Origin of the sequence: Lactobacillus kullabergensis, from assembly GCF_000967195.1 — a bacterium.
GTDB lineage: Bacteria > Bacillota > Bacilli > Lactobacillales > Lactobacillaceae > Lactobacillus > Lactobacillus kullabergensis.
In genome coordinates, this window is record NZ_KQ033871.1 from 323,384 (window position 1) to 381,054 (window position 57,671).

The following is a 57,671-nucleotide window of genomic DNA, read 5'->3' on the forward strand; positions in this document are numbered from 1 at the left end:
CTCAAGCACATGTTGGTCAAGTGGAGTTTTATTAGTTAAAACAATTTCAGCATCACCAATCCGCTTTAAAATTTCATCATCATCGTCCACTGGGGTACGATCGTAAAAGGTGCATTCACCTAGTTTTTTAAGAGGTGACCAATCTAAATCACCAGGATTTAGAGCATAACTATCTAAATTAACAATTTTCATAATTTAACCTCACATACAATATATCTATACCTTATAGTTTACTACATATTACCGGCGTAACTATATATTATAAGATTGCAGTAAGATGGTGATTAAAAGAGTATTTGACAGTGTTTATAAATAATTCTAAAATTACTTTGTATTATGCATTTTAGTAATATCTCACTATTACTGACAATGAGCAAATTAAATAGTGGTAGTATGTTATTTCTTTATGGATTTTATGCCATGCAATAGTCCATAAATAGTGGTATAAAATTAAAGTAGTAAATAAATATCTAAAATAGTGGAATTAAGAAGGAGTTATCAATGAAAAAATGTCCTCAATGTGGCGCCTTAATGGGAAAAGACGTCAATTTTTGTACGTCTTGCGGTTATGATTTGCGCAATGTTAGTGTACAAAAAGTAGAAGAGGCGCCTACTAATCCAGTTGAAAATACTGCCCAAGTAGAGCAAAAACAGACCGAACCTCAGCCTCCAGCTGCCAGTGAGCCAGTTAATTACGGAGATCAATTTCAAAATTACTGGCAATGGTGTGTTGATTCCTGGCGCAATCCAGGTACTAGTAGTCCTAATGTAGCAAGTTGGTACGGTTGGTTGACCATTTTGATTGAAGATGCCTTTGTGGTGTTGGGTCTATATTATTGTGCCAATACTATTGTTAGTACTTTGATTAACTGGGCTAACCGCATGGGAGCCAACATTAATGGCTGGGAAAATTTTCATGTTCCCTTTAACAATATGCTGGAAATATTTGTGGTGCTGGTGATATTTGAAGCAATAGTCATTGGCGGCTTTTATGCTGGTTATCGGTATGTCTATGACAGACAGCTGGGCTTTTTTGAGTTTATTAATCGTGGTGCCCATGCGTTCAACTTCAATCTGCTTATTTCTGTCGCATTCTTTTTACTAATGCTTTTAGGACTAAATAGTATTAAATTCGTAATTGCCGTATTTATCATAATGCTAGCTTTATTCTTTGCAAGCCAGCATATTATATTATTTGGCGATCAGGGAGCAGTGCATGATAAGATTTTGGGCTTCTTAATTGCTTTTGCCATTATCTTTGTGTGTTTGATGATTTTAGATTCAATTATTTATAGTTCCATGGTCCATTCAATCATCAATCAAATTATGTCAATGCAAAATGGTTCAATGTAGATAGAGTGAAGGAAATGAATGATAAAAAATTTTGTCCTAATTGTGGTAAAGAGGTAAAGCCGAATGCGGAATTTTGCCCTAACTGTGGTCAAAAATTGCCTCAGACGTTACATAGTAGAAAAGAATATCGCAGTCAGCAGAAAAATACTGCCGCGCAGCCAGTTGTTAATCAGCTACAAGCCACGGCGAGCTCAGTCCATCATCCCATGAAAAAAAGAAATAAGGTCTTGCTAATCTGCTTGGGAGTTTTGATTGTTGCATTTGCGGCATTCTATGCTTGGGGTTCTAATCATTATCAAAGAAATAATCAGATTAATCAAATTGCAGCCAGTTTGAAAAATCCTCATTCTGATTTATCCCAATTCGTAGTTTCTGAAAATCCTAATGCTCGTGTAACAACAGCAGCTCTAAAGCCAACTCAGGAATATTATGCGGAACATTACGTTGAAGCAGATAAAATGGCTGATGCTTTTAAATACGGTAATGAATATGAAAACGTCAGCTTGGTCCAAAGCGGACGTTATTTGCTTTTATTCCCCAAATATTGTTTGCAATTAAAGACTTATACACCACAGATTAGAACTAATCACGCCAATTCTACTATTTATGTCAACAATAAAAAATTTGGTGGCGTTGACGGCAGCGGTGAGGACTATTATAAAAAAATTGCTCCTTTATTTCCGGGTAAATACCACATTGAAGTAAAATCAGTTGCCTCTGGTCACCAGTTATCTGCCGATAAAAGTACCACTATTTTTTCTAATAAAGAAATTAACATGAACATTAAAACTGTTAATTTCATGATTAAAAGTATCCCTTCTGCCACAATTTACATTAATGATAAAAAAGTAGGCAATCTTGATAAAAGGGGCACGAAAGTGTTTAAAGATTACCCTGTAACTGATGATATGAAGATCTATGTGGTTACTAAAGTTGATGGTAAATCTATCAAATCAGAGTCTGTTGATTATGACGATATGGGCTTTGAAGATGACGATGATAGCAGCAGTAATGTTATTAAACCGGAATGGCCTGGCTTAATTAGTAAAGATGATGCTGAAGAACTTTTAGAAAAAGACTTTACATCTCCAGAAGAGGATGACTTTGTGGGTGGAGCTGAAAATAAAGGCTATCAGGAACTGCATTCTCAAGATTCTGGTTTTGATAATGATGACGATATTAATGATTATAATATGGAATGTTCTGTAGTTTCGATTACTCCGGCGCCAAATAACTGTAGCAGCGTAACTTACAAGATTACTTACACTTTCGAACATGATGATTTTGAACATAAGCAAGTGATGTTATACACTGGCGGTCTTTTCAAACAAACTGGCGACAGCGATGACAGCAGTCAAAAGATTAAGTCAATTGGTAACGGCAAAATAATTAGTGATAAAAAATACGATAATTAACATTGTTTTTAAAAGTGAATTTTTTGATAGCACCTCCAAATTTGAAAAAATTTGGAGGTTTTTTTATGGCTTAAAACGCAAACTACACAAGTTCCCAGAAGGAATGCGGTCACGTATGATTCATATAGACTTATTAATTATCTGCGATAAAGTTACTTAATCATATTCAATCTGTACAAAATTGCAATGATTCTAAATATAGTGGGTGTTTCAGAAATAATTTAAGTATTTGATGGCAATTTTAAAGCAAGTGGGGGTATTTAGTTTTAGCTTTTTGACATTCTCAATTTTCAAGACTGCTAAATCAGTTTATTTAACGGGTTTTAGCAGTCTTTTTTATTTTGACCCAAATTTCTTTCCCATTTTAAAAAGAATTGACTCTAGAACATTATTTTTAGAAACCGCTTGCAAAAGAAGTTGATAGTGGTATAGTTAAATTAATAAATGGTATATATAAGAAACCACTTAGGAGATGCTGAAAATGCGAATGCAGGATTATGTGAAATATTCATCTGAAAAATTAGGTGAGAATTTTCAAAAAAGGGATGAGTTAATTAGCGGAGTAGCAAATCTGTTTTTAAAAAAGAAATATTTGAGTATTACCTTAATTGCTTCGGGTTCTTCTTATAATGCTTTAGCAATGATTCAGGATTCGTTGCAAGAGATGACAAAAAAGTCGGTGTATCTTCATACACCGGAATATGTTATGCAATTTGGCATTGCAGCCCAGGAAAGTACATTTATTATTGTTGTGTCACAGAGTGGCTCTTCGACCAATATCATTAATTGCTTGCAGTATTTACAAAAAAACGACATATTTGCAGTTTCTTTAACTGGCAATCTTGATAGTCAAATGAGCAAATACTCACAAGAAATTTTTGATTATGGACCTGGTAATGAGTACGTGGATTATGTAACTGTCGGCGTACAAACACTTGTCGAGTTCTTTTTGTTATTGGGCTGTGAAATTAGCATTCTAGATTCACAACAAAAAGAAGACTTTTATAAGCAACTACAGCAAACTATTTCATACCAAAAGGAGTTGATGGCGGAAACAGAAAAATTTATTCAAAATAATTATTTTGCCCTTTCAATGAAAAACCCTACTTTTTTCTGTGGCAATGGACCCAATTATGGAGTTGCAAAAGAAGGAGCTCTTAAATTTCAAGAAACGCTAAAAAGACCTGCAATGTATTACGAACTAGAAGAATTTCTTCATGGGCCGGATATGCAATTAACGCCAAATCATACCGTCTTTTTAATTGATGATATGCCTGTTTCTGGGAAAACTAGATTCTCAGAAGTTTTTGAAGCATTAAAAGAAATAACGCCAAATGTGTTTTTTATTACTAGTTCAAATCATTTGGAAAAAGATCATAGAATCTTGAAAACCCAAGCTGTGAATAACTGGTTTTTTGAACCCTATTATTCATTGCCAGTAGTGCAATTAGTGGCAGCAAAAATGACTGACGAGCTTCAGGCTTGGGCTACACATTCTTATTTTGACAAGTTTGATCAAAAAATTGCAATTAAAACAGATGATTATGACGAAGAAATCAAAAATATCAAGCAAAAGTGGGATTCAGATCATAAAAGTTAAATTAGCTTAGGAGGCTTAAAAATGATTAAGATGATTCGTGTTGACTATAGGCTGCTGCATGGCCAGGTTGCTTTTTCATGGACGCAAGCTTTAGGCGCAGACGCATTACTTCTAGTAAGTGATACTGTTAAAAAAGATCCGCTACGCATGAAAGCGTTGAGATTAGCAAAGCCAGCTGGAACTAAAGTAGTTATTAAAACTTGTGATGAGGCTATTGAGCAAATAAAAAGTGGGATTACAGATAAATATAAGCTGTTTGTCATATGTGAAACTCTACCAATTGCGGCCAAACTTGTTGAAGCTATCGGTGAAAAAGCAATTAATTTGGGCAATATGCCGTTTAAAGATAGTAAAAAGCAAGTGACTAAGAGTATTTTTATTGATCATGAAGATGTAGAAATAATGCAAAAACTGGTAGATCAAGGAGTTGAGCTTTTTATTCAAATGGTACCGACTGAAAACAAGATCGATGCTAAAAAGTTTCTAAAGGAGGTGTAAAAATTGATACTAAAAACTTTTTTAATATTTTTGATTGATTTATTAGGTGACTCTGAATGGCTACTAGGTACTAGCTATTTGCAAAGGCCGATCATTCTGGGTCCTTTAGTGGGACTAGTTTTAGGTGATTTGCAAAGTGGAATAATTATGGGAGCAACCCTTGAACTTGCAATGATCGGTGCAGTTTCAATTGGTGCTTATGACCCACCTGATTTGGTTTCTGGCTCAATAATTGGTATTTCTTTAGCAATACAGAATCAGGCAACACCAGCGGCAGCTTTGACTTTAGGTATTCCAATTGCTGCTATTATGCAAGCACTTGAATTAGCTACTGGACAACCACTAATGCTGGCTTTCATTCACCGGTGTGATAATGCTGCTGATAAAGGTGATACTAAAGCATTGACAAGAAACATGCTAATTGCTGGTTATATTCAAGACTGGCCAGACATAGTTTTTGTACCTTTAGCTTTTTACTTTGGTTCTTCGACAGTAGCAAAGTTGCTTAATATAATACCTCAGTTTGTCCAAGATGGAATGAACGTTGCTGCAGGACTATTACCACTCTTAGGTTTTGCAATGCTAGCACAAATGATGATGAACAAAAAAGTGGTAGCTTTCTTTTTCTTCGGCTTTTTCTTAGTAGCATACGGTAAACTGTCAACAACTGGTGTGGCAATTTTTGCAGCAATCATGGTGGCAATTATGTATATTTTCTTTGATAGAGATAATGAGAGTCGAAAGGGAAAGGATACTAAACCAAGTGTAGAAGAGGAAGGTGATGGTTTCGATGAATTTTAACATTAAACCTAAATATAATAAGAAAATAAATAAATCTGATTTGGTTAAGTTATATTGGCGCAGTATTCCTTATGAACATTCTTGGAATTATGAACGAATGGGAAATGTTGGTTTTACTTGGGCAATCATGCCTATTTTGAAAAAATTATATCCCCAAAAGGATAAATTCATTCATGCTTTAAAACGTAACTTGGAATTATACAATATGACGCCATATATTGTAACTCTACCACTTGGAATTTCTGCAGCGATGGAAGAAGCTAATGCAACAAATGAAGATTTCGATGAGACTTCTATTTCAGCGGTTAAATTAGCCTTGATGGGTCCACTATCCGGTATTGGTGATTCATTTTTCTGGGGTACTCTCAGAGTTTTAGCAACAGGTATTGGAACAACGTTGGCAATTAAAGGAAATGTCTTAGGACCAATTTTATTCTTTTTGATTTTTAATGTACCTCATTTTATTATTAGATACTATTGTACTTTTTTGGGATATTCTTTAGGGTCAAATGTAATTAATAATGTCGAAAATTCGGGTATGATGGATAAAATCACCAAATATGCCTCAATGATCGGAATGATGGTTGTTGGTGCTATGACTCAAGAAATGACTAGTGTAAATTTTACGACCAAAATTGGTGTCGGTAAAAGTGCATCTACAGTTCAATCACTGCTTGATGAAATATTTCCAGGAATAGCCACTTTAGTACTTTTCGGCATAACCTATTGGATGCTCAAGAAAAAATTAAATCCATTATTAATTATGTTAATAATTTTAGTCGTCAGTATAGCAGCAGCCTATTTTAAAATTTTAGGAGCTTAATTTCAGAAAGGAAAAATAAATGACAGTAATGAAAGATTTTGACGTAAAAGAATATTTGCAAAATGGTAAAGATGTATATGCTCAAAGAGAAAATATCGAGAAATTAGCCGATAAATTATCTAAAAAAGAGTATCAAAACATTGTGATGATTGGTATCGGTGGAACGTGGATGGAATGGTATCCAGTTGCAGAATACTTGCATCATTTGTCTGATTTTCCAGTTTACTTGGAAAATGCTGGTGAATTATTGGTTAAAAAGGATATTAACTATCTCACTAATAAGTCTTTGGTTCTTACTTCTTCGGATTCAGGTGATACCAAAGAAATTGTAGCAGCGGTGAAATACTGCAATCAAAAAGGAATTGATGTTTATGGTTTTACCAAAAATCCAGAATCTGCCTTAGGAAAATTGTTAAAAGAATCAATTAATGGTTCACTAGCTGAATGTGAAAATGCCTATTTAATGTACTTTATGCTAACTTTACGTATCTATCAAAATTGGGGTTACTATAAAGATTACGACCGCTGGGCAGATCAAATGAAACAACTTTATCCTAATCTATTAAGATTCAGAGAAGAATTTGAGCCAAGAGCGCAGAGTATTGCGCGTAAATATTACAATGCCCCATTAACTATGACTGTGGGCTCAGGGATGCTGTGGGGTGAAACATGCATGTTTTCAATGTGTATCTTGGAAGAAATGCAATGGGTTCGCACACGACCTGTTACTTCAGCTGACTTTTTCCACGGTCCATTAGAATTGGTTGATGATACTTTACCAGTATACTTAATCAAAGGCGAAGACGAATATCGTGCGTTAGATGAACGAGTAGAACGCTTTTTGCCAAAGCATACAAAGAGTTTTGAAGTCTTTGACACTAAAGACTTTGTATTTGAAGGAATTGATGATGACTTTAGGCAAATTTGCTCCCCAATGGTTATAACATCGCTTTTAACTGATCGTTTAGCATCATGGTATCAACAATATACTGGTCATGACCTCAATTTCCGTCGCTACTATCGTCAATTTGATTATTAAAGCAAAAGAAAAAATCGTAAAAAGTCATAATCTTTTTACGATTTTTTTGTAAATTTATGTAGCTATACTCAATAGGTTTCTTTTTCACCTAAAATACCACCAAGAGTAAATTGAAGATTCAATTCTTCTGATATAAGATAACTTTCCGTATATTCAACAGCATTACTTTGTTCATCAAAGCCATGATAAACAATGTAGTACAAAGGACTACCCTTCTTAACTTTTAGTATACGTGCTTCTTTATCTAAAGCAGGAATAACTTGCACTGACTGAGAAACATCAATTGGTCTATGTTGTTTTGATTCCATATAGTCATAAAGACTAATATTCTTAAAATCTATTTTTGCAGCATCCGGAAAAAGCTTGTCTGGTAAATAATTGTATTCTATAGCAAAAGGTTTGTTTTTTATTCTACGAATTCTATGTAATGCAAAGACTTTATCATTTCTACTTTGTTTAAGTTTATCATTAAGAAATAAGTTGCTACTTATAATTTCTTTTCCTATCACATCACTGAATAATTTTATACCTTTTTTAGTTAGAAGTTCAGAGATACCTAAATTTTCATTTTTATCTGTAAATGACAAATTAAAATAAATACTGTTTTTATCTTTGTTATTAGAGGTAACATATGTTCCGCTACCTTGTTTACGAGTTAATAAACCTTTCTTTTTTAAGGCATCAATAGCTTTTTTTACAGTCATACGATTAATGCCATACTTTTCTGCAAGCACGCGTTCACTAGGTATTTTAGCCCCTGGAAGAAATTCTTTATTTAAAATTTTCTTTTCCAGAGCATTTTCAATTTGAATATATAAGGGGGCGTGGAATAAATTGTTCATTTTTAATAATCCTCAACGACTACTTTTACTTTTTATACTAATACGTTATTTTCTGGTATTTTTTTTGAAATAAATAATATAGGTGTCTTATCTAAAAATATTAATGAAGTTCGCTTTAAAATGTATGACTTTAGAGGAGCCATGAGTTCCTTACATTCCTTGTCGCTTAGTAGGTCAACTGATACACTTTGATAATCCTTTATTTTCATACCCTTTTTTGTCTTCGATATTAGTTCCCAAAAAGAGCATTTTCCAATTTCTTTTATTGAAAATCCAATTTCAAAGTTATCGGGGAAAAATATATAATCAAGTGACAAAATTTTAGAAATTGAATTTTCTTTTAAAATTCTTTTGTAAACTAAAATGTGTATTAGAGTAGCGAGTGGGACTTCAAGTTTTAAGGATAATTTCTTATCTGCCTCTATAATTTTATTTTTTAAAACGTGATTTGAAATATTAAGATTACTGTTTTTACCAAAGATTTCAAACCAATCATAATCTTTTTTAGGTTGGTTAATTTCGTATTTTGTAGTGTTCAATGAAATTATTCCAATATTTTGAAGATATTTTAGAGCTTGTCTAATTGTATCCCTTGAAACAGAATAAATCTTAGCTAGATCTCTTTCTGAAGGAATTGTTTTCAAATAAATATTCTTAGAAATTTGATATTCAATATCTTTGGCTATTAATTCGCTTTTATTGATAATGTTAACCATTATAAGCTCTTCCTTGTCAATAATTAATTAACTTAATCTTATCTTAACACTTGAGTTATAGCAATTTTTGATGTTAATTTTTTAAAATTTTTGTAACTGAACAGAATATAAAGGAGAAAAAAATGATAAAATTTGTGATTGCAACACATGGATATTTTGCTAAGGGATTAAAAATGTCAACTGAATTTATTATGGGAAAGCAAAAAAACTTATATGCGATATGTGCGTATACCTCAGAATGTAAAGATTTCCCTAGGACCATACAAGAAATTCTTAATAACAATCAGAAAGATAAAATAATTTTTGGAACTGACATTGCAGGAGGTAGTGTAAATAATGAACTGCAAAAGATTGTTGCATCGAATGATAGACTACATTTGATAGCTGGTATAAATTTGCCTTTTATACTTGAATTTTTAACTTCAACTGAAAGTGATTTATCTAAAAGGATAGATGAAAGTATAACAGCATCAAGAAAAAGTATAATAAATTTCGATGAATTTATTAATAAGCCATCAACAATTAAAGGAGATGGCTTCGACAGTTTCTAAAATCCCGTTACAAAAATAAACAACTTAAATAAGGTGGACAAAATTGTAGCTTTTAATTTATTTGGAAATCGCTTTCTTATTTTAAATGAATAAAATAACATTTTTTGAAAATAAAACTACTGTAATTACTCTCAATATTGTGCTATTATTTTCTTAGACTAAGAAAGAGAGGTAGATTACTCCATATGCATGTGTTAACTCAAAATTTTGAGCAATTTGCTATGGGGGAAGTGCGGCTTTCTTATCTGAACAATCTGTTGTTGCTGTTTTTTAATATGATCATTAATGGACTTAGCATGTCACGCAACGTGAAATGCTAAGTCTTTTTTGATTGCTATATTTCCAGATCAGGAGGAAATCATGCCAAAATTTAAGAAGTTTTTAGTTGGTGCTGTTGCAGTTTTGGGCACTGCTTTACTTGCTGGGTGCTCTAACTCAGCTAAAAAACAAGCTGATAGCGGTACTCCAAAGTCTCTCAACGTGCAGTTCGTACCGAGCGTTTCTGCTAATACTCTGGAGACTAAGGCCAAACCATTAGAAAAAATGCTATCAAAGCGTCTGGGAATTCCAGTTCACGTTTCAGTTTCAACAAGTGGTAATGCACTGGTAGAAGCAATGAAATCCAAAAAAATAGATGTCGGTTTTTTGCCGGGTGATGACTACGTACAAGCACATAAACAGCATGCAGCTGATGTTTTATTACAGTCAGAGCGGTTTGGTTTGACTAGACCAGATGGCAACTGGACTAAAAAATTAGTTCATACTTTCCATTCTGAAATCTTAGTTAGAAAAGATTCTGGTATTAAGAGTTGGAGGGATCTTAAAGGTAAGAAAATTTCCATTCAAAGCCCAACCTCAACGTCCGGTTATATTTTTCCAGTAGCTGAATTGAAAGAAAAAGGATTAGATGTTCCTCGCAGCTGTAAGTTGGTCACTACGACTGGACACGATCAGGCAGTTCTAAACGTTTTAAATAAAGATACTGATGCAGCTTTTGTTTTTGAGGATGCCCGTAATAATGTTATTAAGGACAACCCTAAGATTAAGTCCCAAGTTGTGCCAATTTATTACACAACGGAAATTCCTAATGATACTATTTCGGTCATCCCGAGCTTGTCTAAATCATTCCGGGAAAAGTTAGCTAATGCATTTATTGCAATTGGTAAATCTAAAGAAGGTAAAAAAGTTATAGAGCGGGTTTATTCTCATGAAGGATATGTCAAAGCCAAAGATAGTGACTATGACACTGTTCGTAAGTATGAAAAAATTGCTGAGTCAATTAAAAAGTAATTAAGCTTATAAATAATTACTATAAAGTGCATCTTTTGTTGTTTGAACAGGAAAAGATGCATTTTTTGTACTTAAAATATAGAATTAATATGGTTAAGAATAAGTTTTTATAATAATTTGCAATTATTGCTTTAGCAAATAGAAAAAGATTGTTTTAATGATTTTAATTAAAAAGCACCTTTTTAAGTTTATATCAAGTTATCGAACAGTTTCAAACATTGACAAACAAAAAGGAACAGCTATAATTAAAATGAACTAAGTTAGTTGCATAATCTAGTTTAAGAAGTAGGTTACTAATGTTAAAAAGCGAAAGACTGAAAACTATTTTACAAGTAGTAAAAACCCAGAAATTTGTCACAGTAGATGAACTGGCGCAGGCTTTAAAAGTTTCTGACATGACAATTAGGCGAGACCTCAATGAACTTCATAAAGCAAATAAGATATTGCGTGTCCATGGTGGTGCACAATTATTATCTGATCAAACTCGGACTGAAAAAAGTTATGAGCAAAAACGTGAAATTCATAGTAAAGAAAAATATGAAGTAGCAAAAAGGGCTTGTAATTTGATTCATGAAAATGATTCAATTTACGTTGGTCCTGGAACAACTTTAGAATTGCTGGTTGCTAATTTAAAAGTTAAGCATCTTAGGATTGTTACTAATTCATTGCCTGTATTTGAAGCTGCCAAAAATAATATGAATGATTACGATTTAATTATGGTTGGTGGCTCATACCGAAGAATTAGTGGTGCTTTTGTAGGTGCTTTGGCCAATAATGAACTGAAAACTATGTCATTTTCTGTGGGTTTTGTTGGTGTTAATGGCATTAAAGATACTTCCTTGACAACTGCTAACTTAGAGGAGGGTCAAACCGAAGGTATTGGATTAGATCATTCACAAATAAAATTTGTGGCGGCTGATTATACTAAATTGGATCATAGTGATTTTCACCAATTTTATGATTTGCGTAACGTGGATGGTTTAATTACTAATCGGGGAATTGAGCCCGAGTTGGAAAAGCATTACAGTCAATTTACGACTATTTATAAATAGTTTTGTTTGAGAGGAGATTTGACTATGAAAGTTGTCATTGGTAGTGACAAGGCAGGTTTTACCTTAAAAGAAAAAGTAAAAGATTACCTGAAGGCACATCACTATGATGTTTTGGATGTTACTCCGGAACCCGCTGAGGATTTTGTTGAATCTAGTTTAAAGGTAACTCATGAAGTATTAGACAATGGCATTAAAAAAGCTATTATGTTTGACGAATACGGCGTAGGGTCTGCCATGGCGTCAAATAAGGTTAAAGGCATGGTTACCGCAAATGTTAATGAAGAAAGGACTGCACATATGACTGCTATGCACAATGGTGCAAAAGCTATTGCTTTAGGTAGCGGTATTGTAGGTGAAAAACTGGCTTATTCAATCGTGCAACATTATTTGGATACTGAATATGCTGGTGGTCGCCATCAAGTGCGTTTGAATATGCTTGAAGAAATGATTTAAGGAGGCTTACTAATGCTAGATAATGATAGACCACAACCCGAGTTTGTTGATCCTAAAAATGATAAGCATATGGTCATTGCTTTAGGAAATGATCATATCGTTACTTCTGTCAAAATGGCTATTTCTGATCATTTAAAAGAAGAGGGATATCAGGTTATTGATGAAGGTACTCATGATAATACCAGAACCCACTATCCAATTTACGGTAAACGTGTTGCTGAAGATGTTGCCGATGGTCGTGCCGATTTAGGTATTGTCCTTTGTGGTACTGGTATCGGTATCTCAACTGCTGCAGATAAAAATGAGGGAGTTCGTGCAGCTATGGTTGGTGATGTTGCTCAAGCTGAATATGCTCGACGTGAATTGAATGCCAATGTTTTAGGCTTTGGTGGTATAGTTTTAGGACGTGACTTTATTTTTGACATTGTCGACTCATTCTTAAATGCAAAATATGAGTCTACTCCGGAAAGACAAAATTTAATTGCCAAAATCGATGGTATTGCTAAACCAAATCCTGATCAAAAGGATAACGTACACTTCTTTGATGAAGAAAATAAGAAGTGGGCTGAAGGCGTATACCACGACTAAGACGGGAAAATAATATAAAAATAAAGAATTAAAATTTTAATCGCACATTGAAGCCATGATTTAAATGTCATGGCTTTATTTTGTGGAATTATTTTTGTTTTGTTTAATTAGTAAAAATTAGAATAGTAACAACTTCTGAATGCTGTCTGATTAACTGTTTATAGCAAGTTAATCACTTTAATTGGCAAGGAACATGGTAATTTTGATGACTTTTTTGCTTTATTTTTTAAAAAAGCGTTTGCATTTTTCTTTGCCATTAAATATAATAGCTATAGACAAGCGAACAAAAACTAACATAATCAAACAAAAGCGAAAGCTTGTCTATTGTTAAGGAGGGCCTAATTTGTGAAAGAAAATAACTTGTTTTCTGCAAATGCAGTATTTGTAAGTGATGCATCAGAACCAACCACAATTTTTAAGGAAGTTTCGGATAAATTACTTGCTCTTGATTTGGTCAACGATGGCTTTTTCAATGGAATTAACCAGCGTGAACAACAATATCCGACCGGGATAGATACTTCACCTATTGCAAAGGAATTACCCAACATTGCTGTACCGCATACTGAAGGAGAGTTTGTTAATACTTGTTTGATAGTGCCTGTTGCTTTAAAGGCACCAGTATCTTTCAAAAACATGATTGCACCTGATCAGAGTTTGCCTGTAAAATTTCTGTTTATGATTTTGAATAATAATCCAGAAGGACAAGCAAACATTTTAGCACAAATTATGGACTTTCTTAGACTTACATCCGTTTCAAAGTTACAAACATTATTCAATCTTACCGAGACTGATAAAATTTATCAGTTTTTAAGTGAGAATTTTAGTCAACAGTAGGAGGGCTTTTTATGAGCAGAGAAGTAAAATTTATAGCTGCATGTGGTGCTGGGGTAAACTCATCTCACCAAATTAAGGATGCAGTTGAAGAAGAAATGAGAAAGCGTGGTTATAACGTCAAAGTTGATGCCTATATGATTAAGGATGTCAATGAAGATCTTTTATCACATTATGATGGTTATTTGACAATTGCCAAAACTGATCTTTCCTTTAAACCAAAAATTCCATTAATTGATGCAGGAGCAATTTTATACCGTATACCTGCTATGGCTAAACCAGTTTATGACAATGTGGAAAAAGTTGTTAAAGAAATTAATGCTAAATAAGATTTCATGAGGAAATAAAAAATGAATGGGATAATTAGTTTTGCTAACTCACTTTTTAAGCCTTTGATTGATATGGGTGCAGCTACAATAATGTTAATTGTTTTGACGTTAATCGCTGTACTGTTTCGCGTCAAGTTCACTAAGGCCTTAGAAGGTGGTTTAAAATTAGCTATTGCTATTACAGCGATAGGTAATGTTATGAATATGCTGACGACAGCATTTCAAAAGCCAATGATGCAATTTGTTAAGCATACTGGCATCCACATGGATATGCAGGATATGGGTTGGGCTCCACTTGCTACTATAACTTGGGGATCACCATATACCTTGTTTTATCTGCTAGTTTTAATTATTTTAAATGTTGTTCTACTGGTATTAAATAAGACAAACACGCTTGATGTAGATATCTTTGATGTTTGGCACCTGGCATTCGATGGTTTGTTCTGTGTTTATGTCGGTGCCCCTCTTTGGCTATCAACTTTGTTAGTCCTTTTCATTGGCACAATGAAAATTATTAACTCTGACTTAATGAAGCCAACATTTAATGACTTATTAGATGCCCCTGAAGGCAACCCAATGACTACTACGCACATGAACTATATGATGAATCCTATCATAATGGTATTCAATAAGTTCTTTGATAAATGTTTGCCATGGCTTGATAAATTTGACTTTGATTCTACTAAATTGAACGAAAAAATCGGATTTTGGGGCAGTAGATTTGCTATTGGCGTTTACCTTGGTGTGTTTGTTTCTTTGCTAGCTGGCAATAATTTCGCTACTGAGCAGGGATGGAAAGACATGTTTACACTATCATTTATTGGTGGTTCATGTATTGAACTGTTCTCTGTAATTGGTTCATGGTTCATCGCTTCCGTTGAGCCTTTGTCTCAAGGTATTGCCGATTTTGCTACCAAGAAGTTTTCTGGTCGTACCTTTAATATCGGACTTGACTGGCCATTCTTAGCTGGCCGTTCTGAAATTTGGGCTGCCGCAAATGTTTTGGCTCCAATTATGATGCTTGAAGCAATGGTTTTGCCAGGTAACAGACTAATGCCTTTAGGTGGCATCATCGCTATGGGTGTTACTCCGGCTTTGCTAGTTGTTACTCGTGGTAAAATTATTCGGATGATTATCATTGGAACCGTTGAATTACCTATCTTCCTTTGGGCAGGTACTATGGTTGGTCCATTTGTTACCAACATGGCTCACTCAGTAGGTGCGGCTATTCCTGCACATACATTGGTTTCAGACACTACTATGGAAGGTCCAGTTGAAAAATTCTTGGCTTACCTAGTGGGAAATGCCTGGAAACAACAAGGAATGTTTATAGTTTATGCCTTAATCGCTTTGGCAGTTTACCTGCTCTTATTTATCTGGTATGCAAAACAGATGAAGAAGAGAAATGCAGAATACGCTGCAGCTAAAAAGGCTAATTAATCATTAATAATGTTTTGGCTTAAGGGTGACTAAATTGAAGAAAACAAAAGTAACGGCTAAGGAAAAAGCAAGAAGGAATCGCATCCTTTTTTGGGCGATTGTTGTAATTGTGGTTAACTTGCTACAGATTTTATTTAAAAATTGGATAACAAGCCTAATTGCCATGGTTGGTACAATTTATGCCTTATATCGAATCGTTGTTTTTGATAATCCTAAAAATCGCCTTAGTCAAAAATACTATGATTGGAAAGGCAATAAGCTAAGTAAATAAATTTATTAAATACCATTGGGAAGCTCAATCTCAATGGTATTTTTATGTAAAAATAAGTTTTAATTAGCAATATTTTGTAGAAATCAAATTGCAATAAACCGCTTTCTCTGATAAACTTTAAGTGGTATCAACCAGTTAATTGAGGAGGGGGTATTAATGGAAAAACCACTTTATCGACAAGTAATTTTAGACTTAGAAAAACAGATAAAAAATATGAAACCTAATGCCAAATTACCTAGTGAACGACAACTATTGGTTAAATATGGGGTTAGCCGTAATACAGTTAGGTTAGCACTTCTGGATCTTGAAGAACGGGGACTGATTTATCGTCTTCATGGTAAAGGCACTTTTGTTTCAAGTACTTTTCTTGATCAACCTAATATTGGTGGGATGTATTCTTTTTCAGAAGAATTAAAACGAACTGGGCAAAAAGCTTCAACTAAAAATCTAAGTTTAGACTTAATTACTCCAGATAAAAATATTGCTGCACAATTGAATTTGGGGCCGAGAGAAAAAGCCTACGAGCTAGTTCGTTTGCGTCTTGCTGATAACCAACCACGCATTTTTAGTAGAACTTATTTACCGGAAAAATTATTTCCCAAACTCAATCTAAACGATTTAAATGCTGAGCCGCTTTATGATGTCATGAAAGAAAAATATGACCAAATCAGCGTAATGGCTTTTGAAGATGTTGAAGCTGTTTGTCTTAATCAAGAAGAAAGCAGAAATCTGGCGGAAAAAGTTGGTGCACCAAGCTTAAAAATTTTTCGGAAGACTATTAATGATAAAAATGTACCAGTAGAGTTTACAATTTCTTTGGCTAGAGGCGATAAATTCGTTTATCGTTCACGTCAATATAATGATTTATCTTAGTTACATAAGGAAGGAAAATAATTATGTTTTCAAAAACAGATGCAGAATTAGAAAAAATGGGCGCTAAAATTACTACTCGCGAAATTGAAAAGCAGCCTGAATTATGGGGACAAACTTGGTCAATTTATCAGAATAACAAGTCCAAAATCATTGATTTTCTGAGCCAGATAAATCAAAAATGGGGTAAAGTTAGAGTTATTTTTACCGGTGCCGGTACTAGTGCATATGTTGGCAATACGATTATGCCATATTTACAAAAACATGGTGACAGAAAAAAATATGACTTTGAAGCAATTGATACGACCAAAATTGTGTCTACCCCTGAAGATTATTTGGAAAAAGATACTCCTACAATTCTGGTATCATTTGCTCGCAGTGGTAACTCACCGGAATCTGTAGCAACTGTAGAGTTAGCTAAAAAGCTAGTTAAAAATTTATATCAAATAGCAATTACTTGTGCACCAGAGGGACATTTAGCACAGGATTTAAAGGGAGATCCCACTGGACTGGTTTTATTAATGCCTGAAAAGTCACTAGATCAGGGATTTGCCATGACGGGTTCATTTTCTTGCATGAGTTTAATGGCACTTCTAGTCTTTGATACTTTATCTGACGAAAAGAAAGAACATATTGTTAGTCAAATTGCTCAAATGGGTAAGAGTGTCATTGAGCGTGAAGATGAAATTCAATCTTTAGTTGACATTGACTTTAATCGAATTACTTATATTGGTAGTGGCAGTCTGGGTGGCTTAGCTGAAGAAACACGTCTCAAAATTTTGGAATTAACTGCGGGAGAAGTTGCCGCATTATTTGATACTTCAATGGGCTTGCGTCACGGTCCAAAATCCTTCCTTGACAAGAAGACGATCGTCTTTGACTTTGTCTCTAACAATACTTATACCAGGCAATACGACTTAGATATTTTAAACGAAATCAGGGATGATCAAATTGTGCCGCTCGTGATGGCAGTTGGTCAAGAAAAGCAGGGGCAGGATTTCTCAGGTGAATCATTCATGTTTTCTAACAAAGAATTGTTACCAGATGCATACTTAGCCCTGCCTGATGTCATGTTTGGTCAAACAATTGCATTGCTCACGTCAATCAAAGTTAACAATAAGCCAGATACACCTTCACCAACGGGTACGGTAAATCGTGTGGTCAAGGGTGTTACCATTCACGAATTCAACTAATATGCTTTTGTTGTGGGTACTAACGATATCACTATGATTTTAATGATAAACTTTTTAAATATAAAAAATACATATTGACAAAAATTGGTTGGTACCTTATTATAAAAAGTGTGAAAGCGTTTTTTGTAATATTTAGATTTCCTTAAAAGATATGGAGGAAGAATTATGAATATTGTGGGAGCAAGAGTTGATGAACGCTTGGTTCATGGACAGGTAGCAAACTTGTGGACTCCTCAGTTGCAAGTAGAACGGATTATCGTTCTTGATGAAAAAGCAGCTGAAGATGATATTCAAAAAAGTGGCCTTAGAATGGCTACCCCAATGTCTACCAGGCTGAGTGTTTTACCAACTGAAGTTGCTGCAGATCATTTAAAGAAAAATCGTTACGGTAAGCAAAGATTATTTCTGGTAGCAAAAAAACCTGATAAGTTTCTTGATTTGCTTAACAAGGGTATCAAGCTTGACACCATCAATGTTGGTAATATGTCTAAACAAGATGACACTACTGAACTGACTAAGCAAGTTAATATCAATGAGCATGAAGCCGATATTTTTAGAGAGATTTCTGGCAAAGGCGTTAACTTAATTGCCCAATTAAATCCTAGTGTTGAATCACGGGATCTAATGAAATTGATAAATGAAAAGATGAAGTAGGAGGAGAAAAATGGCTTGGTGGCAAATATTACTGCTTACTTTATATGCAGGATTAGAAATTTTAGATGAATTGCAAATTTATTCATCGTTAAACACACCAGTAGGCGCTGGATTGATAGCCGGTCTGATTATGGGCGATTTGCCAACTGGACTATTCATTGGTGCGTCAATGCAGTTGACAGTTTTAGGTATCGGTACTTTTGGTGGTGCTTCAAGAATTGACGCTACTACCGGTACAGTTTTGGCTACAGCATTTTCAACTAGTATTAAAGGTATGAGTCCTCAAACAGCTATTTCTTCAATTGCTGTTCCAGTTGCTGCTATTATGATTGAACTGGATGTTTTGGCAAGATTTGCCAATACTTACTTTTCACACAGAATTGATCACTTGATTGATCAAGACAAAATTAACTATAAGGCTGTCGAAAGAAATGTTTTGTATGGTGCAATTCCGTGGTCACTTTCACGTGCAGTCCCTGTCTTTATCGCATTGGCCTTTGGTCAAGGGCTAGTACAACAAATTGCAAATGCCTTAAATGGAGACTTGTTGTGGCTTGGTAATGGTTTGACTGTTGCTGGTGCTACATTACCAGCAGTTGGTTTTGCTGTTTTGCTTCGGTACTTACCAGTTAAGAGACATGCAGCATATTTGATTCTTGGCTTTACAATTACGACTTTGTTCTCAGTTCTGTTTAGTGGAATGCAAGCTTTGGGTACAGGCCTGTCGGCTGTTAACAAAGGTTTCACCACTATTTTCAATGGCTTGCCAATGCTTGCTATTGCAATGTTAGGATTAGCTCTTGCAATTTTACACTACAAGAATATTCCAATAAATAAAGGTACTGCTCAAGCACAAAGTACTGAAAGTCAAAGTAATGATGCAAGTTCAAGCTCTGATGACGATGAAGGAGAGATTACTGATGACGAACTCTAAACCTAAATATAAATTAACCGATCAAGACTTTAATCAAATTAACCGGAGATCTTTGTTTGGTTTCCAGTTAGGCTGGAACTATGAAAGAATGCAGAATAGTGGTTATTTATACACTATTTTGCCGCAATTGAGAAAAATATATGGTGACGATACTCCAGAGTTAAGAGAAATGATGAAGACGCATATGCAGTTCTTTAACACTTCTAACTTCTTTAATACAATTATTACTGGACTTGACCTTGCGGTTGAGGAAAACGAAGGTATTGAAGGAAAAGACACCGTTACCGGTATCAAAGTTGGTTTGATGGGTTCGTTTGCCGCTATCGGTGACTCGATTTTTGCCTCTTTGATTCCAACTATTTTTGGTGCTTTGGCCGCCTCCATGGCTACTCAAGGTAACCCAGTTGGGGTTATCATTTGGGTAATTGCCTGCCTATTGATCTGTGTCTTTCGTTGGAAGCAACTTCATTTTGCTTATGATAAAGGTGTTTCCCTTGTTACTGATATGAGAGATCGCTTAAACGCTTTAACTGATTCCGCTACTGTTTTGGGTGTATTTATGGTTGGTGCTCTTGTCGCCACTATGGTAAACATTAAATTTGCTTGGGCACCTAAAATTGGCAAAGTTACTATGAATGTTCAAAATAATTTGGATATGATCCTGCCTAAGCTTTTACCAGCTGCTGTCGTAGGTTTTGTTTACTGGCTTCTGGGTAAGAAGGGTATGACTTCAACCAAGGCAATCTTTATTGTTTTAGTACTTTGTATTATTTTAGGTGGCCTTGGAGTTATTGCTAAGATATAATTAAATTTGGTAGTAGCTTTAAGCTAAATAATATTGAGTATTAAATGGAAAGATAAAGTATGGCAGAAAAAGAATTAATTTTAATTAGTCATGGTAAAATGGCAGAGGGCGTAAAAGCCAGTGCCGAATTAATTATGGGTAAGCAAGAACATGTGCACACAGTTTGCTTGCTTCCATCTGAAGGCCCAGATGATTTTAAGTCAAAATTTGAAGAGCAGATTTCAGGAATGAATATTGAAGACATCACTGTTTTTGCCGATTTAATGGGTGGAACCCCAGCTAATGTTGTTAGTCGCATGATTATGGGTGGTCAAAAGATTCACTTAATCTCGGGAATGAATTTACCACTTGTAATCGAGTGGCTTAACAGTCAAATGAGCGGTGCAGAATCAGATTTTGTGACTGCTGGTAAAGCAGGAATTGTCGATGTTAACGAAATGTTGTCTAGTATGAAAAAGTAATTTATGTAAATGAATAACGTCTAGTTTTGAAAAAGACTAGGCGTTATTTTTTGTTTATATTAAAGATCAGAATGAAGGTGAATTAATATATTGACAATGACGTTACCGTATCTCCAAAATTAGTTTCTTTTACGGTTGGTTCAACTGGATCTTTAACTTTATCCTTTGAAGTAATTAGTACCAATACTGTCGGATCTTTACCTGCATCAGTAATTTGTTTTATATCCATTTTTCCAATTAATTGACCACGCTCAACTTTATCTTTTTCCTTTACTAAAATGTCAAAAGGCTTCCCCTTAAGCTCAACAGTGTCAATACCCAGATGAAGCAAAATATCCAGTCCATTATCTGATTTTAAACAGATGGCATGTTTAGTTTTAAAAATTGAACTAATCGTACCGTTTACTGGTGAATAAATTTTTCCATTAGAAGGTATAATAGCAAACCCGTCCCCTAAGATTTTTTGAGCAACCATATCATCATTTACTTGATTTAAGGGAATTACTTTACCCGAAACAGGTGCTGAAAAGTTTTCAACAGCCTTAATAGGTCTAGAAATTGAGTTTTCTTTTTTTACAATGATTTTTGTATCATTTTTAAACAAAACATTTTGATCTCTGTTTTTGTCTGCCTTAAGCAAGATCGTTGTAATTATAAAGCTTGAAATGATACCAGTTAACCAGGTTATTATCCCACAGGTAAAGTTTAAAGTGGGGTTCTTACCTACAAAGTAAGAAATTAAAGAGATAAAACCGGGAGCCATTAATGCACCTTGTTTTATATGTAATATTCCACCTACTAGTCCTCCAATAGCACCGCCTGATATTGCTCCAATTAATGCACGACGATAAGGTAAAAGAAAGCCGAATATAGACGGTTCAGTTATTCCCATCAAACCAGTAAAGCCTGCAGAAAATCCTTCTCCCTTGGTAATTTTTTTCTTACTAAAAACAGCGATAGCAATTGCCGCAGCTCCCATAGCAGCGTTACTTGGTAATGCTGCCGGATAAATAAGTGTGTCATAGCCCAATTCAGAAACATTATTCATTGCTATAGGTACAAATCCCTTATCAATGCCAAACATTACTAAAATAGGATTTAACGCACTATATAGCGTGAAAGCAAGCCAGTTTGCTTTTGCACTCAGCCAATTAAAACAGCCTGCAATAGCAAAACTAATATTATTGCTGATAGGTCCAATAATAACAAGTGTCAAAGGAGCTGCAATTAATATTGAAAGTAAGGGAGTAAAAAAGTAAGTAATTTCTTTTGGCATAACTTTATCGAATAACTTATATATTAAAGCTAATAAAATCACACCTAAAATAGAGGTAAGCAACGTTCCATTATATTGCATTTTTGGTAAATGAATACCTAAAAAACTCAAACCGGATACATTGTTAATATCACTAAAAGTTAAGATTGCACCTAAAAATGCTCCCATGGCTGCAGGAATTTTCATTTTTATTGCACTTTGGAATCCTACAAAAATAGGTATATAGTAGAACCCTGCTGAAGCTATGCTAGTCAGGACTATAGCTGTACCGCTTTTGGGATTCATGCCGAAAAATGTTTTACACATATTTAATATTGCTAATAAAAATCCTGCTGCTACAATAACGGGCATGATAGGTAAAACAATACCGCTGATGAAGTCAAGTACTTTAGATAAAGCATTTTTAAAAGTTAATTTTTCAGATTTATCCTGTTTTAAATTTACTTTTTCATTTAAGTGCAGTTCTGGTACTAATTTGCTGTAATACTCGTTAACCTTTGTTCCTATGAAACTTTGAATTTCTTGACCTTTTATAACAACCCCCTTAATTCCGTCAACTTTCTTTAATTTTTCTTGATCAACAAGATTTGGATTGTTTACTACAATCCTTAACCTAGTTGCACAATGATATATGTCAGAAATATTATCTTTACCGCCAACTGAATTTAAAATATCAGTAGCAATATTTTTGAAATTTTCTTTAACCATTTTTTAATGCCCCGCTAAAATATTGGTCAATAAAGTCTCTGTACCAGTAATAACTTTTTTTAGGTGTTAAGGCTAAATTATTTTTAAAGTCAACTCGAATGAGTCCATACCGCTTGTCGTATCCATTAATCCAACTATATAAGTCCATAGCCGACCAATGATAATATCCATGTACCTTAACACCTTCGCTTTTGGCTTTTAAAAGATAGTGCAGAAACTTGGATGTCAATTCAATCCTTTTATCATCTTTAACAAATCCCTTTGAGTCTGCTGTTTCATAGCCACCATGTCCATTTTCAGTAATCAAAATAAGATTAGGATTATAACTTTGTTGTATTTCTTTGAGAGCCGTATACATAACTCTTGGTAGTTCTTCACGCCCCCATTTATTTCTTTTTACGTTTGGGTCAAAGGAGGTTTCAAAGACATTTTTTATTCGTATTCCCTCAGTAATCTTGCTTTTGCAACCTTTATTGTTGTGGAAAACTTTTGTTTCTTTATCTGTTCCATCGGTTAAATATTGACGATTATATAGATTTAATCCTAAATAGTCTCCTTTACCTTCAGCAAAAATTTTCTGATCGATTTCTTTTTTATACAACATACAGTTAAAGTCATTAATGACTTTTTCAGTTTCTTCTGGCATTTTTCCCAATAATGCAGGACAAAGTATTTGCCTATTATAAAAGAAGTCACCAAATAAATGAACTTTTTTGATATTCTTAGTTGTAGGATCGATTTCAACGTTACCGTTGTCATGTACAATACCAATAATGCCATCAATTTTTAAATCATGGAAAATCCTAACTGCCTTAGCACTTGCCAACATTAGATTATATTGATATTGAAAATACGACTGGAAATCTAATTTCCTATTAGGTGGATAATTACCAACAATATTGACGCAGTAACTATAGTATCTGGGTTCATTAATTGTGCACCAAATCTTCACTCGGTCTCCAAAATTTTTAAAACAAACTTCGGCATAACTGGCGAAGTAATCAGTTAATTTTCTGTTAAGCCATCCACCTTGAATAGCTAATTCATAAGGCAAATCGTAATGAAACAAAGAAACATTTGGTTCTAACCCCTTTTCAATACAGTAATTGATTACACGGTTATAGAACTCTATACCTTCCTGATTAACTTCACCTACACCATTTGGAATAATTCGATCCCAAGCAATTGAAAATCTAAAGGTGTTTTGATGGTCAGCAGCGAGTAAATCAATGTATTCTTTATATTTATGAAAAAAATCGGCTGACACATCTCCATTAACATGATTAATATTTAAATTACTCTTATGATTAAAGTAATCCCATTCACCAAGTCCTTTCTTCTCTTGATCCCAGGCTCCCTCGCACTGATAAGCTGCGGTTCCAGAGCCCCACAAAAAGTCTTTGTCTTTAAAAACCTCTGAAAACTTTCTCATTAATTCTCCTCCATTAGTTTTTATAAATTTGATAGCGCTATCTACATTGCTATATTAGCAACAAAAAAAAGAGCAAGTGGTTCAAATTTTGAACCACTTGCTCTTGTACTAAGGGTCAGGTTTAATGATATGAATTAACATAACGTAGAAAAATCTGGTCAAACAAATATGTAATACCATATTTGCCATAAATGCCCAGATAATCTTCTGAAAAGCTTTTTTGACTAATATAGAACACATCATTATATGAACTTGCTAATTTTTTATTACGATTACCAGTGATAATCATTTTATCTCCGGGAAGTTCATTTATGAGATCGTTTATCACCTCAGCATATTTTCCAGAGGTTGAAACCGTAAATAATAATGAATTTGGTTTTAAAGATTTAAGGTATTTACTAGTCCTGTATTTATGGTCAAGCACAACAATTATTTTATTTGCGTATATCATTTCTTGTTGAAATTTTACTAACGTACTACTTGTATTGTTAGCACATAACAAAATAACCTCATTATGATTATGAATTTTATCAACGATTTGATTGAGTTCAGTTACACCAAAAACAGAGTTAATATCATCGAGCATATTTTTAATTAAATTTGTTAGTTTAACATTATTTGTTTGATAGTCCTCTTTTGTTCTATGTCTAATATCACTGGGGAAGATAATCTTAGAAAAAGAGGTTTTTAGATTCTCTAAACTTGAATATCCTAATTTCTCACAAAATCTTCTGACCGCAGAACGGGAAACATATGCATTATCCATAATTTCGTTAACAGTAATCTGGTCCAAGTGGGAAATGTTTTTTACTAAATATGATGCTATTGCATGATTATTACTATCATAATGAGAATTAATTAGTTCTGTTAATGAATTTAATATTCCTAAGTTATTTGCATTGATCATTCTATTTTCACCTTGCTAAAATCCGCTCTCTACCATTTTAAACTTAGTATAAAAAATATTACAAATAGTGATATGGCTAAAATAACGTCTAGTTTTGAAAAAGACTAGGCGTTATTTTTTGTTTATATTAAATCTAAAACAGTATTTGGATTGTCTCTAATGGTGCTAGAGCTTCATCAATAAAAGCAATGTCATTTTCAACACGAATCTGAACTTGAGTTTTCCTGACAGTATTATTGACCTTTCTAATAATTGTAGCTTCATTACTCTTTAATGGTTCTCCTAAGTGCCATTTTAGTTGTTGATAGTCGTCTAGAGTAAAGTTGGCTAGCCAAACTTTTTGACCATTGTTTTCAACTAACAGTTTAACATTAGGCATATCTACTAAATAGTCTACTGGTTTGATACTATCAAGCATTTGCTGCAACAAGCCTTGTTTATAGGTAGTAAATTGCGATTCCCAACCATAGCGCAAGTCTTGATCCATCGGGAGGACAACAATATGCTGGTCGATAACAGCCATAACGTTACCCAATTTTTCATCAACTGCGTTATAGGCAAATGACCACACTTTTACAGAACTTTGCGGTTGATAATCAATTTTCAAATAGTTTCCGGTTTGCTGCAACATAGTAATTCGCGGGCTTTTAACACCATCAACTGTCTGTCCATCTGCCTGTTCAAAAACCTGATAATTTGAACGAACGGGGTGCCACTCGGCTTTTTCAATATGCAGTAAATTACCTAATTTTCGGTCTAATAAAACTTGGACACTTTCACCATCAAGCAATACAAAATTGTTTTTAACTAATTCAGTGACTTGTGCATTTGTTAAGTTGCGTAAAAGTTGGCCAGAAATAGCAACTACTTCATTTTTCAATGAAGTTTTTTTACTAATAGGCAGAATTGTTGTAGCAAAACCAAAGGCTCCCAAAAGACTGGCCCAATTCTTTTCGTGAGGTAACAGCTCCTCGACATTCTTACCAGTTTTAGTTTGCAAATAGTAACTAGAGTCTTGATCAACTAAAACTCTAATGCCACGCAGATGGTCTATCGGCAGACGATTTTCTAATAGTTGGTTAACAAACGGTTTAATTTGAGCGAGCATTTCTGCATAGTGCCAACTATCATTGATACCGTTGCCCATCATGTCAAATAAATTAAGCAGAATTCCCTGACTTCCGATTAGGGCAGAAGTAATAATTTGAAATGCGGTAAATGAAGTTGATTTAACTAAGGGTGAGTACATATAGCTTTCTAATTCAGGGTATAGCTCGGCATCTTCTCCTAAAAATGCAGCGGTAATGCGGGTATATTCTTCGAAATACCTGCCATATTGTAATGGAGCAACTTCATTATAAGCAGGTAAATGAGGCCGAGCCACCTTGGGATGTCCTTTTCCAGCCTGGGCCTTAAATAAATTGTCCCAATCACGACCTTCAAGAGCATGCCAATTAGGATAGGAAGTCATTTGTGCCAGATCTGTCTCAGGACTAACCTTGTGAACAGCCTGCTCAATTATATGCTCAGTTTCAATCATCTCTTGACGAGCCTGATCAAGGTAAACTTGTCTTTCTTTAGTAGGTTTCCCCGGTTGCAACATCTTTTTAACAAATTCTGCGCGTGTTTCCTTTTTACCTAATTTCTCATTATAAAGTTGCATGTGATATTCACAAAAACACATTAATTTAAGTGGTGAATGGTTGTAATGACGAAAATCATCTTCCAGCCATAACCTGCGGGGATGGATACTGGCATATTGTGCGTATGTATTTGCTAAATATTTGCGCCATGTTGGATCCGCTGGACAAGCCATATCCTTGGCTTTATTACCATCAAGATCAACAAAAGTATTAAAGCCAATTTCAGGATTAACTTGGTAGCCTCGATCTGAATGCATAATGGTTGTCCAAGGATTTAAACTAGTTGTTACGCCTATCTCAGATAACTTTTTTTGTAACGGCTTAATTGCATCTAACCATACTTGAGTCTCAGCTTTAGTTAAGTGGCTATGGTTTAGTTCTTCACCATTTATAAAAAAAGCGACATCATCAATTTTGCCTTTTTTAACAAATTCAATTAGTTTTTCGTCTTTAGTTGGAGTGTTTGCTCTGGGATCAAGCATGTATCTTAAAGTGTAAATAAAAGTCATATTGTAGTTGCTCCTGTGTAAAAATCATTATTCATTTTGTCTTAATTTTAGCATAATATGTTACTGCTTATCCTGAGATTTAGGAAGAAAAGCAAATAAGTGGTTGGACAATAATTTCGTTATTAGCTATTTATCCTTTCGCAAATTTAGCATATAATCAGCTTTATCAAATATTTTAAGAAAGATTAATGTTCTTCTAATATGAAGGAGGAGAGAACAATTAATAAAGCAACTAACTCAAATCAAAAAACAGAAACTAGTAATTTAGAATTGCAACATATCACTGAAGTAACTAGACAAACTGGTTATTTTGAGATTCATTATGCACATGGACTAACTGGCCGTCTCTATATACTAGATTCAAAAACATTCGGGTTATATATTGATCCCAGCCAGAAATTTCAAGAACCAGAACAATCTGAAAAAGGATTGCATGCGCAAATTTTCTTGACAGATATATATAGTGCCCAAGGAATGAACGATGCCAGTCTCCATGTAACCAAAAACGGCTGGCAAATTGATACGGGTGCAATTGCAATCAATTTAGTTAAAAATGACGCTACAATGAGCGTTACTAAAAACGGTAAGGCGGTATTAAAAGAGGCACGGTCAATTAAACTGACAAATTCAGCAACTGTTCAAACTTTAGTTGATCATAATTGTAACTACTTTGGTGGAGGTACCCAAAACGGTCGTTTCACCCTGGCAGGAGAAAAAATCGAAATTGTTAATACTAATAACTGGGTTGATCAAGGTGTAGCTTCACCTAATCCTTTTTACTGGTCAACTGCCGGTTATGGTGTAATTCGCAATACTTTTAAGCCCGGACATTATGACTTTAATAGCACTTTGAACAACGAGATTACGACAACTCATGAAGAAAATCGTTTTGATGCCGTTTATTTCTTTGCCGACTCTGCATATAACTTAATTAATGCATATCATAAACTAACTGGTAGGCCCGCTCTAACGCCAGTTTTCGGTTTTTATGAAGCTCATCTAAATGCATATAACCGTGATTATTGGGTTGAGGTTAAACCTGATGAAAAGGGGGCGATTAAATATCCTGATGGCAAGTATTATCGTGAATATCAGCCCAAAGATTTACCGGCAGAATTAAAACCAAAGTCAATCAGGGAAACGCTTAACGGTGAACATGGCGGGGTTTCATATCAGTTTAGTGCCCGTGCCATGCTCGAACAATATCTGCAAAATGATATGCCTATAGGCTGGTTCTTGCCTAATGATGGTTATGGAGCTGGATATGGTCAAACTGATTCATTAGCAGGTAACCTCAAGAATTTAGCTGAGTTTGTTAAATATGCTAATAGTAAAGGTGTGCAAGTAGGACTTTGGACCCAGCAAAATCTTGCCCCAGTAGATCCTGCCAATCCTAAACCCGATGACCGTGATTTTGAAAAAGAACTGGTTGCCGGTGTCACTGCACTTAAAACTGATGAGGCCTGGGTTGGCCATGGTTATTCGTTCGGCTTAAATGCCACTCAAAGTACTGCCAAGATGATTGCCAAAATCAAAGGTGACCAACTGCGACCATTTATTATTACTGTTGATGGCTGGGCAGGAACTCAAAATACCAGTACGGTTTGGACTGGAGACGAAGTAGGTGGTGAGTGGGAATATATCCGCTTCCAAATACCAACTTATATCGGCGAAGGACTTTCAGGGCAGCCTAACGTTGCGTCAGACATGGACGGCATTTTTGGAGGTCAAAAGCCAATTATTAACACTAGAGATTATCAGTGGAAAGCTTTCACCCCAATTCAATTAAATATGGATGGCTGGGGCAAGAATCCTAAAAACCCATTTGTATTTGGTGGTATTACAAATAAACTTAACCGTGCATACCTCAAACAAAAGTCAATGATGATGCCATATATTTATAGCATCGCAGCGCAAGCAACCTTTACCAGTAAACCTATGGTGCGTGCAATGTTCTTGGAATATCCTGATGTGCCTCAATTTTATACTAATTTGGTCAGATACCAGTATTTGTGGGGAGAGAACTTCTTGGTTGCTCCGATTTACCAAGACACTGCCAGTGATGAAGTGGGTAACGATATCAGAAACGAAATATATTTACCAGATAAAAATCAAGTCTGGATTGATTATTTTACTGGTCAAGAATATCGTGGCGGTCAAGTAATTAATAACTTTGATGCACCATTATGGAAATTGCCTGTATTTGTTAAAGCAGGAGCAATAGTTCCTGTAGCACCAGCGACGAATACACCTAAGGAATACCTTGATCTGAAAAAACAACGCCAATTTATAGTTTATCCAAGTGGAAACAGTAGCTTTTCAGTTTATGAAGATGATGGCTTTTCAGCTAAGTACCAGCAGGGTGATTATGCTCAAACCAAAGTAAGCAGTCATTTGTTGGGTTCTGATCTGACTATTCAAATTGCTAAAACTAAAGGTACATATACTAGTTTTGATCCGGAAAAAACAACGGAAATTGATATCAGAACCAAAAAAGCACCAAAGGCTGTCAAAACTGTGGTTGGCAATCAAGAAATTAGTTTGAATGAAGTAAATAGTATAGCTGAATTTCAAAATCAAGAAAATTGCTATTTCTTTGATCAAAATTACTTGGTTAACCCATACTTAAAAGAATTTAGCACCAATTTAAAGCAAACATTTTTGAGAATAAAACTAGGTCAGACCAATACTAGCCAAAACGAAATAACTGTTAAAATTGCTGGCATCGATACAAGTGCGACACCAGTTAACAGTTTGCCAGCAGAAGATGATTCTTTGACAGCTCCGACTAATTTGGTACAAGATGATGAAAAAACTACTGCAGATTCCATCACGGTATCATGGCAACCTGTAGCTGATTGCGATAGTTATCAACTTAAAATTGACAATCTCTTGTATACCAATATTAAAAAGGCAAGCTTTACCCTCAGCAACCTAAGGTCTGAAACAGCTCATACTTTTAAAGTCAGAGCGATTAAGAACTTAAAGGCATCTTCTTGGGGAGCAAGAATTAGCTGCCAAACTAAGAAAGCGGACAAAAAAGAGCAAAAATAGCCTTAAATAAGAATGGTAAAGTTTTTCCGATGTAATGATAGTTGTGAAAAAGTTTACTAAAACTCTTGCTTTTCTTTAAAAGGCAACTTTATCAGTATATAATAATAGTTGTGCGATTAAAGAAAATGTTAAAGGAGATATATAATGAAAACAATTTCTGCAGCAGTTGCCAAACATATGGCAAACTTGTCAACAACTGATGGTATAATCAGTGCTTTGGCAATCGATCAACGTGGCTCTTTGAAAAAGATGTTAGCAGAGGCTGCTAATAAACCTGCTGATGAAACAACTATTGTTGATTTTAAAAAAGCAGTTTCCAGTGAGTTAACTCCTTACGCTTCATCAATTTTGACTGACCCGGAATACGGTTTGCCGGCAACTAAAGTTAGAGACAAAAATTGTGGATTATTACTTTCTTATGAAAAAACCGGCTATGATACCACCAAACCTGGCAGAATGCCTGACTTAATTGCTAATCAGTCTGGATTAAGGATTAAAAATGAAGGCGGAGATGCCATTAAGTTTTTGGTTTACTATGATCCTGATGAAGGTCAAGAAATTAATGATAAAAAACAAGCTTTCGTTGAGAGAGTTGGTGCAGAAGCAAAAGCGAACGAATTACCATTCTTTTTGGAAGTTCTGACTTATGATGCCAATATTGCTGATGCTAAGAGTGAAGAATTTGCGAAAGTTAAAGCTGATAAGGTCTTGAAGACAATGAAAGAATTTTCAAAGCCTGAATATGATGTAACTGTACTTAAAGTGGAAATTCCATTTAATATCAAGTTTGTTGAAGGCTTTAATGGGGACAACAACGTTGTTTACACTCAAGAAGAAGCTAAGGATCTGCTTAAAAAGCAGTCTGATATAACTGATTTGCCTTATATTTTCTTATCTGCTGGTGTAACCAGTGAAGAATTTATTGCTGAAATTAAAATGGCTGAAGAAGCCGGTGCTGACTTCAACGGCGTTCTTTGCGGCCGTGCTACTTGGAAACCAGCTATCAAGCCATTTGCTGCTGAAAGTGAAACAGCCGGTAGAAAGTGGCTATCAACTCACGGCAGAGAAAATATTGAAAACTTAAATGAGGCACTTAAAGGTGCCAAGTCTTGGCGTGATAAGTTAGAAGTTGCTGACTAATTTTACCAGCTTTGATAATTGGAAGTTAAAAAAGCTTTCTATACTTTAATTAGTATAGAAGGCTTTTTATTTGCTCTTGTAAAAATCAGTTCTAACTGAATAAGCATCACTAAAAATACGCGTCATTATTTGTAATGGCAAGCGTGATCTGACCTCGTACTCGGGAAAATAATTAGTTTTAGATTTGTAACCGATAAAGGATAGAGTGGAAAAGGGCAAAATACTACCAGATGAATTAGTAGTGAATGTCAAGATAGGCACTTCGTTTTTATTTAATGCTTTAGCTGCAGTGACCAATTCCTCAGTTTCACCGTTCAAAGTGATAAAAATTGCTAATGAATCTTTCTTGATCTTACAGGCAATCGTCTTAATAATATTTGGGTCAGAATGAAATTCACAGTATTTTCCGGTTAATTGTAATTTAACCATCATTTCGTGAGCAATTGATTCAGATAGTCCGCGAGCAAAGATAAAAATGATTTTAGCTTGTTTAGTGAGCGAAATACTGTCTTCGATTGTGCTGTAACTTAGGTTATGCAGTGTATTGTTCATTTCAATTTCGTTTTTAGTAATCACGCTTTTAATTTTATCGTCAGCATCATTTAACACACTAAAGGTAGAATTTGAATTGCTTTTTAGTTTCAAAGCTTCACGGTAAGAAGTGTAACCACTGTAACCCATTTTTTGCATAGTGCGCACAATTGTCGCAGTCGAGACATTTGCAAATTGACTTAGTTTTACTATCGACATATTAGCAATCTTTTGGGGATTATTTTCTACGATATTCCAGAGATGTAATTCTGCTGAAGAAAGTTCTTTATTTGGCATTTAAGCACTCCTTTTGTAAATATTTTCCTACAAATTATAGTAAACGCTATCAATTTGGAAAAACGTTACACTTTTTAACTTCTATAATAATGCAAAAGGCAAAAAAAAGGGGAGAAATCTGTGATTTATACAATAACGTTGAATCCAGCGATTGATTTGGTAATTGTAACCCAAAAGCTGGAACCAAAGGTAGTTAATAGAACTGAAAAATTTGAATTGCAACCTAATGGTAAAGGGGTCAATGTTTCGTTCGTTTTAAAGAAATTAGGCATTGATAGTGTAGCTACTGGTATTGGTGGCGGCTTTACATTAGATTATGTCATTTCAGGTTTAAAGGAAAAGGGGATTCAAACCAATTTCTTGAAGGTAAAAGATCCAACCAGAGTTAATGTTTTTACGGATGTTTTAGATGAAAAAACAGAGTACAAACAAGTTAACCCGGGTCCAGAAGTCAGCTTGGAAAAACAAAACCAATTTTTGGATTATCTTGAAAGCACGCTAACTAAGGATGATATGGTAGTTGTTTCCGGAAGTTTTTCTCGGGGAATTAAACCTCACTATTTAGTACAACTGGCTCAATTAGTTCAAAAACAGGGGGCAAAATTCGTAGTTGACAGTAGTTACCTTGAAGTAATCGATACTTTAAAATATCAACCGTTTTTACTTAAACCCAATGACGCAGAACTGGCAGCTTTTTTTAATTATGAGGGTGAAATGACAGACGAGAAAACAGTCGCTTTTGCTCAAAAGCTAGTTAAACTGGGTTGCCAAAATGTGTTGGTTTCTTTAGGTGCTAATGGAGCAGCTTTTATTAATGAACGGCATATCCTGTTTGCCAATGCTCCTAAAATACAAGTGGTTAATTCAGCTTGTGCAGGGGATACAATGCTTGGTACCTTCATTGCCTTTTTGGAAAAGAAAAAACCTATTAGTGAGGCTCTCAAAATAGCTGTAGCTGCAGGAAGCGATACGGCTAGTCGCACTGGACTGACAGATTTTTCTTTAGATAATTTATTACCACAAATTTCAGTAACAGAAAGGATGAATTAAAGTGGCTAAATATGATTTAGTTGGTGCAACTGGTTGTGCAACTGGCGTTGCCCATACGTTTATGGCAGAAGAAGCGCTGGAAAAAGCTGCAGAAAAGCTTGGCTATACCATCAAAATTGAAACACACGGTCAAACTGGTATCGAAAATAATTTAACAAGTGCAGAAATTGCAGATGCGCAAGCCGTAATTGTTGCCTCAGATATTGATGTTGGACTGGATCGTTTTGCAGGCAAACGCCTAGTTGTAGTTCCAGTTGCAAGAGGTGTCAAAGAACCAGATGATTTAATTAAGAAAGCATTAGCAGCTCCTATTTATAAAGAAGGACAAACAGCTAAAGGTGCAAATACTGATAATGTTGGGAATCAAAAACTGGGTAATAAGATTTATACATCTTTAATGAATGGTGTATCTCATATGTTGCCATTTGTTGTTGCCGGTGGGGTTTTGATAGCTATCTCATTTTTCTGGGGAATTGATTCGGCTAATCCTAAAAGCAGTGAATATAACCAATTTGCTGCGATGCTAAATACAGTCGGCAGTACTACTATGAACCTAATGGCTCCAGTTTTAGGAGCTTATATTGCTGAAGCTTTGGCGCAACGGACGGGTTTTGTAGTCGGCTTGGCTGCCGGTTTTATCACCTTCAACGGTGGCGGTGGCTTTTTAGGAGCCATCGTTGGCGGTTATCTGGCAGCAATTGTTGTTTTAGGACTGCAGAAACTGTTCCAGCCATTGCCTGATGATAAGTTTAGAGGATTGAAGTCAATCTTTCTTTTACCAGTTATTGGAGTATTAATTACAGGATCAATTATGTACCTGTTAAATACCCCAATTAAAGCATTGAACGTTGGTTTAATGTCTTGGCTTAGAGGTTTTGAAAATACTAATCCTGCATTGTTAGGAATTATTGTGGGCATAATGTGTGCAGCAGACTTTGGTGGTCCTATTAATAAGGCTGCCTATGTTACAGGTACGGTATTACTGGCTCAAGGAAACTACTACTTTATGGCAGGAGTTTCTGCTGCTTGTATTGCTCCACCGCTTGCAACAGGCTTTGCAGTATTAATGAATCCCAAAGCATATTCTAAAAGTGAAAAAGCAGCAGGTTATGTCAACTTTTTACTGGGATCTACTCACATTACCGAAGGTGCAATTCCATTTGCCGCTAAACACCCGTTATGGAATATCCCAGCTTTTATGATTGGTTCTTCAGTTGCGTCAGTTTTAACTTATATAACCAAGATTAGTGTGCCTGCTCCTCATGGTGGCTTTATTGTTTTACCATTAGTTAATAAACCATTCTTGTGGGTATTGTGGATTCTGATTGGATCGGCTATTTCCGGTGCATTGTTAGCTCTAATCGCCGGCAGATTTGCTAAAAAAGATGCTTTAGCAACTGCAACTGACTCTGCAATTGCACTTAGTGTTGACGACACATCTGACCAGCAAGCAGAAAGCAAAGAAGAAACTTTTGATCCAAGTGATATTCTTGATTTACAAAATATTAAAGTTGGTGTTGATGTTGCGAGTCGTGAAGATGCACTAAAGTATTTAGCAGATTTTGCCGTCAAAAACAACTTGGCTAATGACAGCGAAACTGTTTACAATAGTTACGTTAAGCGTGAAAAAGAGGGCTCTACGGGGATGACGGACGGTTTTGCCATTCCCCACGCCCAGTCAGCAGCAATTACCAAGTCTTCAATGATCGTTTTAAAACTCAAACAACCGATTGATTGGCAATCATTGGATGGCAAAAAGATTGATACGGTCATTTCTTTTCTGATACCACAAGTCGATAGTAATGCTCATCTGCAATACTTATCCAATACTGCCAAGCTTTTGACTCACGCAGACTTTATTGCAAAGTTAAAAGCAGCCAATACGCCTGCAGAAATTCAAAATTTGTTTAAAAATAATTAATATATAAAAAACAGAAGGCTAAATGAAGTGAGGTCCGCAAGTTTTATAACTTACGAACCTCATTTCGTTTGCATTTTTAAATTTTATAATCGGATCTATTCATATTAATTTAAGGGTAACTACTATTCTAAAAGTACAAAAAAGAAAGCATATTAATGCTTCCTGGTTTAAACAATTAGTCTTCAACCTTTTTTGCTTCATTTAATGCCTTCATAATTGAAGGATTTTTTGAATGGCAATCTTCAAGCATTTGCAAATCTTTTTCGTCAAGTGTGACTTCAAACCTACTCATTCTGTAATTTCCTTTCTACCAAATTTTAAATTAACTATATCACTTTTATAGCATAAATATGCAAAGCTGGCCAATGTTTTTCATTTGTGTTGCAAAAAAAGCTTTCATTTGGCTAAAGTTGCACTATACAAACGCATGTTCTTGCTAGTAGCAATTAACCGTATAACCTTGTTCTAATAAGATTTTGTCAAATTAAATAACAGTTAACGTTGTGTTACAACTGTGACATTTTTACTAAATTAGGTAATTAATTCTTAAAAGTTGAGTGATATTCTTGTTATGATTCTGCAATTTTTAGGTAGTAGTATATGTAACATCAAATTGAATAATAATTTATTATGCTCAATTTGAAAAACATATTATGGATTTTTATTTAAGGAGAGAATTTTTTTGAAGGTAAAATCTATCTTAGTTAAATCAGCAGCAGTAGCAGCGTTATCTGCTTCCGGAGTTGCAGTTATGAGCAGCGTTAAAGCAAATGATGTTCAAGCAGCCACAGTAGAAAATGATGCAGCAGTTGTAACTGTTAACTATGTTGATGGCAATTCAATTCGCGTATGGAACAGTTACAAACATCCTGAAGCTACTGGGCAAATTTTACCAAGTAATTCTTCTTGGAAAGTCATTAAAACTGCTTACGACAAAAAGGGTCACAAGTGGTATGACTTAGGCAAGAACCAATGGGTTAAGGCCAAATACGTTAATAAAGGCTATCATCCAGCAAATGAATCCCAAAACACTGCAGCTGCAACTGGCAGTCAAACAGAAGACAGTACGGTTTCTAATGCTGGCAATGTAGAAACTACGAATTATACTAATAATACTGCAGCTACAAATATTAATTACACAACTGCTTCATCTGATTCAGAGGCTGGAGCAAAGGCGTGGATTGCCAGTCGTGAATCTGGTGGCTCATACAGTGCACAAAATGGTCAATATATTGGTAAATATCAGCTTTCTGCTGCATACCTTAATGGAGACTATTCAGCTGCTAACCAAGAGCGTGTTGCTAACAACTATGTTACTAATCGCTACGGCTCATGGGCAGCTGCTAAACAATTCTGGCAAGCTAATGGCTGGTACTAATTAGTTAGTCAGTTTAAAAACAGAATATTTAAAAAAGTAAGCAGACACTGGTTGAAAAAACTAGCGCCTGCTTTTTTATTTTAAAAATTAATGATTAACCGCGTATGTAAATTTATCACTGCGAATAATTTCTTGCATAATATGTAGGGGATGGTTGTGATCATCATAGACTAGATCCTTAATTCGCATTAATGGTGTTTTTTTGTCAACATTAAGCAAAAAAATTCTTCCCTGTTTGCAAACGCAATTTTAAAAGTTTTCTTACCCTTACCAGTAGCTGTTTAATAATAACATTGTAGATACAGGGAAGCAGTCCGTCATTTCTGACAGGCATGAATTTCATGTGTAAGACATAAAAGAGATTAATTTTAAGAAAGTTTGCAGCTTAATATTTAATTCAAAGTTTTGTAGTTGGTCAATACTTTTATTAATAAATGTAGACTAATTTGCAAAAATTATTTTAAATATTGGTATGACTGGTATCCTAACTTTACTGAGAACTGATATTATTTAAAATAAGCTAAAAATATTACAAAATGTTTCTTAATTGAAAAAATAATTTAATTGGCAATCTCTCATAATAAGTTTAGAATTAAATTTGTACCACAAAGAGCCAATTTAGAATAACTCTCGAGGAAGAATATGAAGAAAAGCAAATTTGCTATTGCCGTAGTTAATATTATTTTTTTAATCACTATTCCAGGAATAACTATAGGCGAAGCTGAACAAGTAACGGCAGCCACTATCAAGGGCTATGTTAAAGTAAAAAAGAAGAAAAAAGTTCGCTTGTATAAAATTTCCGGAAAACATTCTAATTTTTATGCAGAATCTAAATACAAGTATCCATATAGTGCCAAGAAAAAAATTGGTAAGAAAAAAAGAACGGCCTATAAAATTGGTAACAATTCACATTGGATTTTAGCTAAAGATGTTAAAGTAGTTAAAAAGAGCACCAAAAGAGTATATACCCAGGCAAGAATGAAATTACCGAAGGGTTACACTAAAACTGAGTTGCTACTCGCTTATCAGGGTAAACCCAGCAAGAATTTTATTAATGCTTCAATGCAAGGGATGAAAACTAATGATTTTAGTCGTCTCAAAGTATCTGAAAGTAAAGCTGATGATGCAACTCAGGTTGACCTAAATCAGCTTACACCTAAGCAAATTGGAGATTTAACTGCTTTTTCTCTTCGTCTTATTAATGAGGCGAGGAACGATTTGAATTTAGCTCCCTGGGTTGAAAGTAATGGAACTAAAAAATTAGCAGCCGATATTGCTTTGGAATATAGCAAAAATAATAAAACGATTAAAGACAGTCACTATGTTCCTGGAATTGTTCGTGCTTGTCATGCTAATGGACTTAACCTTGACGATAATTTTGTTGAAGATATGGCCGGCTTTTATAATATTAGCCCCACAATGTCTATGACGGAATTAAAGAAAAGTGTTTATTTTGGTTTAAAACAAATGATTTTTGGCTACGTTGGCAGCGGTGAAGAAGAGAGATCTGACCGAAGTTATTATCAAGAATGGGAACATGCTGGGGACTTGTTTAACATCCAAGGCTCGCTTCATGATGGTGATTATAATTATTATGGATTTAGTATTTCGCATAATGATAATATTTGTTCCATGCATTTTATTAGCGTTCCTACGTATGTAGTTAAAAGTAAAAAGTATAATAATGGTTTTCAGCCATAAAAAAGCAGCCTATTTGAAAGGCTGCTTTTTATAGTATAATTAACTTTAAAATAAAATATTGAAAGTAATGAGGAAAACAAAATGTTGATTTATATTCGCTTGGCAGAAAAACAAGATTTAGACCAAATTATGGAAATTATTGCTGAAGCAAAAAAATTGCTGAAAGAAGACGGCAATCCTCAGTGGCAAAATGGCTCTCCTAACCGTAAAATGCTTGCAGAAGACATTGCTTTAAAGCGCACATATTGCCTTGTAGCTAATAAAGAAATTGCCGGTGTTGCTGTTTTACTAACTACACCTGATCCTAATTATGCTGAAATAGATGGTGCTTGGAAAAATAATGACGAACAATATGCCACTATTCATAGAATAGCAATTAGCACAGAATTTCGTGGACAGCACCTGAGTCAATTTATGATGTCAAACTTGATATCGCGTGGGTTGATGCTCGGCATTCATAATTTCCGTATTGATACACATGGGGTCAATAAGCGCATGCAGGGTTTGATTAAAAGTTTAGGCTTTGAGTTTCGGGGAGTTGTTCAGGTTGATCAAACTGAAAATGGCGCTAGAAATGCCTATGAGCTTAATTTATAGCAAGAAAAAAGCTGTTTTCTCTTGACTTGCAGGGCACAATTTCCTATACTATTAAATGTTGAGCAAACAAGTAAAAGCTCAAATGGTATTGGGTTATAGCCAAGTGGTAAGGCACTAGTTTTTGGTACTAGTATGCGCTGGTTCGAATCCAGCTAACCCAATTGTTCTTACGAACACCCAACCCGAAAAGAGACAGTTCTGTAATAGGAGCTGTTTATTTTTTTGCAGGAAAATTATACCAAAAATATTTTTGCTTTTTTGGTATTTTACTATTTAAAAATTAGGGAAAAGGGTTTATTATATCCTCTATGTTTGGTTTGTAATGTTTTCTTTTTTTATGAGGTTTAACCAACACAAAAATATGAATAATGGCAAAAATAAAACAATAGTATTTGGTCATAGAGGATATCCCGTCAAGTTTGCAGAAAATTCAATGGAAGGCTTCCGCAATGCTGTTCAAAATGGGGCAGAGGGGATTGAATTTGACGTTCATTTAACTAAAGACGGCATACCAGTAGTAATGCACGATGAAAAAGTTGACCGGACAACTGATGGCACCGGATATATTAAGGACTTTACTCTTAATAAATTAAGGCGACTGCACTTATCAAATGGTGAGTCGGTTCCTACGCTGCAAGAATTATTTGAACTACTGGAAAATAAAAATATTCAAATAAACTTGGAATTTAAAACTGGAGTAATTCATTATCGTGGTATCGAAAATACTGTGTTAAGCCTGGCTCAGCTTTATCATTTCGTTTATCCCATTATCTACTCATCTTTTGATTATGTTACCTTAAAGAACTGCCAGGAAATTGATCCGAACCAGATTTATTGTTACCTGACTGATGAAGAAGTAGTTAATTCAGCTAAATTGGTTAAAGATAACCACTTTGCTGGCATTCACCCAGGCAAGCTATTATCGGGAGAGGAAGCAGTTACAGAGCGTATTTGGACAGTTGATGACCCACAAATTGCTAAACAATATTTTCAAAAACATGTTGCAGGCATTTTTACTAATAACTATCCCATGATGATTAAGTTGCGTGATCAAATTCAAGGATAAGCTGCCCTAAATAAAAATTATCGAAGTTGAAACACCTTTAACTGATACAGTCTAAAGGTGTTTTTATATATAAAATTAATTAATAATTAGAAAAATATTGTAGAAAAATAATTTTATTAAAGGTATAATCTATATAATTAAAAAGAAAGTTTGGTGAAAAATATGGTAGATTTAATTAAATATGTACGAAAAGGGCTAGCTGAAGCTCCCTCTAATCCGATTTTGAAATTTTCAGATTATGCCAGCAAAATCCCTGATGTCGTTAAGTTTACTTTAGGTGAGCCGGATTTTAATACACCGGATCATATTAAAGAGGCAGCTAAAAGAGGAGTTGATGAAAACCACTCCCACTATGCACCTTCAAACGGGACTATCGGATTGCGCAAGGCAGCCAGTGAATTTTTGAGTAAAAAATATGGTCAAAATTATGATCCAGAAACTGAAGTTTTGGTTACAAATGGTGTAACTGAATCTATTTTTGATTCGGTTTTAGCTACTTTGAACCCTGGCGATGTTATGGTTGTGCCAACTCCATTGTTTCCACTTTATATGACTGACGAGGGCGTCATTAATGAAGGCGTTGAAATTGTTAAGGTAAATACAGCAGGCGACGGCTTTAAGCTGACACCAGAAAAATTGCAAAAGGTAATTGACAAGTATGGCGACCGGGTACGGATGTTGGTTATGAATTATCCTACCAATCCAACTGGGGTAATGTATAGTCAAGACGAATTGGATGCTTTAGCGGATGTTATTCGTGATAAGCCAATTTTCGCATTGTGTGACGAAATTTATAGTGAATTGAACTATGATCAACCACATGCCTCAATGGAAAAATCATTGCATGACCAAGTTATTTTAATGAACGGCGTTTCCAAGTCATGGGCCATGACCGGTTACCGAATTGGTATTGTTTGTGCTCCTAAAAATATTTTGCAACAAATTGCAAAAGTTCACCAAGCAATAGTTACTACTGAGCCAACACCTATGCAAGATGCGGCCGAAGAAGCCTTTAAAAACGGTATGGATGATGCGCTACCAATGAAAAAAGAGTTTCAAAAACGGCGCGATGCTTTGTATTCCGGCCTAACCAAAATAGGTTTTGAGTGTGCTAAACCCCAAGGCGCATTCTACATTTTTGCTAAAATACCTGATGGTTTTGAACAAGATGATAATAAATTTATTTATGAGTTAGTTGACAAGGCAAGAGTTGCTGTTACAGCAGGTTCTAGTTTTAGTGAAGGCGGAGAAGGTTATATCAGATTTTCTTACGCTGTTTCAATGGATCAAATTGAAGAGGGGCTAAAGCGCCTGGAAAAATTCGTTAAAGAGAATAAGAAGTAATTTTTAAGCAAATTTTGCTTGCAATCACGTACGTTTTTCGGTATTATAATTAACGTGCGTGACGGAGGAGTAGCGAAGTGGCTAAACGCGGCGGTCTGTAAAACCGCTCTCTCTGAGTTCGGCGGTTCGAATCCACCCTCCTCCATTATCACTGGGTTATAGCCAAGCGGTAAGGCACTAGTTTTTGGTACTAGTATGCGCTGGTTCGAATCCAGCTAACCCAATAAAAAAGGCGACTCGTTAGAGTCGTCTTTTTGCGTCAGTTTAAGCTATGTTATTAACTTTAATATACTTATTTTTAGCAATTACGTAGTAAAGCTTCTTTTTAATTTTGATCGGATTGCCATAAACCCGAACTGATTTGCCTTTCTTTACCAGCAATTTGCGGATTCTTTTGCCTTTTTTGTTATAAACGAATGAATTATGCTTAATTTTTGCTTTTTTGCCCTCAATGTCTTGGGAGTTTGCAAAAATATTTTTACCAAGCTTATAAAACTTTTGGTTATTAATAGTTTGTGTACCGAATGTTTCAATAGTCAAACCTGGTTCAAGCACAAAGCCTTTAATAGGACTGCCATTTTGATCATAAACTTGGACTGAACATAGAACTTTACGAGGTAATTTAACAGTATCAGAATCACTATCACTATCTTCTGCTTGAGTGTTTACTGTATTAGATTTAATAGTTGAATCTTTTGCAGGTTTTTGAATATTTGAACTTTCGGTTGAAACTGAGTTTGTGAAACCGCTTGATTCACTATCATAATTGCTGCTATTATTTTTATCTGCTGGAACATGTATATCATTAACTGAATCATCTAAGTCAACTGAGCCAACATTCCAGGTAATTGGTTGGCTAACATATGTTTCTGCCGGACAATCTTTATCTTCTTTGTCATACAAATTAGCCAAATCGGTGACAGAAAGAATTTTTCCTGCAGGTTTAGCAGCACTACCGTTGCCTACTGCAATAACTTTAGGCATTTTAAAGTTGGTAAATGCTGTCGGTTTTAGTCTATGTTTGCCTAGACTAAGTATAAAGCCATCGGAATTATTTCCCAAACCATCAAGCATGTTAGTCATTTCAAATATGTTTCCTGTATCCCAGCGGCTTAAGTTTAATTGCTTCAACTTTGAGTCTTTGAACATATAACTCATGTTAGTAACGTTATAAGTTTGCCAGCTGGTAATATCTGCTAGTTCTGTAGCTGCAATACCATTAAACATATAACTCATATTTTTAACGTTACCGGTTTTCCAGTTGGCTAAATTTAAGGTTGTTAAAGCTTCATCACCTTCAAACATATGACTGAAATCAAAAACACTATCTGTTCTGAAACTATTTAAATCGATGCTGGTCAGTTCAGTATCGTTTTTAAACATACTGTTCATATCTCGATTAGAAATAGTATCCCAAGAAGTCAAGTCAAGTTCCTTTAAGCTAGTGTCGTTTTCGAACAAGCTACTTAAATCACTGGCATCACTGGCATCTACATTGTTGAGATTAATAAAACCAACTAAATTTGGTAAGTTAGCAAATTTACTAGTTGAATTATGTGCTAGTCGAACTTTCAACTTACCGCCATAGTCAGCAGTTCCGATCTGGAAAGCAATATACTGAATCTCATTTGGATTGATGACTTTTCCCTGATCGCTTTGTTGGGTCTTTACCAACTGGCTGATTGGTGTAGAGGATAAAGTTCCTCCCGTTATTGTAAGTGTTTTAGTCTCTTCACTAAAAGACCACGCACATTCATTATCTTTACCTTGAATAGTATTATTATTATTTTGTGAAATAATATTACTGTTATTTTTTAATACTGGATTTTTTGTAGTAGCAGAATTTTTTATTAAAGCTGAGGTTGAATCAGCCTGAGCATAAATAGGTTTATTGCAAGTTCCCAATGCAGTTCCTATCAATGTAGTTGCAATTAGACTATAAGAAAAAAATCTAGTTTTGTTATTTTTAAAATAACAACAGCTGTTATTTTTTCGCTTTCTATTATTTTTACTTAGCATACCAAAAGCCTCTTGTGTAATTTATACATTTACCTTTACTTTAAGGTTATACAGCATTAGTTTTTGGCGGTCAAACTTTTTAGCTGACCAAATATTTGTCTGACGTTATCTTAAATTTGCTAAAAATCCATTCCTATGTACGATAAATTAATAACTATTAAATTTAAAAAATATAAAAAGTGTTATTTATAAAAAATCGTATATATTTGGTGTAAATTAGTATTATTAAAATGATTTTATATAATTAACATATATTTGAATATAATAAAAATCCAATTACTAAAAATATAAATCGAGTAAGTTTTTGCCTTTTTAATAATCGTTGTTATTTAAAATGCACTTTTTTTATGATTTGTTATAAATTTCTTTATAGTGTAGTAAATTCAGTTGCTAAAGTTTGCCTATTTTCGGGTCATTAATAGTAAAATAGAGGAGCTAACTTTGATTAAGAAGGGAAATATATGTCAAGACTTGTGCGAGTTGGTGCCGGAGGTAAAGAAATTAGCTGGCATAATGCCTTAAATGATTTGCGTGCTGATGATGTACTGCTTTTGGAACCAGGATTTTATGAAATACCTGCGGGAATTTTTTTATCTGATATCACTATTAAAGGAACTGGCAATCTTCCTGAAGACACAACAATACTTGGTTACCTGAATGTAGATGCCGGCAGTCAATTTGTTAATTTAGAAAATTTGTGTGTTAATACTGTAAATGATGCCAACAGCTTGTTTATACCTGCTGAAGCTAATACTTTTTTGTCGTTACGCAACTGTATTGTCAAAGGTTTTGGTGGTGATACTGCTACAATAGCTGCTAACGGTAAAGTGACACTGGAGTTATTTTCGACTGTAATTATGAATGGTTCTGTTTCTTTATTTGCTGATTCCAATTTTCGCTTGGAAATGAATGATTCGACTATCAAGAATGTTGTTCAAGATATTGGAGCTTTGGCACTGGAAGGGCATGGCACTGCTATTATCAATAACTCTCGTATCCATGGCAGTATTGATACTTTTAAAAAATCAAATGTTGAATTAGATATAAATAACACTGTTGTTTACTCACTTCTTATTCAGGGACAGGCTTGGTTGAACATGCTTAACAGCAAGCTTTTATCACAAGAGGATACTGGAATGTTTATAACCGATGAGACCTGGATTAATATCATTGGCAGTGAGTTTAAGGGTGGCTTTTACTGCGAGAAAAACCCACATATAATAATCCAGAACAGCAGAATAAACCGTTTAATTGCCACAGGTAAAGCGAAGATTACACTTAACAATTCTGTTATTGTCAATCATGCTGATTTTCAGAATGAGGTTGAGTGCAATTCAAGACGTGTAACGTTCAATGGTGGCAATGAGTATGAGTATTTCTTAGCTCTAAGCGATCAGGCTCAATTTGAAGGACATGATCTTATCTTTAATTCTAATGGTGCAAATCTGGCGGTGGAAAATCAGGCACATTTGCATGCCAGCGTGATTGCTACAAGTGATGATTCGATAACAGTAGAATGTGGGCAAAATGCTGAATTTCGTTTATGGGGTATGAAGTGGACCACTAAAAAGAATTAGGTTGCTAATTTATAATTTGTAACGTATCATACAGAGTAGACCAATTTGAATTATAATAAGATGTGTAATGGGGGTGCATTCATGGAAGAACCAATGTACATCAAAATTCACAATCAAATAAAACGTGAAATAGAAAAGCATAATTACAAAGTTGGCAGTAAAATTCCAGCTGAAAGGCAGCTAGCCCAAAAGTTTGGTGTTTCTCGGATGACGTTGCGACAAGCAATTAAAACTTTGGAAGATGAAGGCATTTTAGAACAGCGTGTTGGTAGCGGAACATATGTAGCTAACCAAAAAGTGCAGGAAAAAATGTCGGGAATTATGTCTTTTACCGATATTACACATGCTAATGGCCAAACGCCTTCAAGTAAGTTGATTTCTTATCGTTTTGGTAAGCCTTCCTTATCGGAAATGGAGCGGCTGAATTTAGATGATATGCAGGAAGTTTTGCGTATGGAGCGTATCCGTTATGCAGATGACGTTCCAATTTGCTATGAAGTCGTATCTATTCCGCATAGTTTGATTTTAAATATGTCAAAAGCCGATATTTCTTCACATTTATATCAAACTTTAGAAAAAAATGGTTATACAATAGGACGTGTAACTGAATATATTTCTGCAGCTGTAGCAAACGAAAATGCAGCTAGATTGCTTGATGCAAAAAAAGGTGAAGCATTAATTACTCGTTTGCAAGTAACAGAGCTTTCTAATGGCATACCCTTTGAGTATACTAGGGCTAGCTATGTTGCAGACCGTTTTGAATTTACTTTTGCAAAATAAAAACTCTGAATTAACTTTGTTAGTTAGTTCAGAGTTCTTTTTTATTTTAAATCATCTTTAATTTTAGTAGTGGAAATTCCTGGCGTACGAGGCAGATAGACTACATTGCAGTATGGTTTTAAAAAATCAAATTTACCATCCCAGTCATTACCCATTACAAAGGTATCAATATCATATTTTTGGATATCATTTGTCTTTTGTTCCCAGTTCTTTTCGGGAATAACCTGGTCCACGTAACGAATGGCTTCAAGAATATATTTTCGTTCAGCATAGCTATTATATGATTCCTTGTGTTTTTGGAGTTGATTGAATTCGTCAGTAGATAATCCAACTATAAGATAATCGCCTAATTCACGGGCGCGTTTCAGCAGGCGGACGTGACCATAATGCAGTAAATCAAATGTACCATAAGTAATTATTTTTTTCATAGTTTCAGTACTCCTATCAATTTGACGAGTTAATAGTATCATATTTTTAAAAAAGGTAAAGCGTATCCTCAATTGGATATTATTTTGATAAAATAAAGTAAATTGAGGATTAGGAGATATAGTTATGACTAAAGTAAATGTTTTAGGAGTTAGTTTCGATAATAAAAGTTTTAACCAGTTTCAAAATGAATTTGTCGGCAGAATTAATGCACATCAATCAACCTTTATAGTTACTGCCAATCCTGAAATTGTTATGTCAGCTAATGAAAATCCTGAATTTATGAAGATTTTAACTTATGATGCTGACTATATCACCGCTGATGGCATTGGAATTGTAAAAGCAAGTCACATATTAGGAGAGCCGCTTAAGGAAAGGGTAACAGGTTATGATCTGTTTTCATGGTTAATGAAGTTGGCAAATGACCGCAGCTTAAGAGTATTTCTTATCGGGGCTCGACCAGAGGTAATTCATGCTATTCAAGGAAAAATTGCCAGGGACTATTCTGATATTCAGCTGGTGGGAGCTGAGGACGGCTATTTTAAGGAAGATTTGGAACTTGTTGCTTACCAAATAGAGCGTACAGAACCTGACCTGGTTTTTGCTGCATTGGGTTCTCCTCGTCAAGAACAGCTCCTGTCTGTTTTGCGGAAAAATCTGCTACCTGCACTTATGATGGGAGTGGGAGGCAGTTTTGATGTCTTTTCAGGCAAAGTCAAACGAGCTCCTCAAATTTGGCAGACTGTTCATTTAGAGTGGTTTTATCGTCTTCTTAAAAATCCTTCTCGGTTAAAGCGAATGATGGTTTTACCACATTTTGTTCACGAAGTTTACCAGTCGAAAAAAGGGAAAGAATAATTATGAAAGTTTTGCACGTTAATGCTGGACTCGAAAATGGCGGCGGCCTGACCCACATCATTAATTTGCTAAAAGAAGCTAAAAATGAACAACAAAACTTTACTTTATTATGTTTAGCCGATGGTCCTGTTGCTCAAGCCGCCCGCACAGCAAAGCTGGATGTACAAGTTTTGGGGATAAAAAGTCGTTATGATTTAGGTGGCTTGAATAAGCTGGCTAATTTCATTAATCAGGGAAACTTTAATATAGTTCATACTCATGGAGCAAGAGCAAATCTTTTCCTGTCTTTAATTAGGCGAAAAATTACAGCTAAATGGTGCATAACTATTCACTCCGACCCCTATCTTGATTTTGTTGGTCGCGGTTTAAAGGGCAAAATATTCACCAAAGTTAATTTGCATGCAATTAGCCAGGCAGATTGTATTTTTGCTGTTACGAAAAGATTTGCTAATTTATTAATTAAAAAAGTAAAAATTAACCCGGAAAAAGTACATGTAATATATAATGGTACTTTTTTTCATGAAAACAGCCATATCCCTGCTAAATATGAACATCCCAATTTTAATATAGTAAATGTTGCCAGAGCCGAAAAAGTTAAGGGTCAGGCGTTGCTGCTGCAAGCATTAAAAAAACTAAATAATGCCAATGTTCATTTATTTATTGTTGGGGATGGTACGGAGTTAAACTCCCTAAAAAATCTGGCGCAACAATTAAAATTGGGTCCACAAGTAATTTTTCAAGGCTTTATGACGCATAAACAATTAAAAAATTTATATCGGCGTATGGACCTAGCGGTTTTAACCTCATATTCTGAGAGTTTTCCCTTGGTTTTATTGGAAGCAAGCGATAATCTTTTGCCGCTGTTGTCAACTGCAGTTGGTGATATTAAAGTAATGATACCGGATCAAAAGCATGGCTTTGTAGCTAATATTGGTGATGTAGATTCGATTTGCACTCAGTTAAAGCAGGCTGTAGACACCCCTAAAGAGCTGCTTAAAGAAATGGCTCAGCGTGAAAAAAATTATGTTGAACGACATTTTTCATTAAAGAAGCAGTTGGAAAGCATTTTGCAGGTATACAGCACGATCGCATAGATTGACAAGATTGTTAAAAAATCCACAAATGTTTATAATAAGACAAAAAATATTAGTGGATTAATAAGAGGACAGAATGTTTTATCAAGAATTGGATAAAGATGATTCGTTAACCCTTCATACAGATTTGTATGAAATTAACATGATGTATACCTATTTTAAAAAAGGAATTTCAGAACGCAATGCGGTTTTTGAGGTTTACTACCGCAAAGAACCTTTTGGCAATGGCTATTCTGTTTATGCAGGACTAGAACACGTAATTTTATACTTGCAAAACTTAAAATTTAAAGAAAGTGATTTGAAGTATTTAAAAGAAGAGATTGGCTATGACGATGATTTTATTGATTATCTGCGCCAATTGAAAATGGAGCTTACGGTAAGGTCGATGCGCGAAGGAGAAATAGCTTTTGCCAATGAACCTTTGCTGCAAGTTGAAGGGCCACTGGCTCAATGTCAATTAGTTGAGACTGCCATTTTAAACATTATTAATTATCAAACCTTGTTAGCAACTAAAGCAGCTCGTGTCAAGCTAGCAGTGCAAGGCGACGGTGTCATGGAATTTGGTACTAGACGTGCACAGGAAGCAGATGCTGCTATCTGGGGTACTCGTGCAGCTTATATCGGTGGTTTTGACTCAACAAGCAATGTTCGTGCAGGTAAGTTGTTTGGGATTCCTGTTTCTGGTACACATGCTCATTCATTGGTGGAGGCATTTGGCAGTGAATATGAAGCATTCAAAGCTTATGCAGAAACGCATAAGGACTGCGTTTTTCTTGTAGATACATATGACACTGTCAGAAGTGGCGTACCAAATGCTATTCGTGTTGCCAATGAAATGGGTGATAGGATAAACTTTCAAGGCGTACGTATTGATTCTGGTGACATGGCTTATATTTCCAAGCAGGTTCGTCGCGAACTAGATAATGCCGGTTATACCAATGCCAAAATTTTTGCTTCAAACGATTTGGATGAAACTACGATTACCAGTTTAAAAATGCAGGGAGCCAAAATTGATGTTTGGGGCATTGGCACTAAATATATTACTGCTTATGACCAGCCCGCTTTAGGAGCCGTTTATAAATTAGTTTCAATTGAAGATGATCAGCACCATATGCGTGATACTTTAAAAATTTCTTCTAATGTGGACAAGGTTTCAACTCCTGGTAAAAAGCAGGTTTGGCGTATTTCAGCCAATACTGAAAAGAAAAATGAGGGTGACTGGATTGCACGGGCGGGTGTAGATCCGCGAGAATTTGATTCACTTTATATGTTTCATCCCCAGTATACTTATATCAATAAAGTGGTAACGGATTATACTGCTGAGCCGCTCTTAAAAGATATTTTTGTAAATGGCCAATTAAAATATCACAAGCCTAAATTAACAGATATCAAAAACTTTTGTGCAGCTAATTTAGATGGTCTTTGGGATGAATATAAAAGAAGTTTGAATCCGCAAGAATACCCTGTTGATCTTTCTCAAGATTTGTATGACAGTAAAATGAATATCATTCAGGATATTCGTACGAATATTAACAAAGGAGATACCGTACAATGAGGCCATTGCAAAAAGAAATTATAAAATATGAACATGTTTTACCCCAAATCGATCCGCAAAAAGAAATTCGACGTTCAGTTGATTTTTTGAAAGATTATCTTAAAGAAAATACATTTTTAAAATCATATGTACTTGGTATTTCAGGGGGTCAAGATTCCACGCTGGCAGGGAAACTGTGTCAAATGGCAATTTCCGAAATGCGTGAGGAAACGGGGGACAATTCATTTCAATTTATTGCCGTTCGTTTACCTTATGGCGTTCAAGCAGATGCTCAAGATGCAGCTGATGCAGTAGCTTTTCAAAAACCTGATCAGGATTTAACAGTCAATATTAAACCGGCTGTTGATGCTTTGGTAGCCAGTTTGAATGAAGCTGGACAGCAGATCACAGATTTTAACAAGGGTAATATTAAAGCCCGTGAACGTATGATTGTACAATATGCTATTGCTGGTGCTCACAATGGTGCGGTAGTTGGTACAGATCATGCGGCTGAAAATTTTAGCGGTTTTTATACTAAATATGGAGATGGTGCAGCGGATCTGACCCCGCTTTTCCGTTTAGATAAACGACAAGGTAAGCAGATGCTTAAACTTTTAAATTGTCCAGAGCATTTGTACCAAAAGGCGCCAACGGCAGATTTGGAAGAAAATAAGCCAGGCTTACCGGATGAAACTGCACTGGGAGTTAGCTACAAGGATGTTGATGACTACCTAGAAGGTCGGACAGTTTCTGAACTGGCTGCACAGAAAATCGAGTCGCTCTGGCGTAAAAGTGAGCATAAGCGGCATTTACCGGTAACTGTTTTTGATGATTTTTATCATAGATAGATTAAAAAAGGAATACTTTTAAGGCGTTCAAATTTAGCTGAACATTGACAAAAACTGTGCAAGTAGTACAATTACTGGTAACTTAAGATATGTTTTTTAAGATTAACAGTTCAAAGAGAGAATCGTCCGGTGAAAATGATTTACTGCTATTTAAAAAATGCTCCTTATGGTTTAACAAATAAAATTAATTAAGAGGTAACAAGCACTGTTGCAATTAAGGTGGTACCGCGTTTAAAGGCGTCCTTATGATAAGCAATGGTGTTTTTATTTTGGCAAAAGGGAGATATATTTGATGAAGAAACTGACAAGTTCAGAATTTAGACAGATGTTTTTGGATTTCTTCAAGCAGCACGGACACATGGTATTGCCCAGTCAATCATTAATTCCACAAGATGATCCAACATTGCTGTGGATTAATTCCGGTGTGGCAACGATGAAGAAATATTTTGACGGTTCTGTAGTCCCTAAAAATCATCGGATTACCAGTTCGCAAAAATCCATTAGAACAAATGATATTGAAAATGTTGGTAAAACGGCCAGACACCAAACTTTTTTTGAAATGCTGGGCAACTTTTCTGTTGGTGATTATTTTAAAAAAGAGGCAATTACCTGGGCTTGGGAATTTTTAACGAGTCCAGACTGGCTTGATTTAGATCAGGAAAAGCTTTATTGCACGGTTTATCCTAAAGATACAGAAGCCCAAAAAATATGGTTAGAAGTTGGGATGCCTGAAGATCATATCGTTAAACTGGAAGAAAATTTCTGGGATATTGGCGAAGGCCCTTGTGGTCCTGATTCCGAGATCTTTTATGATCGTGGTCAAGAAAATAACGATGTGGCGGAAGATGATCCAGAAAACTTCCCCGGTGGTGAAAACGCCCGTTATTTGGAAATTTGGAATATAGTCTTTTCACAATATAATCACTTAGCAAATGGCAAGTATGTTGATCAACCGCATAAGAATATTGATACCGGTATGGGCTTAGAGCGCGTTTTGTCTATTTTGCAAGATGCGCCAACTAACTTTGAAACTGACCTCTTTTTGCCGATTATCCATGAAACAGAAAAAATGACTGCTGCTAAAAAATATGGCACAAATAAGGAAGATACCACCGCTTTTAAGATTATTGCCGACCACGTACGGACTGTTAGTTTTGCCATTGCGGATGGCGCTCTGCCGTCAAATACTGGTAGAGGATATGTTTTACGGCGCTTGATTCGGCGCGCTGATTTAAATGGTCAGCGTTTAGGCATTAAGGGTGCGTTTCTTTACAAGTTGGTTCCAGTAGTCGGCAAAATTATGGAGAGTCATTACCCAGAAGTGACAGAGCAAAAGGACTTTATTGCCAAAGTAATTAAGAACGAGGAAGAAAGATTCCAGTTAACTCTTGAGTCGGGATTAACTTTACTTGATGACTTGATTGCAAGTGCACAAAAGTCAGAAGATAAAACAATTACTGGTAAAGATGCATTCAAATTATTTGATACTTATGGGTTTCCTTATGAACTGACTTTTGAAACTGCACAGGATGCAGGTTTAAAGGTTGACCAAAAGGGTTTTGATGCCGAAATGGCAGCTCAAAAAGAACGTGCCCGTAAAGCTCGTGGTAATTTGCAATCAATGAGCTCTCAAGATGAAACTCTGATGAACTTAAAGGATAAGTCAGAATTTGAATATGGCGTTTATGAAGAAAAACACGCAAAATTAGTTGATATTATAGTTGATGATCAGTTAGTTGATAAAGCAGATGGCGATAATGCCGTTTTGATTTTTGATAAAACTCCTTTTTATGGTGAACGTGGTGGCCAGGTAGCCGATCATGGTAATATCTATAATCAGGAAGGGGAACTTGTTGCTCAGGTAACCGACGTACAACATGCGCCTAATGATCAAAATATGCACTTTGTCGATGTGATTTTACCTCTGACAAAAGGTGAGGAATATACTCTAAAGATCGACAGAGTTCGTCGCGAAGGTCTGCGCCATTCTCATACTGCCACGCACTTATTACATGCAGCTTTGAGAAGCGTACTTGGTGAACATACTCATCAAGCAGGCAGTTTGGTTGACCCTGATTATTTACGTTTTGACTTTACTGCGCTTGAGCCAATGACCGAAAAGGAACTTAAGTCAGTTGAGAACTTGGTAAACCAAAAAATCTGGGCGGCAATTGATGTCAAAACTACTATTACTGACCCTGATACTGGTAGAAAGATGGGTGCTCTAGCTTTATTTGACGGTAAATACGGTGATAAAGTCCGGGTTGTCCAAATAGCAGATTTCTCTATTGAATTCTGTGGTGGTACTCATTGTGCCAATACTAACCAAATAGGTATTTTTAAGATTATTTCTGAATCTGCTATTGGTGCAGGTATGAGAAGAATTGAAGCAGTAGTTTCCAAGAAAGCTTATGAGTACTTGGCCAGCAGATCAGAATTGTTAGATGAAATCCAGGCAGAAGTAAAATCAACTAAACCAGAAGATATTATTGATAAGGTTGATTCGCTTGAAAAAGATCTGCATGACAGTCAAAAGCAGGTTGAGGACTTAAACTTGCAAATTAATCAAAGCAAGGCCAACTCTATTTTTGATAATGTAGAGCAAGCAGGTGATTTGTCTGTTATTGCACAAAAAGTTGATGTTAACGGAATGAATGATTTGCGTGAATTTGCCGATACTTGGAAGAGTGGCAAAAAGTCAGACGTGTTGGTTTTGGCGACTGCTAGTGACGGCAAGGCAAATATGATCATTAGTTTAGGTGATAAAGCCTTAGCGAAAGGCCTTAAAGCAGGTGATTTAATTAAGCAAGCTGCTCCAATCTTTGGCGGCGGTGGCGGCGGTCGACCAGATATGGCTCAAGCCGGAGGCAAAAAACCTGAAGGTCTTGAAAAGGCTATTCAGACAGTGATCACAGCGATTTCAAAAAATTAATTGATTGAGTTTATACTTTTTTTCAAGTAAAATTGTGCTAGGAGGATTGATTATGAGTTCGCTAGATAAGACAATGCACTTTGACTTTAATGAAAATAAAGGCAAAAACGTTCATGACACTCTGCAAGATGTTTATAATGCTCTGGAAGAGAAGGGCTATAATCCAGTTAATCAGATTGTCGGGTATTTGTTGTCTGGCGATCCAGCCTATATTCCACGGCATAATGATGCTCGTAATTTAATTTTAAAACACGAACGTGATGAAATTATTGAAGAGCTTGTCAAAAATTATCTTGGAAAAGATAAATAATGCGATTAGTTGGTTTAGATGTTGGATCAAAGACAGTAGGTGTTGCAGTCAGTGATGAATTAGGCATTACTGCACAAATGCTTGAAACTATCCCTATTGATGAAACGCGTTATAATTTTGGTATGCGTGCAATTAAAAAGATTGTGCGCCAATATGAACCAGCGGGTTTTGTTTTAGGTTTGCCCAAAAATATGGATGGATCTTCTGGCGCTGCGGTTGCGCGAAGTAAGTCATACGGTGAAAGGCTTGAAAAGAAGTTTGGTTTGCCAGTGCACTATTCTGATGAGAGACTAACTACAGTTGAATCTGAACGTGTTTTAGTTGAGCAAGCAAATATGCACAACCGCCACCAACGTAAAAAAGTGATTGACCAAATGGCCGCTGTCTTGATTTTACAAAATTATTTGGATCTAAACCGAAAGGATTAATATGACACAAGAAGTTAACGGTGATGACCGTCAAATTACCTTGATTGATGATCAAGGCAATGAAGAATTATATGAAATTTTATTTACATTTCATTCTGATGACTATGATAAATCATATGTTCTGCTTTATCCGGCAGCTGCCAGTGATGATGAGGAAATTGAAGTTTTGGCTTTTAGTTATGACTCCGATGCCGCAGGTGATGTCACTAGCAGTGATTTACACGAGATTGAAGCAGATGATGAATGGAATATGGTCCAAGGAGTTTTGAACACATTTTTGGACGACGACCGATTAAGTGGTGAATAAAAAAGACTGGCTGGGCCAGCCTTTTTTATTCAAGATTAATTATTTAGAAACTAATGAATGATAAGATATTAGAAACTTTAGAATTTGCAAAAATTACTGAACAACTGCAACAAATGGCGATTACTACACCAGCTAAAATGGCAGCTGAGAGTCTTATACCAAGTGATGACTTTGCTCAAGTAGAACTGGCACTGAAGCAGACTTTGGCAGGTGCTGATATTTTACGTGTTAAAGGGCAACTGCCTTTAACGGATTTTGCTGATGTTGAGCCGAGTATTAAGCGTTTGCGAATCAAAGCAAATTTGAATGCAAAGGAATTAGGCAACTTATTGCTGGTTTTAGCACTTGCTAATGAAATCAACGACTTTTTTAGCGATGTTGATGAGGAAAAATTGGATTTAACGGCAATAAATTCGATTTTAATGCAATTGGACGTGCCTCAGTCATTGTTTAAGCAACTTAAGCGTTCGCTGGATTTTGATGGGGAAGTTCTTGATACTGCATCTGCTGAATTATCCCATCTACGTCGCGAAATCAAAAATAATGATGCAGAAATTAAAGATAAAATGGATAGCTACACAAAAGGTAATAGCGGCAAATATTTATCTGAACAGATAGTGACTATTCGTGATGAACGCTATGTTATTCCGGTTAAACAAGAGTATCGTAATAAATTTGGTGGCGTTGTTCACGATCAGAGTGCGAGTGGTCAAACTTTATTTATTGAGCCGAGTGCAGTTTTAAATCTTAACAACCACCAGCAAACCCTTTTGGCACAAGAAAGACGAGAAGTAAATCGAATTTTACGTAATCTGTCTGATATAGTGCGCCCAGAAGTGGATAGTATAGATGCCATTGCAAGCTCCTTGGTTGAACTTGATTTTATCCAGGCTAAAGCAAAGCTGGCTCGCGCAATGAAGGCAACTGAACCGCAACTGACTCATGATCAGTCATTTTTATTTTTACAGGCACGACATCCTTTAATCGACCCTAAAAAAGTGGTTGCCAACGACATTCGCCTTGGTGAAGATTACGATACGATGCTGATAACTGGTCCCAATACCGGTGGAAAAACTATCACTTTAAAAACTGCAGGAATTTTACAATTGATGGCCCAGTCAGGGTTATTTATCCCGGCAGCAGAAGGCAGTAAAGCGGGCGTCTTTAGGGACATTTGCGCTGATATTGGAGATGAACAGTCTATTGAGCAATCACTCAGTACATTTTCTTCACATATTAACGATATTGTTAAAATAATGAAAAATGTTGATGCCAAGACACTGGTTTTAATTGATGAAATTGGAGCTGGAACTGATCCAGAAGAAGGAGCCAGTCTTGCAATCAGCATTTTGGACTTTTTACGGCAAAAAAAGGCTAAAATAATCGTTACAACACACTACCCAGAACTTAAACTTTATGGTTATAATCGTAAAAGAACGACTAATGCCTCTATGGAATTTGATCTTAAAACACTATCTCCAACCTATCGTTTACAAATTGGTATTCCGGGTCACAGTAATGCTTTTGCCATTGCTCGCAGGCTGGGGATGCGTGAGGATGTGGTTAAAAACGCTCAAGGGTTGATAAGTGACGAAAACGTTGATATTAACCAAATGATTACCGAGTTGACTAAACAAACCAAAGCTGCTTCAGATGCTCGCAGTCATCTAACAACTAGTCTTGATCGAGCTAAAAAGCTTGAAATAAAATTGCAACAGGCATTGGATTGGTATAATCAGCGTGTGCAAAAGCAGCTGGAATTTGCCCAGGAAAGAGCTAATGAAGTAGTCACAAAAAGTCGTAAAAAGGCTGATAAGATCATAGAGCAGCTTGAACAGCAAAAGGGCGAAGTTAAACAAAATGAAATCATTGCTGCTAAAGGTCAATTTAATCAGCTTGAACGGCAAAATGAAAATTTGGCTCATAATCGCGTTTTGCAACGCGAAAAAAGACGTCATCATGTCAATGTAGGTGATAAGGTAAAAGTATTGTCTTACGGACAAACTGGCACTATTACCAAAAAATTATCTGAACATGAATATGAAGTTCAAATGGGCATCATTAAAGTAAAAGTTAGTGATCGAGACATAGAAAAAATCGGGTCACAAAAAGAATCGGGATCTACTAAGCAAGTTCGCGCTATTAGTGCAAGCAGGCGGAGCAATGTGAGAAGTGAGCTTGACTTGCGCGGTCAGCGTTATGATGAAGCGATGACTAATCTTGATCGGTATATTGACTCTGTACTACTGGCAGGCCTTGATGTTGTCACGATTATTCATGGCATTGGTACTGGCGCAATTAGAAAAGGAGTTTGGCAGTATCTAAAATCAAGCAAGCATGTGAAAAGTTATAACTACGCTCCGGCAAATGAGGGTGGTAACGGAGCTACAATCGTTCATTTGCAATAAAATGCTTTACTTGTAAAAAGTAAGTCTGCTTGCTATAATGAAAATATCAATAGATAACTATTTTTTCCTTAAAGGAGGGTTTTTCATGGTTGATGAGCTTACAGATCAAAACTTTGAAGAAGAAACAAAAGACGGTGTCGTTTTAACAGATTTTTGGGCAACCTGGTGTGGTCCTTGTAAAATGCAATCACCAGTTGTTGATGAACTGGCTGAAGAGCGACAAGACGTTAAATTTACTAAGATGGATGTTGACCAAAATAAAGAAGTACCTAGTTCTTTAGGAGTAATGGCAATTCCAACTTTATTGATTAAAAAGAATGGTGAAATTGTCGATCGTATTACCGGTTATACTCCAAAAGCAAAACTTAGTCAGATTTTGGATCAATATACAAAATAAAAAATTCCTGCATTTGCAGGAATTTTTTTAATTGCTTTTTTCTTTTAATAAATCGCGTATTTCCTTGAGATAGTCTTCAGCAGATGGACCAGCAGGTTGTTGCTTCTCATTGTGTCTCATTACTTTATTGACAGCTTTGACTAGTAAGAAAACTATGAATGCTATAATCAGGAAATTAATTACAGTATTGATAAACTCACCATATTTAAATGTGGCACCACCGGCTTTAAATACTAAATTGGATAGGTCAATTTTTCCAATAAACAACCCTAAAAGTGGGTTAATCAAATTATTTACCAAAGAATTAACAATGTTGGTAAAAGCTCCACCAATAATTACACCTACAGCCAGATCAATAACATTACCCCGTTGAATAAATTCTTTAAATTC

Annotated in this window: 54 protein-coding genes, 3 tRNA genes and 1 pseudogene (1 of these 58 cut by a window edge); 46 read left to right on the forward strand and 12 right to left on the reverse strand. The window is 35.4% G+C overall.

The genetic code is table 11. From position 1 onward, the window contains the following. Positions 1–192, reverse strand: a pseudogene (locus tag JF76_RS10390) (D-2-hydroxyacid dehydrogenase); the annotation flags it as partial. Between the two features lie 309 nt (positions 193–501). Here JF76_RS10390 and JF76_RS02030 point away from each other — a divergent pair. The 7 genes from JF76_RS02030 (at position 502) to JF76_RS02060 (ending at position 7,529) form a co-directional block, all read left to right on the forward strand. Continuing rightward, positions 502–1,353 carry a zinc ribbon domain-containing protein gene (locus JF76_RS02030; RefSeq protein WP_045927609.1) on the forward strand — a complete coding sequence of 284 codons (852 nt, stop codon included), beginning with the start codon at positions 502–504 and terminating at the stop codon, positions 1,351–1,353. A 14-nt stretch (positions 1,354–1,367) separates the two neighbouring features. Next, positions 1,368–2,768 carry a zinc ribbon domain-containing protein gene (locus JF76_RS09895; RefSeq protein WP_052697047.1) on the forward strand — a complete coding sequence of 467 codons (1,401 nt, stop codon included), beginning with the start codon at positions 1,368–1,370 and terminating at the stop codon, positions 2,766–2,768. Positions 2,769–3,249: 481 nt separating this feature from the next. Next, entirely contained in the window at positions 3,250–4,368 is a 1,119-nt protein-coding gene (locus tag JF76_RS02040) for an SIS domain-containing protein (protein WP_045927610.1), read from the forward strand. 21 nt (positions 4,369–4,389) lie between these two features. Then, on the forward strand, positions 4,390–4,866 hold the full coding sequence (locus JF76_RS02045; RefSeq protein WP_045927611.1) for a PTS sugar transporter subunit IIB: 477 nt from the start codon (positions 4,390–4,392) through the stop codon (positions 4,864–4,866). A 3-nt stretch (positions 4,867–4,869) separates the two neighbouring features. After that, entirely contained in the window at positions 4,870–5,667 is a 798-nt protein-coding gene (locus JF76_RS02050) for a PTS mannose/fructose/sorbose/N-acetylgalactosamine transporter subunit IIC (protein ID WP_052697048.1), read from the forward strand. Continuing rightward, on the forward strand, positions 5,657–6,490 hold the full coding sequence (locus JF76_RS02055; protein WP_045928901.1) for a PTS system mannose/fructose/sorbose family transporter subunit IID: 834 nt from the start codon (positions 5,657–5,659) through the stop codon (positions 6,488–6,490). Before JF76_RS02050 ends, JF76_RS02055 begins: the two co-directional genes overlap by 11 nt. A gap of 19 nt (positions 6,491–6,509) precedes the next feature. After that, positions 6,510–7,529 carry an SIS domain-containing protein gene (locus tag JF76_RS02060; RefSeq protein ID WP_052697049.1) on the forward strand — a complete coding sequence of 340 codons (1,020 nt, stop codon included), beginning with the start codon at positions 6,510–6,512 and terminating at the stop codon, positions 7,527–7,529. Positions 7,530–7,597: 68 nt separating this feature from the next. Here JF76_RS02060 and JF76_RS02065 read toward each other — a convergent pair whose 3' ends face one another. Together JF76_RS02065 and JF76_RS02070 are read right to left on the reverse strand one after the other, a co-directional pair. Further along, a complete protein-coding gene (locus JF76_RS02065; RefSeq protein ID WP_045927612.1) occupies positions 7,598–8,371 on the reverse strand; it encodes a GntR family transcriptional regulator in 774 nt (257 codons plus the stop codon). A 32-nt stretch (positions 8,372–8,403) separates the two neighbouring features. Continuing rightward, positions 8,404–9,087 (reverse strand): GntR family transcriptional regulator, encoded by a 684-nt coding sequence (locus JF76_RS02070; RefSeq protein WP_045927613.1) that lies wholly within the window; start codon positions 9,085–9,087, stop codon positions 8,404–8,406. Positions 9,088–9,209: 122 nt separating this feature from the next. Between JF76_RS02070 and JF76_RS02075 the strand changes: the two genes are divergently transcribed. The 15 genes from JF76_RS02075 (at position 9,210) to JF76_RS02145 (ending at position 20,809) form a co-directional block, all read left to right on the forward strand. Beyond that, positions 9,210–9,638 (forward strand): PTS sugar transporter subunit IIA, encoded by a 429-nt coding sequence (locus tag JF76_RS02075; protein ID WP_045927614.1) that lies wholly within the window; start codon positions 9,210–9,212, stop codon positions 9,636–9,638. A 360-nt stretch (positions 9,639–9,998) separates the two neighbouring features. Then, positions 9,999–10,928, forward strand: coding sequence for a phosphate/phosphite/phosphonate ABC transporter substrate-binding protein (phnD, locus tag JF76_RS02080; protein WP_045927615.1), 930 nt, complete (start codon positions 9,999–10,001; stop codon positions 10,926–10,928). A gap of 296 nt (positions 10,929–11,224) precedes the next feature. Then, on the forward strand, positions 11,225–11,980 hold the full coding sequence (locus tag JF76_RS02085) for a DeoR/GlpR family DNA-binding transcription regulator (protein ID WP_045927616.1): 756 nt from the start codon (positions 11,225–11,227) through the stop codon (positions 11,978–11,980). Between the two features lie 24 nt (positions 11,981–12,004). Further along, positions 12,005–12,433 carry a galactose-6-phosphate isomerase subunit LacA gene (gene lacA, locus JF76_RS02090; RefSeq protein WP_045927617.1) on the forward strand — a complete coding sequence of 143 codons (429 nt, stop codon included), beginning with the start codon at positions 12,005–12,007 and terminating at the stop codon, positions 12,431–12,433. Between the two features lie 69 nt (positions 12,434–12,502). Continuing rightward, positions 12,503–13,021, forward strand: coding sequence for a galactose-6-phosphate isomerase subunit LacB (gene lacB, locus JF76_RS02095; protein WP_045928903.1), 519 nt, complete (start codon positions 12,503–12,505; stop codon positions 13,019–13,021). Between the two features lie 345 nt (positions 13,022–13,366). Then, the gene (locus JF76_RS02100) at positions 13,367–13,855 is read left to right on the forward strand and encodes a PTS sugar transporter subunit IIA (RefSeq protein WP_045927618.1); all 489 of its coding nucleotides are present in this window, start codon (positions 13,367–13,369) and stop codon (positions 13,853–13,855) included. Positions 13,856–13,866: 11 nt separating this feature from the next. Continuing rightward, positions 13,867–14,181: a PTS sugar transporter subunit IIB gene (locus JF76_RS02105; protein WP_045927619.1), complete on the forward strand. Its 315-nt coding sequence runs from the start codon at positions 13,867–13,869 to the stop codon at positions 14,179–14,181. A 21-nt stretch (positions 14,182–14,202) separates the two neighbouring features. Next, positions 14,203–15,621 carry a PTS transporter subunit IIC gene (locus JF76_RS02110; protein ID WP_045927620.1) on the forward strand — a complete coding sequence of 473 codons (1,419 nt, stop codon included), beginning with the start codon at positions 14,203–14,205 and terminating at the stop codon, positions 15,619–15,621. A 34-nt stretch (positions 15,622–15,655) separates the two neighbouring features. After that, a complete protein-coding gene (locus JF76_RS02115; protein WP_045927621.1) occupies positions 15,656–15,892 on the forward strand; it encodes a hypothetical protein in 237 nt (78 codons plus the stop codon). A gap of 156 nt (positions 15,893–16,048) precedes the next feature. After that, complete coding sequence (locus JF76_RS02120) at positions 16,049–16,765, forward strand: GntR family transcriptional regulator (protein WP_045927622.1); 717 nt, start codon at positions 16,049–16,051, stop codon at positions 16,763–16,765. Positions 16,766–16,788: 23 nt separating this feature from the next. After that, positions 16,789–17,955 (forward strand): SIS domain-containing protein, encoded by a 1,167-nt coding sequence (locus JF76_RS02125; RefSeq protein WP_045927623.1) that lies wholly within the window; start codon positions 16,789–16,791, stop codon positions 17,953–17,955. Positions 17,956–18,120: 165 nt separating this feature from the next. Next, positions 18,121–18,609, forward strand: a complete 489-nt coding sequence (locus JF76_RS02130) for a PTS sugar transporter subunit IIB (RefSeq protein ID WP_045927624.1) — start codon at positions 18,121–18,123, stop codon at positions 18,607–18,609. Between the two features lie 10 nt (positions 18,610–18,619). Then, positions 18,620–19,543 (forward strand): PTS mannose/fructose/sorbose/N-acetylgalactosamine transporter subunit IIC, encoded by a 924-nt coding sequence (locus JF76_RS02135; RefSeq protein ID WP_045927625.1) that lies wholly within the window; start codon positions 18,620–18,622, stop codon positions 19,541–19,543. Then, positions 19,530–20,348: a PTS system mannose/fructose/sorbose family transporter subunit IID gene (locus JF76_RS02140; protein WP_045927626.1), complete on the forward strand. Its 819-nt coding sequence runs from the start codon at positions 19,530–19,532 to the stop codon at positions 20,346–20,348. The genes JF76_RS02135 and JF76_RS02140 overlap by 14 nt, the downstream gene beginning before the upstream one ends. Before the next feature lie 59 nt (positions 20,349–20,407). Further along, complete coding sequence (locus tag JF76_RS02145; RefSeq protein WP_045927627.1) at positions 20,408–20,809, forward strand: PTS sugar transporter subunit IIA; 402 nt, start codon at positions 20,408–20,410, stop codon at positions 20,807–20,809. A gap of 82 nt (positions 20,810–20,891) precedes the next feature. Here the strand turns inward: JF76_RS02145 and JF76_RS02150 are convergent, their stop codons facing one another. From JF76_RS02150 to JF76_RS02165, 4 genes are all read right to left on the reverse strand, one after another. Then, a complete protein-coding gene (locus tag JF76_RS02150; protein ID WP_045927628.1) occupies positions 20,892–22,793 on the reverse strand; it encodes a glucose PTS transporter subunit IIA in 1,902 nt (633 codons plus the stop codon). Next, a complete protein-coding gene (locus JF76_RS02155; protein ID WP_045927629.1) occupies positions 22,786–24,225 on the reverse strand; it encodes a glycoside hydrolase family 1 protein in 1,440 nt (479 codons plus the stop codon). The genes JF76_RS02150 and JF76_RS02155 overlap by 8 nt, the downstream gene beginning before the upstream one ends. 121 nt (positions 24,226–24,346) lie before the next feature. Beyond that, the gene (locus JF76_RS02160; protein WP_052697050.1) at positions 24,347–25,132 is read right to left on the reverse strand and encodes a MurR/RpiR family transcriptional regulator; all 786 of its coding nucleotides are present in this window, start codon (positions 25,130–25,132) and stop codon (positions 24,347–24,349) included. 133 nt (positions 25,133–25,265) lie between these two features. Then, entirely contained in the window at positions 25,266–27,284 is a 2,019-nt protein-coding gene (locus tag JF76_RS02165; protein ID WP_045927630.1) for a hypothetical protein, read from the reverse strand. 201 nt (positions 27,285–27,485) lie between these two features. Here JF76_RS02165 and JF76_RS02170 point away from each other — a divergent pair, with 201 nt between their 5' ends. Next, positions 27,486–30,338, forward strand: a complete 2,853-nt coding sequence (locus tag JF76_RS02170) for a TIM-barrel domain-containing protein (protein ID WP_052697051.1) — start codon at positions 27,486–27,488, stop codon at positions 30,336–30,338. A 144-nt stretch (positions 30,339–30,482) separates the two neighbouring features. Then, on the forward strand, positions 30,483–31,478 hold the full coding sequence (locus JF76_RS02175; protein ID WP_045927631.1) for a tagatose 1,6-diphosphate aldolase: 996 nt from the start codon (positions 30,483–30,485) through the stop codon (positions 31,476–31,478). Positions 31,479–31,544: 66 nt separating this feature from the next. Here the strand turns inward: JF76_RS02175 and JF76_RS02180 are convergent, their stop codons facing one another. Then, entirely contained in the window at positions 31,545–32,306 is a 762-nt protein-coding gene (locus tag JF76_RS02180; protein ID WP_045927632.1) for a MurR/RpiR family transcriptional regulator, read from the reverse strand. A 120-nt stretch (positions 32,307–32,426) separates the two neighbouring features. Here JF76_RS02180 and pfkB point away from each other — a divergent pair, with 120 nt between their 5' ends. The 3 genes from pfkB to apf all read left to right on the forward strand — a co-directional run bounded on the left by pfkB (position 32,427) and on the right by apf (position 36,655). Next, positions 32,427–33,356 carry a 1-phosphofructokinase gene (gene pfkB / locus JF76_RS02185; protein WP_045927633.1) on the forward strand — a complete coding sequence of 310 codons (930 nt, stop codon included), beginning with the start codon at positions 32,427–32,429 and terminating at the stop codon, positions 33,354–33,356. Between the two features lies 1 nt (position 33,357). After that, a complete protein-coding gene (locus JF76_RS02190; protein ID WP_045927634.1) occupies positions 33,358–35,277 on the forward strand; it encodes a fructose-specific PTS transporter subunit EIIC in 1,920 nt (639 codons plus the stop codon). A 682-nt stretch (positions 35,278–35,959) separates the two neighbouring features. Beyond that, positions 35,960–36,655: an aggregation-promoting factor gene (gene apf, locus JF76_RS02195; protein WP_045927635.1), complete on the forward strand. Its 696-nt coding sequence runs from the start codon at positions 35,960–35,962 to the stop codon at positions 36,653–36,655. An 87-nt stretch (positions 36,656–36,742) separates the two neighbouring features. Here the strand turns inward: apf and JF76_RS10485 are convergent, their stop codons facing one another. Continuing rightward, positions 36,743–36,874: a UTRA domain-containing protein gene (locus JF76_RS10485; protein ID WP_167594933.1), complete on the reverse strand. Its 132-nt coding sequence runs from the start codon at positions 36,872–36,874 to the stop codon at positions 36,743–36,745. Positions 36,875–37,297: 423 nt separating this feature from the next. On the opposite strand from JF76_RS10485, the gene JF76_RS02200 reads away from it, so the two are divergent. The 7 genes from JF76_RS02200 (at position 37,298) to JF76_RS02230 (ending at position 41,587) form a co-directional block, all read left to right on the forward strand. After that, positions 37,298–38,356, forward strand: coding sequence for an SEC10/PgrA surface exclusion domain-containing protein (locus tag JF76_RS02200; protein ID WP_045927636.1), 1,059 nt, complete (start codon positions 37,298–37,300; stop codon positions 38,354–38,356). A gap of 81 nt (positions 38,357–38,437) precedes the next feature. Continuing rightward, positions 38,438–38,953: a GNAT family N-acetyltransferase gene (locus JF76_RS02205; protein WP_045927637.1), complete on the forward strand. Its 516-nt coding sequence runs from the start codon at positions 38,438–38,440 to the stop codon at positions 38,951–38,953. An 89-nt stretch (positions 38,954–39,042) separates the two neighbouring features. Next, a tRNA-Gln gene (locus tag JF76_RS02210) sits at positions 39,043–39,114 on the forward strand. Positions 39,115–39,290: 176 nt separating this feature from the next. Beyond that, positions 39,291–40,019 (forward strand): glycerophosphodiester phosphodiesterase family protein, encoded by a 729-nt coding sequence (locus JF76_RS02215; RefSeq protein ID WP_045928906.1) that lies wholly within the window; start codon positions 39,291–39,293, stop codon positions 40,017–40,019. Positions 40,020–40,181: 162 nt separating this feature from the next. Then, positions 40,182–41,363, forward strand: coding sequence for an aminotransferase class I/II-fold pyridoxal phosphate-dependent enzyme (locus tag JF76_RS02220; RefSeq protein ID WP_045927638.1), 1,182 nt, complete (start codon positions 40,182–40,184; stop codon positions 41,361–41,363). Between the two features lie 63 nt (positions 41,364–41,426). Continuing rightward, positions 41,427–41,508, forward strand: a tRNA-Tyr gene (locus tag JF76_RS02225). 7 nt (positions 41,509–41,515) lie between these two features. Beyond that, positions 41,516–41,587 (forward strand) — tRNA-Gln (locus JF76_RS02230). A 40-nt stretch (positions 41,588–41,627) separates the two neighbouring features. Here the strand turns inward: JF76_RS02230 and JF76_RS02235 are convergent. Continuing rightward, complete coding sequence (locus JF76_RS02235; protein WP_045927639.1) at positions 41,628–43,382, reverse strand: BspA family leucine-rich repeat surface protein; 1,755 nt, start codon at positions 43,380–43,382, stop codon at positions 41,628–41,630. A 461-nt stretch (positions 43,383–43,843) separates the two neighbouring features. On the opposite strand from JF76_RS02235, the gene JF76_RS02240 reads away from it, so the two are divergent. Continuing rightward, a complete protein-coding gene (locus JF76_RS02240; protein WP_045927640.1) occupies positions 43,844–44,959 on the forward strand; it encodes a hypothetical protein in 1,116 nt (371 codons plus the stop codon). A gap of 81 nt (positions 44,960–45,040) precedes the next feature. Continuing rightward, on the forward strand, positions 45,041–45,739 hold the full coding sequence (locus tag JF76_RS02245) for a GntR family transcriptional regulator (protein ID WP_045927641.1): 699 nt from the start codon (positions 45,041–45,043) through the stop codon (positions 45,737–45,739). A 41-nt stretch (positions 45,740–45,780) separates the two neighbouring features. Here JF76_RS02245 and tagD read toward each other — a convergent pair whose 3' ends face one another. Beyond that, positions 45,781–46,167 (reverse strand): glycerol-3-phosphate cytidylyltransferase, encoded by a 387-nt coding sequence (tagD, locus tag JF76_RS02250; protein ID WP_045927642.1) that lies wholly within the window; start codon positions 46,165–46,167, stop codon positions 45,781–45,783. Between the two features lie 124 nt (positions 46,168–46,291). Here tagD and JF76_RS02255 point away from each other — a divergent pair, with 124 nt between their 5' ends. The 10 genes from JF76_RS02255 (at position 46,292) to trxA (ending at position 57,281) form a co-directional block, all read left to right on the forward strand. After that, positions 46,292–47,023 (forward strand): WecB/TagA/CpsF family glycosyltransferase, encoded by a 732-nt coding sequence (locus JF76_RS02255; protein ID WP_045927643.1) that lies wholly within the window; start codon positions 46,292–46,294, stop codon positions 47,021–47,023. A gap of 2 nt (positions 47,024–47,025) precedes the next feature. Further along, the gene (locus tag JF76_RS02260) at positions 47,026–48,117 is read left to right on the forward strand and encodes a glycosyltransferase (protein ID WP_045927644.1); all 1,092 of its coding nucleotides are present in this window, start codon (positions 47,026–47,028) and stop codon (positions 48,115–48,117) included. 76 nt (positions 48,118–48,193) lie between these two features. Next, positions 48,194–49,672: a nicotinate phosphoribosyltransferase gene (locus JF76_RS02265; protein WP_045927645.1), complete on the forward strand. Its 1,479-nt coding sequence runs from the start codon at positions 48,194–48,196 to the stop codon at positions 49,670–49,672. Beyond that, entirely contained in the window at positions 49,669–50,499 is an 831-nt protein-coding gene (nadE, locus tag JF76_RS02270) for an ammonia-dependent NAD(+) synthetase (RefSeq protein WP_045927646.1), read from the forward strand. The genes JF76_RS02265 and nadE overlap by 4 nt, the downstream gene beginning before the upstream one ends. Positions 50,500–50,791: 292 nt before the next feature. Continuing rightward, complete coding sequence (gene alaS / locus JF76_RS02275; protein ID WP_045927647.1) at positions 50,792–53,431, forward strand: alanine--tRNA ligase; 2,640 nt, start codon at positions 50,792–50,794, stop codon at positions 53,429–53,431. 52 nt (positions 53,432–53,483) lie between these two features. Then, on the forward strand, positions 53,484–53,741 hold the full coding sequence (locus JF76_RS02280) for an IreB family regulatory phosphoprotein (RefSeq protein WP_038521496.1): 258 nt from the start codon (positions 53,484–53,486) through the stop codon (positions 53,739–53,741). Further along, positions 53,741–54,169 carry a Holliday junction resolvase RuvX gene (gene ruvX, locus JF76_RS02285; protein ID WP_045927648.1) on the forward strand — a complete coding sequence of 143 codons (429 nt, stop codon included), beginning with the start codon at positions 53,741–53,743 and terminating at the stop codon, positions 54,167–54,169. Before JF76_RS02280 ends, ruvX begins: the two co-directional genes overlap by 1 nt. A gap of 1 nt (position 54,170) precedes the next feature. After that, positions 54,171–54,476, forward strand: coding sequence for a DUF1292 domain-containing protein (locus JF76_RS02290; protein ID WP_045927649.1), 306 nt, complete (start codon positions 54,171–54,173; stop codon positions 54,474–54,476). Positions 54,477–54,529: 53 nt separating this feature from the next. Continuing rightward, a complete protein-coding gene (locus tag JF76_RS02295; protein WP_045927650.1) occupies positions 54,530–56,884 on the forward strand; it encodes an endonuclease MutS2 in 2,355 nt (784 codons plus the stop codon). Positions 56,885–56,969: 85 nt separating this feature from the next. Then, complete coding sequence (gene trxA / locus JF76_RS02300) at positions 56,970–57,281, forward strand: thioredoxin (RefSeq protein ID WP_034980713.1); 312 nt, start codon at positions 56,970–56,972, stop codon at positions 57,279–57,281. A 27-nt stretch (positions 57,282–57,308) separates the two neighbouring features. Here the strand turns inward: trxA and mscL are convergent, their stop codons facing one another. Then, positions 57,309–57,671: the 3' portion of a large-conductance mechanosensitive channel protein MscL gene (gene mscL, locus JF76_RS02305; protein ID WP_045927651.1), read on the reverse strand. Its footprint extends 9 nt past the window's final position; the window shows 363 of its 372 coding nt (coding positions 10–372); the start codon falls outside the window, past its right edge; its stop codon occupies positions 57,309–57,311.

Coding starts and splice junctions, on each gene's coding strand:
- JF76_RS02030 (WP_045927609.1), top strand. CDS start 502: ATGAAAAAATGTCCTCAATGTGGCGCCTTAATGGGAAAAGACGTCAAT.
- JF76_RS09895 (WP_052697047.1), top strand. CDS start 1,368: ATGAATGATAAAAAATTTTGTCCTAATTGTGGTAAAGAGGTAAAGCCG.
- JF76_RS02040 (WP_045927610.1), top strand. CDS start 3,250: ATGCGAATGCAGGATTATGTGAAATATTCATCTGAAAAATTAGGTGAG.
- JF76_RS02045 (WP_045927611.1), top strand. CDS start 4,390: ATGATTAAGATGATTCGTGTTGACTATAGGCTGCTGCATGGCCAGGTT.
- JF76_RS02055 (WP_045928901.1), top strand. CDS start 5,657: ATGAATTTTAACATTAAACCTAAATATAATAAGAAAATAAATAAATCT.
- JF76_RS02060 (WP_052697049.1), top strand. CDS start 6,510: ATGACAGTAATGAAAGATTTTGACGTAAAAGAATATTTGCAAAATGGT.
- JF76_RS02065 (WP_045927612.1), bottom strand. CDS start 8,371: ATGAACAATTTATTCCACGCCCCCTTATATATTCAAATTGAAAATGCT.
- JF76_RS02070 (WP_045927613.1), bottom strand. CDS start 9,087: ATGGTTAACATTATCAATAAAAGCGAATTAATAGCCAAAGATATTGAA.
- JF76_RS02075 (WP_045927614.1), top strand. CDS start 9,210: ATGATAAAATTTGTGATTGCAACACATGGATATTTTGCTAAGGGATTA.
- phnD (WP_045927615.1), top strand. CDS start 9,999: ATGCCAAAATTTAAGAAGTTTTTAGTTGGTGCTGTTGCAGTTTTGGGC.
- JF76_RS02085 (WP_045927616.1), top strand. CDS start 11,225: ATGTTAAAAAGCGAAAGACTGAAAACTATTTTACAAGTAGTAAAAACC.
- lacA (WP_045927617.1), top strand. CDS start 12,005: ATGAAAGTTGTCATTGGTAGTGACAAGGCAGGTTTTACCTTAAAAGAA.
- lacB (WP_045928903.1), top strand. CDS start 12,503: ATGGTCATTGCTTTAGGAAATGATCATATCGTTACTTCTGTCAAAATG.
- JF76_RS02105 (WP_045927619.1), top strand. CDS start 13,867: ATGAGCAGAGAAGTAAAATTTATAGCTGCATGTGGTGCTGGGGTAAAC.
- JF76_RS02110 (WP_045927620.1), top strand. CDS start 14,203: ATGAATGGGATAATTAGTTTTGCTAACTCACTTTTTAAGCCTTTGATT.
- JF76_RS02120 (WP_045927622.1), top strand. CDS start 16,049: ATGGAAAAACCACTTTATCGACAAGTAATTTTAGACTTAGAAAAACAG.
- JF76_RS02125 (WP_045927623.1), top strand. CDS start 16,789: ATGTTTTCAAAAACAGATGCAGAATTAGAAAAAATGGGCGCTAAAATT.
- JF76_RS02130 (WP_045927624.1), top strand. CDS start 18,121: ATGAATATTGTGGGAGCAAGAGTTGATGAACGCTTGGTTCATGGACAG.
- JF76_RS02135 (WP_045927625.1), top strand. CDS start 18,620: ATGGCTTGGTGGCAAATATTACTGCTTACTTTATATGCAGGATTAGAA.
- JF76_RS02140 (WP_045927626.1), top strand. CDS start 19,530: ATGACGAACTCTAAACCTAAATATAAATTAACCGATCAAGACTTTAAT.
- JF76_RS02145 (WP_045927627.1), top strand. CDS start 20,408: ATGGCAGAAAAAGAATTAATTTTAATTAGTCATGGTAAAATGGCAGAG.
- JF76_RS02150 (WP_045927628.1), bottom strand. CDS start 22,793: ATGGTTAAAGAAAATTTCAAAAATATTGCTACTGATATTTTAAATTCA.
- JF76_RS02155 (WP_045927629.1), bottom strand. CDS start 24,225: ATGAGAAAGTTTTCAGAGGTTTTTAAAGACAAAGACTTTTTGTGGGGC.
- JF76_RS02160 (WP_052697050.1), bottom strand. CDS start 25,132: ATGATCAATGCAAATAACTTAGGAATATTAAATTCATTAACAGAACTA.
- JF76_RS02165 (WP_045927630.1), bottom strand. CDS start 27,284: ATGACTTTTATTTACACTTTAAGATACATGCTTGATCCCAGAGCAAAC.
- JF76_RS02170 (WP_052697051.1), top strand. CDS start 27,486: ATGAAGGAGGAGAGAACAATTAATAAAGCAACTAACTCAAATCAAAAA.
- JF76_RS02175 (WP_045927631.1), top strand. CDS start 30,483: ATGAAAACAATTTCTGCAGCAGTTGCCAAACATATGGCAAACTTGTCA.
- JF76_RS02180 (WP_045927632.1), bottom strand. CDS start 32,306: ATGCCAAATAAAGAACTTTCTTCAGCAGAATTACATCTCTGGAATATC.
- JF76_RS02200 (WP_045927636.1), top strand. CDS start 37,298: ATGAAGAAAAGCAAATTTGCTATTGCCGTAGTTAATATTATTTTTTTA.
- JF76_RS02205 (WP_045927637.1), top strand. CDS start 38,438: ATGTTGATTTATATTCGCTTGGCAGAAAAACAAGATTTAGACCAAATT.
- JF76_RS02215 (WP_045928906.1), top strand. CDS start 39,291: ATGAGGTTTAACCAACACAAAAATATGAATAATGGCAAAAATAAAACA.
- JF76_RS02220 (WP_045927638.1), top strand. CDS start 40,182: ATGGTAGATTTAATTAAATATGTACGAAAAGGGCTAGCTGAAGCTCCC.
- JF76_RS02235 (WP_045927639.1), bottom strand. CDS start 43,382: ATGCTAAGTAAAAATAATAGAAAGCGAAAAAATAACAGCTGTTGTTAT.
- JF76_RS02240 (WP_045927640.1), top strand. CDS start 43,844: ATGTCAAGACTTGTGCGAGTTGGTGCCGGAGGTAAAGAAATTAGCTGG.
- JF76_RS02245 (WP_045927641.1), top strand. CDS start 45,041: ATGGAAGAACCAATGTACATCAAAATTCACAATCAAATAAAACGTGAA.
- tagD (WP_045927642.1), bottom strand. CDS start 46,167: ATGAAAAAAATAATTACTTATGGTACATTTGATTTACTGCATTATGGT.
- JF76_RS02255 (WP_045927643.1), top strand. CDS start 46,292: ATGACTAAAGTAAATGTTTTAGGAGTTAGTTTCGATAATAAAAGTTTT.
- JF76_RS02260 (WP_045927644.1), top strand. CDS start 47,026: ATGAAAGTTTTGCACGTTAATGCTGGACTCGAAAATGGCGGCGGCCTG.
- JF76_RS02265 (WP_045927645.1), top strand. CDS start 48,194: ATGTTTTATCAAGAATTGGATAAAGATGATTCGTTAACCCTTCATACA.
- nadE (WP_045927646.1), top strand. CDS start 49,669: ATGAGGCCATTGCAAAAAGAAATTATAAAATATGAACATGTTTTACCC.
- alaS (WP_045927647.1), top strand. CDS start 50,792: ATGAAGAAACTGACAAGTTCAGAATTTAGACAGATGTTTTTGGATTTC.
- JF76_RS02280 (WP_038521496.1), top strand. CDS start 53,484: ATGAGTTCGCTAGATAAGACAATGCACTTTGACTTTAATGAAAATAAA.
- ruvX (WP_045927648.1), top strand. CDS start 53,741: ATGCGATTAGTTGGTTTAGATGTTGGATCAAAGACAGTAGGTGTTGCA.
- JF76_RS02290 (WP_045927649.1), top strand. CDS start 54,171: ATGACACAAGAAGTTAACGGTGATGACCGTCAAATTACCTTGATTGAT.
- JF76_RS02295 (WP_045927650.1), top strand. CDS start 54,530: ATGAATGATAAGATATTAGAAACTTTAGAATTTGCAAAAATTACTGAA.
- trxA (WP_034980713.1), top strand. CDS start 56,970: ATGGTTGATGAGCTTACAGATCAAAACTTTGAAGAAGAAACAAAAGAC.